This is a genomic window from Iamia sp. (assembly GCF_035575815.1).
Taxonomy (GTDB): domain Bacteria; phylum Actinomycetota; class Acidimicrobiia; order Acidimicrobiales; family Iamiaceae; genus Iamia.
On sequence record NZ_DATLXO010000033.1, the window covers coordinates 1 to 57,671 of the forward strand.

At 70.6% G+C, this 57,671-nt stretch carries 51 protein-coding genes, 1 tRNA gene and 3 pseudogenes (1 of these 55 running past the window's edge); 18 read left to right on the forward strand and 37 right to left on the reverse strand.

Annotated features, from left to right (window positions below):
• A partial coding sequence (locus VNL12_RS02625) for a peptidoglycan DD-metalloendopeptidase family protein (protein ID WP_325591256.1) occupies positions 1-936 on the reverse strand: 936 nt, incomplete at its 3' end.
• A 225-nt stretch (positions 937-1,161) separates the two neighbouring features.
• Here VNL12_RS02625 and VNL12_RS02630 point away from each other — a divergent pair.
• Entirely contained in the window at positions 1,162-1,620 is a 459-nt protein-coding gene (locus VNL12_RS02630) for a Fur family transcriptional regulator (protein WP_325591258.1), read from the forward strand.
• Between the two features lie 6 nt (positions 1,621-1,626).
• Entirely contained in the window at positions 1,627-3,219 is a 1,593-nt protein-coding gene (locus VNL12_RS02635) for a peptide chain release factor 3 (protein ID WP_325591260.1), read from the forward strand.
• A 228-nt stretch (positions 3,220-3,447) separates the two neighbouring features.
• On the opposite strand, the gene VNL12_RS02640 is transcribed toward VNL12_RS02635, so the two are convergent.
• The 3 genes from VNL12_RS02640 to VNL12_RS02650 form a co-directional block, all read right to left on the reverse strand.
• A complete protein-coding gene (locus VNL12_RS02640; protein WP_325591262.1) occupies positions 3,448-3,984 on the reverse strand; it encodes a DUF1003 domain-containing protein in 537 nt (178 codons plus the stop codon).
• Position 3,985: 1 nt separating this feature from the next.
• On the reverse strand, positions 3,986-5,206 hold the full coding sequence (locus VNL12_RS02645; RefSeq protein WP_325591264.1) for a magnesium transporter MgtE N-terminal domain-containing protein: 1,221 nt from the start codon (positions 5,204-5,206) through the stop codon (positions 3,986-3,988).
• Between the two features lie 83 nt (positions 5,207-5,289).
• Complete coding sequence (locus tag VNL12_RS02650; protein ID WP_325591266.1) at positions 5,290-8,799, reverse strand: putative bifunctional diguanylate cyclase/phosphodiesterase; 3,510 nt, start codon at positions 8,797-8,799, stop codon at positions 5,290-5,292.
• A 233-nt stretch (positions 8,800-9,032) separates the two neighbouring features.
• Between VNL12_RS02650 and VNL12_RS02655 the strand changes: the two genes are divergently transcribed.
• Positions 9,033-9,500, forward strand: a complete 468-nt coding sequence (locus VNL12_RS02655; protein ID WP_325591269.1) for a hypothetical protein — start codon at positions 9,033-9,035, stop codon at positions 9,498-9,500.
• 33 nt (positions 9,501-9,533) lie between these two features.
• Here the strand turns inward: VNL12_RS02655 and VNL12_RS02660 are convergent, their stop codons facing one another.
• A complete protein-coding gene (locus VNL12_RS02660; RefSeq protein ID WP_325591271.1) occupies positions 9,534-10,370 on the reverse strand; it encodes an N-acyl amino acid synthase FeeM domain-containing protein in 837 nt (278 codons plus the stop codon).
• A 106-nt stretch (positions 10,371-10,476) separates the two neighbouring features.
• Positions 10,477-13,323, reverse strand: a complete 2,847-nt coding sequence (locus VNL12_RS02665; RefSeq protein ID WP_325591273.1) for a sensor domain-containing protein — start codon at positions 13,321-13,323, stop codon at positions 10,477-10,479.
• A 115-nt stretch (positions 13,324-13,438) separates the two neighbouring features.
• Here VNL12_RS02665 and VNL12_RS02670 point away from each other — a divergent pair, with 115 nt between their 5' ends.
• The gene (locus VNL12_RS02670; protein ID WP_325591275.1) at positions 13,439-13,861 is read left to right on the forward strand and encodes a DUF952 domain-containing protein; all 423 of its coding nucleotides are present in this window, start codon (positions 13,439-13,441) and stop codon (positions 13,859-13,861) included.
• A gap of 207 nt (positions 13,862-14,068) precedes the next feature.
• Positions 14,069-14,145, forward strand: a tRNA-Ala gene (locus VNL12_RS02675).
• 194 nt (positions 14,146-14,339) lie between these two features.
• On the opposite strand, the pseudogene VNL12_RS21135 reads toward VNL12_RS02675, so the two are convergent.
• The 7 genes and pseudogenes from VNL12_RS21135 to VNL12_RS02705 all read right to left on the reverse strand — a co-directional run.
• Positions 14,340-14,903 (reverse strand): annotated as a pseudogene (locus VNL12_RS21135) (site-specific integrase); the annotation flags it as partial.
• Complete coding sequence (locus VNL12_RS02680; protein ID WP_325591277.1) at positions 14,840-15,310, reverse strand: hypothetical protein; 471 nt, start codon at positions 15,308-15,310, stop codon at positions 14,840-14,842. The gene VNL12_RS02680 and the pseudogene VNL12_RS21135, both read right to left, overlap by 64 nt.
• On the reverse strand, positions 15,307-16,092 hold the full coding sequence (gene istB, locus VNL12_RS02685) for an IS21-like element helper ATPase IstB (protein ID WP_325591278.1): 786 nt from the start codon (positions 16,090-16,092) through the stop codon (positions 15,307-15,309). Before istB ends, VNL12_RS02680 begins: the two co-directional genes overlap by 4 nt.
• Positions 16,089-17,444, reverse strand: coding sequence for a hypothetical protein (locus tag VNL12_RS02690; RefSeq protein WP_325591279.1), 1,356 nt, complete (start codon positions 17,442-17,444; stop codon positions 16,089-16,091). The genes istB and VNL12_RS02690 overlap by 4 nt, the downstream gene beginning before the upstream one ends.
• 131 nt (positions 17,445-17,575) lie before the next feature.
• The gene (locus tag VNL12_RS02695) at positions 17,576-17,983 is read right to left on the reverse strand and encodes a tyrosine-type recombinase/integrase (RefSeq protein ID WP_325591281.1); all 408 of its coding nucleotides are present in this window, start codon (positions 17,981-17,983) and stop codon (positions 17,576-17,578) included.
• A 515-nt stretch (positions 17,984-18,498) separates the two neighbouring features.
• Positions 18,499-19,722 (reverse strand): lipopolysaccharide biosynthesis protein, encoded by a 1,224-nt coding sequence (locus VNL12_RS02700; protein WP_325591282.1) that lies wholly within the window; start codon positions 19,720-19,722, stop codon positions 18,499-18,501.
• 442 nt (positions 19,723-20,164) lie between these two features.
• Positions 20,165-20,254, reverse strand: a pseudogene (locus VNL12_RS02705) (IS6 family transposase); the annotation flags it as partial.
• Positions 20,255-20,946: 692 nt separating this feature from the next.
• Here VNL12_RS02705 and VNL12_RS02710 point away from each other — a divergent pair.
• Together VNL12_RS02710 and VNL12_RS02715 are read left to right on the forward strand one after the other, a co-directional pair.
• On the forward strand, positions 20,947-22,473 hold the full coding sequence (locus VNL12_RS02710) for a glycosyltransferase family 4 protein (protein WP_325591284.1): 1,527 nt from the start codon (positions 20,947-20,949) through the stop codon (positions 22,471-22,473).
• A 265-nt stretch (positions 22,474-22,738) separates the two neighbouring features.
• Entirely contained in the window at positions 22,739-22,972 is a 234-nt protein-coding gene (locus VNL12_RS02715) for a hypothetical protein (RefSeq protein ID WP_325591286.1), read from the forward strand.
• Positions 22,973-23,572: 600 nt separating this feature from the next.
• Here the strand turns inward: VNL12_RS02715 and VNL12_RS02720 are convergent.
• From VNL12_RS02720 to VNL12_RS02755, 8 genes are all read right to left on the reverse strand, one after another.
• Positions 23,573-24,001: a hypothetical protein gene (locus VNL12_RS02720; RefSeq protein ID WP_325591288.1), complete on the reverse strand. Its 429-nt coding sequence runs from the start codon at positions 23,999-24,001 to the stop codon at positions 23,573-23,575.
• Positions 23,998-24,534 carry a hypothetical protein gene (locus tag VNL12_RS02725; RefSeq protein WP_325591289.1) on the reverse strand — a complete coding sequence of 179 codons (537 nt, stop codon included), beginning with the start codon at positions 24,532-24,534 and terminating at the stop codon, positions 23,998-24,000. Before VNL12_RS02725 ends, VNL12_RS02720 begins: the two co-directional genes overlap by 4 nt.
• Positions 24,531-25,181, reverse strand: coding sequence for a hypothetical protein (locus tag VNL12_RS02730; RefSeq protein WP_325591290.1), 651 nt, complete (start codon positions 25,179-25,181; stop codon positions 24,531-24,533). The genes VNL12_RS02725 and VNL12_RS02730 overlap by 4 nt, the downstream gene beginning before the upstream one ends.
• A gap of 176 nt (positions 25,182-25,357) precedes the next feature.
• Entirely contained in the window at positions 25,358-25,756 is a 399-nt protein-coding gene (locus VNL12_RS02735; protein WP_325591292.1) for a heavy metal-associated domain-containing protein, read from the reverse strand.
• Positions 25,756-26,061 carry a metal-sensitive transcriptional regulator gene (locus VNL12_RS02740; protein WP_325591293.1) on the reverse strand — a complete coding sequence of 102 codons (306 nt, stop codon included), beginning with the start codon at positions 26,059-26,061 and terminating at the stop codon, positions 25,756-25,758. The genes VNL12_RS02735 and VNL12_RS02740 overlap by 1 nt, the downstream gene beginning before the upstream one ends.
• 78 nt (positions 26,062-26,139) lie before the next feature.
• Entirely contained in the window at positions 26,140-27,207 is a 1,068-nt protein-coding gene (locus tag VNL12_RS02745; RefSeq protein ID WP_325591294.1) for a flavin-containing monooxygenase, read from the reverse strand.
• A gap of 217 nt (positions 27,208-27,424) precedes the next feature.
• Entirely contained in the window at positions 27,425-27,619 is a 195-nt protein-coding gene (locus VNL12_RS02750; protein WP_325591296.1) for a heavy metal-associated domain-containing protein, read from the reverse strand.
• Between the two features lie 42 nt (positions 27,620-27,661).
• On the reverse strand, positions 27,662-27,982 hold the full coding sequence (locus VNL12_RS02755; RefSeq protein WP_325591297.1) for a metal-sensitive transcriptional regulator: 321 nt from the start codon (positions 27,980-27,982) through the stop codon (positions 27,662-27,664).
• Between the two features lie 303 nt (positions 27,983-28,285).
• Here VNL12_RS02755 and VNL12_RS20770 point away from each other — a divergent pair, with 303 nt between their 5' ends.
• On the forward strand, positions 28,286-28,903 hold the full coding sequence (locus VNL12_RS20770; RefSeq protein ID WP_349257785.1) for an alpha/beta fold hydrolase: 618 nt from the start codon (positions 28,286-28,288) through the stop codon (positions 28,901-28,903).
• Here the strand turns inward: VNL12_RS20770 and VNL12_RS02760 are convergent.
• Together VNL12_RS02760 and VNL12_RS20775 are read right to left on the reverse strand one after the other, a co-directional pair.
• A complete protein-coding gene (locus VNL12_RS02760; protein ID WP_325591298.1) occupies positions 28,840-29,496 on the reverse strand; it encodes a cation diffusion facilitator family transporter in 657 nt (218 codons plus the stop codon). The genes VNL12_RS20770 and VNL12_RS02760 overlap by 64 nt on opposite strands.
• Positions 29,493-29,927 (reverse strand): metal-dependent hydrolase, encoded by a 435-nt coding sequence (locus VNL12_RS20775; protein ID WP_349257786.1) that lies wholly within the window; start codon positions 29,925-29,927, stop codon positions 29,493-29,495. The genes VNL12_RS02760 and VNL12_RS20775 overlap by 4 nt, the downstream gene beginning before the upstream one ends.
• Between VNL12_RS20775 and VNL12_RS02765 the strand changes: the two genes are divergently transcribed.
• Positions 29,838-30,278, forward strand: a complete 441-nt coding sequence (locus VNL12_RS02765; protein ID WP_325591300.1) for a hypothetical protein — start codon at positions 29,838-29,840, stop codon at positions 30,276-30,278. The genes VNL12_RS20775 and VNL12_RS02765 overlap by 90 nt on opposite strands.
• A gap of 517 nt (positions 30,279-30,795) precedes the next feature.
• Positions 30,796-31,065, forward strand: coding sequence for a hypothetical protein (locus VNL12_RS02770; protein WP_325591302.1), 270 nt, complete (start codon positions 30,796-30,798; stop codon positions 31,063-31,065).
• Here VNL12_RS02770 and VNL12_RS02775 read toward each other — a convergent pair.
• The 3 genes from VNL12_RS02775 to VNL12_RS02785 form a co-directional block, all read right to left on the reverse strand.
• Entirely contained in the window at positions 31,035-31,955 is a 921-nt protein-coding gene (locus tag VNL12_RS02775) for a cation diffusion facilitator family transporter (RefSeq protein ID WP_325591304.1), read from the reverse strand. The two genes, VNL12_RS02770 and VNL12_RS02775, sit on opposite strands and share 31 nt — an antisense overlap.
• 136 nt (positions 31,956-32,091) lie before the next feature.
• Positions 32,092-32,484, reverse strand: coding sequence for a metalloregulator ArsR/SmtB family transcription factor (locus VNL12_RS02780; protein WP_325591306.1), 393 nt, complete (start codon positions 32,482-32,484; stop codon positions 32,092-32,094).
• Positions 32,485-32,511: 27 nt separating this feature from the next.
• Complete coding sequence (locus tag VNL12_RS02785; RefSeq protein WP_325591308.1) at positions 32,512-33,249, reverse strand: cytochrome c oxidase assembly protein; 738 nt, start codon at positions 33,247-33,249, stop codon at positions 32,512-32,514.
• A 234-nt stretch (positions 33,250-33,483) separates the two neighbouring features.
• Between VNL12_RS02785 and VNL12_RS02790 the strand changes: the two genes are divergently transcribed.
• The gene (locus tag VNL12_RS02790) at positions 33,484-33,705 is read left to right on the forward strand and encodes a hypothetical protein (protein WP_325591310.1); all 222 of its coding nucleotides are present in this window, start codon (positions 33,484-33,486) and stop codon (positions 33,703-33,705) included.
• A gap of 305 nt (positions 33,706-34,010) precedes the next feature.
• Positions 34,011-34,895: a site-specific integrase gene (locus VNL12_RS02795; RefSeq protein ID WP_325591312.1), complete on the forward strand. Its 885-nt coding sequence runs from the start codon at positions 34,011-34,013 to the stop codon at positions 34,893-34,895.
• A gap of 36 nt (positions 34,896-34,931) precedes the next feature.
• On the opposite strand, the gene VNL12_RS02800 is transcribed toward VNL12_RS02795, so the two are convergent.
• The gene (locus VNL12_RS02800; RefSeq protein WP_325591314.1) at positions 34,932-35,327 is read right to left on the reverse strand and encodes a heavy metal-responsive transcriptional regulator; all 396 of its coding nucleotides are present in this window, start codon (positions 35,325-35,327) and stop codon (positions 34,932-34,934) included.
• Between the two features lie 184 nt (positions 35,328-35,511).
• Here VNL12_RS02800 and VNL12_RS02805 point away from each other — a divergent pair, with 184 nt between their 5' ends.
• Positions 35,512-36,705, forward strand: a complete 1,194-nt coding sequence (locus VNL12_RS02805) for an MFS transporter (protein WP_325591316.1) — start codon at positions 35,512-35,514, stop codon at positions 36,703-36,705.
• Positions 36,706-36,865: 160 nt separating this feature from the next.
• Positions 36,866-39,349, forward strand: a pseudogene (mobF, locus tag VNL12_RS20780) (MobF family relaxase).
• Between the two features lie 348 nt (positions 39,350-39,697).
• Here the strand turns inward: mobF and VNL12_RS02820 are convergent.
• From VNL12_RS02820 to VNL12_RS02830, 3 genes are all read right to left on the reverse strand, one after another.
• Entirely contained in the window at positions 39,698-41,050 is a 1,353-nt protein-coding gene (locus tag VNL12_RS02820; RefSeq protein WP_325591318.1) for an NAD(P)/FAD-dependent oxidoreductase, read from the reverse strand.
• Positions 41,051-42,110: 1,060 nt separating this feature from the next.
• A complete protein-coding gene (locus VNL12_RS02825) occupies positions 42,111-44,042 on the reverse strand; it encodes an HAD-IC family P-type ATPase (RefSeq protein WP_325591319.1) in 1,932 nt (643 codons plus the stop codon).
• A 210-nt stretch (positions 44,043-44,252) separates the two neighbouring features.
• Complete coding sequence (locus tag VNL12_RS02830; protein WP_325591321.1) at positions 44,253-45,305, reverse strand: hypothetical protein; 1,053 nt, start codon at positions 45,303-45,305, stop codon at positions 44,253-44,255.
• Between the two features lie 202 nt (positions 45,306-45,507).
• On the opposite strand from VNL12_RS02830, the gene VNL12_RS02835 reads away from it, so the two are divergent.
• The gene (locus VNL12_RS02835) at positions 45,508-46,443 is read left to right on the forward strand and encodes a TIGR03621 family F420-dependent LLM class oxidoreductase (protein ID WP_325591322.1); all 936 of its coding nucleotides are present in this window, start codon (positions 45,508-45,510) and stop codon (positions 46,441-46,443) included.
• 339 nt (positions 46,444-46,782) lie between these two features.
• On the opposite strand, the gene VNL12_RS02840 is transcribed toward VNL12_RS02835, so the two are convergent.
• A complete protein-coding gene (locus VNL12_RS02840; protein ID WP_325591324.1) occupies positions 46,783-47,502 on the reverse strand; it encodes a flavodoxin family protein in 720 nt (239 codons plus the stop codon).
• A gap of 77 nt (positions 47,503-47,579) precedes the next feature.
• Positions 47,580-49,367, reverse strand: coding sequence for an AMP-dependent synthetase/ligase (locus tag VNL12_RS02845; protein WP_325591326.1), 1,788 nt, complete (start codon positions 49,365-49,367; stop codon positions 47,580-47,582).
• Positions 49,368-49,604: 237 nt separating this feature from the next.
• Between VNL12_RS02845 and VNL12_RS02850 the strand changes: the two genes are divergently transcribed.
• Positions 49,605-50,816 carry a thiolase family protein gene (locus VNL12_RS02850; RefSeq protein ID WP_325591328.1) on the forward strand — a complete coding sequence of 404 codons (1,212 nt, stop codon included), beginning with the start codon at positions 49,605-49,607 and terminating at the stop codon, positions 50,814-50,816.
• A gap of 316 nt (positions 50,817-51,132) precedes the next feature.
• Positions 51,133-51,393: a hypothetical protein gene (locus tag VNL12_RS02855; protein WP_325591330.1), complete on the forward strand. Its 261-nt coding sequence runs from the start codon at positions 51,133-51,135 to the stop codon at positions 51,391-51,393.
• Between the two features lie 97 nt (positions 51,394-51,490).
• On the opposite strand, the gene VNL12_RS02860 is transcribed toward VNL12_RS02855, so the two are convergent.
• Positions 51,491-52,189, reverse strand: coding sequence for a hypothetical protein (locus tag VNL12_RS02860; RefSeq protein WP_325591332.1), 699 nt, complete (start codon positions 52,187-52,189; stop codon positions 51,491-51,493).
• Positions 52,190-52,272: 83 nt separating this feature from the next.
• On the opposite strand from VNL12_RS02860, the gene VNL12_RS02865 reads away from it, so the two are divergent.
• Positions 52,273-52,860, forward strand: a complete 588-nt coding sequence (locus VNL12_RS02865; RefSeq protein WP_325591333.1) for an aminodeoxychorismate/anthranilate synthase component II — start codon at positions 52,273-52,275, stop codon at positions 52,858-52,860.
• A 49-nt stretch (positions 52,861-52,909) separates the two neighbouring features.
• Here the strand turns inward: VNL12_RS02865 and pknB are convergent, their stop codons facing one another.
• The 4 genes from pknB to VNL12_RS02885 all read right to left on the reverse strand — a co-directional run.
• Complete coding sequence (gene pknB, locus VNL12_RS02870) at positions 52,910-54,715, reverse strand: Stk1 family PASTA domain-containing Ser/Thr kinase (RefSeq protein WP_325591335.1); 1,806 nt, start codon at positions 54,713-54,715, stop codon at positions 52,910-52,912.
• Positions 54,712-56,202, reverse strand: a complete 1,491-nt coding sequence (locus tag VNL12_RS02875; protein WP_325591337.1) for a peptidoglycan D,D-transpeptidase FtsI family protein — start codon at positions 56,200-56,202, stop codon at positions 54,712-54,714. Before VNL12_RS02875 ends, pknB begins: the two co-directional genes overlap by 4 nt.
• Positions 56,202-57,527 (reverse strand): FtsW/RodA/SpoVE family cell cycle protein, encoded by a 1,326-nt coding sequence (locus tag VNL12_RS02880; RefSeq protein WP_325591339.1) that lies wholly within the window; start codon positions 57,525-57,527, stop codon positions 56,202-56,204. Before VNL12_RS02880 ends, VNL12_RS02875 begins: the two co-directional genes overlap by 1 nt.
• A 36-nt stretch (positions 57,528-57,563) precedes the next feature.
• Positions 57,564-57,671: part of a hypothetical protein coding region (locus VNL12_RS02885; protein ID WP_325591341.1), annotated on the reverse strand (this coding region is incomplete at its 5' end). Its footprint extends 667 nt past the window's final position; the window shows 108 of its 775 annotated nt.

Below are 57,671 nucleotides of genomic sequence, written 5' to 3' on the forward strand. Positions count from 1 at the left end.
GAAGCACGCCAGGTACAGGCGGGCGATGGCCTGGGTCTTCTGGTCGCACTCGTCGGAGTCGAGGAAGAACTGCATCATCTGCTGGGGCGAACGCCGGCCCTCGTCGAGCAGGCTGCCCCAGTACGCCAGGTTCGCCGGTGATGCGGTCCGCCCGAGGAAGTCGGTGTACTGCTGGCGGATGAGGTCCTGAGAGTTGTTCCAGGGCGTGAAGGCCTCCGGGGGCACGGCCGGACCGGTGCGGGCGGGTTCGGCCGAGTCGAGGGAGTACTTGGCGTTGACGGCCGCCGCGTTGTACCACTTCGCGTTGGGCATGCGGATCTCGAAGTGGCAGTGCGATCCGGTGCCCTCGGCGTTGCCGCTGTCGCCCAGGTAGGCGATGTGCTGGCCCTTGGTCACCCGCTTGCCGGTGGCCATGCCCGGGGCGAAGGCGTTGGCGAAGGCGTTGCTGCCGTCGTCGGTACCGGGCCGGTCGTTGTTGATGTGGAGGTAGCAGTAGTACCAGCCGTCGTCGCCCCTGAGGTAGAGCGAGTTGCCGCTCGACCGGTGGCGCAGCTCGACGATGGTGCCGCTCACGCACGCCAGGAGCTTCAGCATCTTGGCGCCCATGAGGTCCTGACCCTCGTGGCGGCGCCCGTCCCCCCTCGGCGCGAGGTAGGTGTCGCTCCAGCTGACGCGACCCAGCACCGGGAACATCATCGGACGCCGGTGGACCTCCGAGGCGGGCCGAGGAGCATCGAACCCGTAGTCGCTGGTCTGGTACTCGGGGTGCTCCGCGTCGGGGGCATCGCCATCCTTGGAGTCGGCGGTCGACGCCGCGGTGGGCACGGCCGAGAAGGCCAGGGCCACCGCGCCGGCGGCGCCGCCCACCAGCAGGTGGCGTCGGCCGAGCCCGACGGGCCGGTCATCGGGGCCGGAGCAGCAGGGGTCGATCATCATCGTGGTTGCGCCTCATGTCATCGAGAGATCTGGGGAGACCGACCTGGGTGCATCCACGACGTCAGGTCCAGAGGGCACTGATGCGGGGAAGCGGCCGGCTGTGTTGCGGTGAGGTTACGACGGTGACGATCGGGCGTGAAGTCAGTCATCGTGTGACGGTCGGAGGGATCCGCCCGTCACCTTCTCACTCATTCTCAGTCGGCCGGGCTCCGGTAAGGTTGAGGGGTGCCTGCCCCTGCGCCCCCTCAAACCCCGTCCGAGCTCGATCTCGAGGTCGGACGCCGGGTCAGTGCCGCAGGCCAGCGCTACACCTCGAGCCGTCAGACCGTGATCCGCATCCTTGCCGAATCCGACCGGCCCCTGACGACCGCGGAGGTCGTCGGCGCCAGTGAGCGGCTGCCCCAGAGCTCGGTGTACCGCAACCTGAGCGTGCTCGAGACGGCCGGGGCGGTGCGGCGCATCGCGGGGGGCGACGAGTTCACCCGCTTCGAGCTGGCCGAGGACCTCGCCGGCCACCACCACCACCTGATCTGCACCGACTGCGGGGCGGTGGAGGACTTCACGGTCCCCTCTTCGATCGAGGACCGGCTCCAGAGCGCCCTCGACAAGGTGGCCATCGGGGCCGGCTTCACCGCCGAGAACCACCGCCTCGACCTGGTCGGACGCTGTTCCGACTGCACCTAGACCACGATGCTCGACGAGCGTGCGTCAACCGAGGCGGCCCGGCGGCGGACCTTCGCCATCATCAGCCACCCCGACGCCGGCAAGACGACCCTCACCGAGAAGTTCCTCCTCTACGGCGGCGCTCTCACCACCGGCGCCGGATCCGTCAAGGCTCGCGAGGGCCGGAGGAGCGTCACCTCGGACTGGATGGACATGGAGCGCCAGCGCGGCATCTCCATCACCAGCACCGTGCTGCAGTTCCCGTATCGCGGCCACGTGGTGAACCTGCTCGACACCCCGGGGCACCGCGACTTCTCCGAGGACACCTACCGCGTGCTCGCCGCGGCCGACGCCGCGGTGATGGTGCTCGACGCGGCCAAGGGCATCGAGCCCCAGACGCTCAAGCTCTTCGAGGTCTGCCGCGAGCGGGGCCTGCCGCTCATCACCTTCATCAACAAGTGGGACCGGCCCGGGCGCGACCCCCTCGAGGTCATCGACGAGGTCGAGGCGCGCATCGGTGTGGTGCCCACCCCGCTCACCTGGCCGGTGGGCCTCTCGGGCGACTTCCGCGGTGTGGTCGACCGGCGCACGGGTGACTACGTGCGCTTCACCCGCGTCGCCCGCGGCGCCACCGAGGCGCCTGAGGAGACCCTGGGCGCGGCGGCGGCGGAGGCCACCGAGGGCGAGGCGTGGACCCGGGCCGCAGATGAGCTCTCGCTGCTCGACGAGGTCGGCGCCGACCACGACGACGAGCTGTTCCGTGCGGGGGAGACATCGCCAACCTTCTTCGGCTCGGCGCTCACGAACTTCGGTGTCCGCCTGCTGCTCGACGCGGTCGTCGACCTGGCGCCGTCGCCCTCGTCCCGGCTCGACCAGGGTGACAAGGAGCGTCCGCTCGACTCGCCGTTCTCCGGTCTCGTGTTCAAGGTGCAGTCCAACATGGACAAGGCGCACCGCGACCGCATCGCCTACCTGCGGGTCAGCTCGGGTCGCTTCGAGCGCGGGATGGTCGTCACCCACGCCCGAACCCACAAGCCCTTCGCCACCAAGTACGCCCACTCGGTGTTCGGCCAGGAGCGCGAGACGGTCGAGGTCGCCTGGCCCGGCGACGTGGTCGGGCTGGTCAACGCCACCGACGTGCGGGTGGGCGACACGCTCTACCTCGACGAGCACGTGGCCTACCCGGAGATCCCGAGCTTCGCCCCCGAGCAGTTCGCCGTCGCCCGCGTCCGCGACACGGCGAAGGCCAAGCAGTTCCGACGGGGGGTGGCCCAGCTCGACGAGGAGGGCGTGGTCCAGGTGCTGCGCGACCTCGACCTGGGCGACCAGGCGCCGGTGCTCGCCGCCGTCGGTCCCATGCAGTTCGAGGTCGCGGTCCACCGCCTCGAGACCGAGTTCGGGGCGCCGGTCGAGCTGAGCCCCACCGGCTACACCGTCGCCCGCGTGACCGACGAGGTGAGCACGGTGCCGCTGCGATCCATGCGCGGCGTCACGGTCCTCCAGCGCGCCGATGGCACCCGCCTGGCGCTCTTCGAGAGCAAGTTCTGGCTTGACCGGGTGGTGGCCGAGCAGCCCGACCTGGTGCTCGACCCGCTGGTCGGCAACGGCCTGAGCGGATAGCCGGACTGCCGGGGCCGGAGCCTCGCCCGGGCGGGCCGCCGACACGGCTGGCGGACCGGGGCTCGGTGGCTGCCCCGCACCGACAGGTCGATCCGCCACCCTGACGGTCGCCCGTCGACCTTTCGTCGGACGACTCCGGCTCGGAGGGTGCCAAGCTCCTCGGCGAGGGGGGCGAGGCCCCTCCTCGGACCCCGGCGGAAGGTCTCGCCAGCCGCCCTGCGGCCGGACTCAGACCGCGGGCGGGTCCTCGGGGTCGAAGCCGGCCGCCGCGTCGCGGTCCTCGAGGGCGCCCATCCGTTCGCCCAGGCCCTCGAGGACCGTCGTCACCCGGTCGACCGCGTCGCGCAGGTCGGCGGCGGTGACCACGTCGGCCAGGGCGATGCGCACCGAGGCCAGCTCACGGGCGAGGTACTCGGTGTCGGCCTGGGTGCGCTGGTTGACCTCCCGGTCGAGCTCGGCCTGGCGCCGGTCGCGGTCGTCCTGGCGGTTCTGGGCCAGGAGGATCAGCGGGGCCGCGTAGGCGGCCTGGGTCGAGAAGACCAGGTTCAACAAGATGAACGGGTACGGATCCCAGCGCAGGGACACCGCCGCCACGTTGACGGCGATCCAGACCGCCACCGCCACGGTCTGGCCCACGAGGAACCGGCCGGTGCCCAGGAACCGGGCGATGCCCTCGGAGAAGCGGCCGAAGGCGTCAGGGTCGTAGAAGCCGCTCCACTCCAGGCCGCGTCGCGGGCGCGACAGGTCGGGGCCGCGGCGGGCCACGTCAGGCGCCCTCGATGGTCGCGTGGCGGCGGCGCTGGCGACGCCAGTCCGAGGGCAGCACGTGGTCGAGCACGTCGTCCACGGTGACGGCCCCGACGAGCCGCTGGCCGCCGTCGCACACGGGGACGGCCAGGGCGTCGTAGGCGGCGAGGCGCTCGGCCACATCCCGGAGCGGCAGCTCGGGAGGCACCGGCTCGGGGTCGTGGTGCGCGCAGTCCTCGAGCCGGGTGGCCGGAGCCTCACGGAGGAGACGCTGGAAGGGGACGGTGCCGATGAAGCGCCCGGTCGGCGTCGAGGTCGGGGGTTGCACGACGAACACCTGGGCGGCCAGCTCGACGGGAAGGTCGGGCTCGCGCACGGTCGCGAGGGCCTCGGCGACGGTGGCCGAGCCCCCCAGCACCACCGGCTCGGGGGTCATGAGGCCCCCGGCGGTGTCCTCCGCGTAGGCGAGGAGGCGGCGCAGGGGGGTGGAGTCCTCGGGCCCCATGGCCTCGAGCAGGCGCTGGCGCTCGGGTTCGGACAGCTCGCCCAACAGGTCCACGGCGTCGTCGGGCTCCATCTCCTCGAGAACGTGGGCGGCCCGCTCGAGGTCGAGCCCTTGGATCAGCCGGATCTGCTCGTCCTCGGGGAGCTCCTCGAGGAGGTCGGCGAGGCGGTCGTCCTCCATGAGCTCGGCCAGCCGGCGGCGCTTGGCGTGAGGGAGGCTGCGGATGCGCTCGGCCACGTCGGACTGGTGCATGTTGCGCAGCTCGGCGACCTCGGCGTACTCGGGGCCGGCGTCGAAGTGGGTCGCCACGTCGCTCCACTCCACGACCCGGGTGCTCCGGCGTCGGAGCGGACCACGACCACCGAGGGCCACGGCGACCACGAACCAGAACCCGGTGCGCGTCGACTCCTCGATGGCGGTGTCGACGATGTAGTCGTCGCCGACCCTGGTACCGACGATGTCGGCCCCGGCGAGCTTCTCACCGGGGCGTTGGCGGAACGGCTGGACGTCGATGGTGCCGGACCGGAGGCGGACGCCGGTGGGGTCGATCGACCCCAGGCGGGCCTCGTTGAGGAAGATCCGGCGCCGTTCGACGGTGGCCACCAGTCCGAGCACCCGGGCCGGGTCGCGCCCCGAGGGCACGGCGACGACGTCCTCGACCCGGCCCATGCCGTGGCCGTCACCGTCGAGCAGCGGCAGGCGCACCAGGCGGGAGACGAAGATCGGACCGGTCACGGCGGCACGCTATCGCCCTGCTCCGTCCCGTCTCCTCGATCACACCGTTCGGTCGGTCCCGGATCGGTGGAGGCACCCGGCCGTCAGCGGGGGTCGTGGCGGTCGCCGGGACGGTCGGTCGGTCGGGTGGTGTCGTGCTCGTCGCGCTCGCTGGTGTCGAAGCCGCCGTGGGCCAGGTTCCGGGTGAGCAGGTCCGCGAAGGCGTCGGGCGCCACCGGGGGCGAGAACCAGTAGCCCTGTCCCAGGTCGCAGCCGATGCTCTTGAGGGCGGCGAGCTGGTTCGGGTGCTCGATGCCCTCGGCCACGGTGTGCACCCCGAGGCGGGCACCCAGAGCGATGATGGCCTCGAGGACGGGTGTGGGCTCGGTGTCGGTGATGCCGCCGACGAAGCTGCGGTCGACCTTCAACACGTCGACGGGCAGGTCGTCGACGTAGCGCAGCGACGAGTAGCCGACACCGAAGTCGTCGAGGGCGATCTGCACGCCCAGGTTCTTCAGTGCGGTCAGGCGGCTGCGGTCGGTCTCCATGTGGTCGATGATCACCGTCTCGGTGATCTCGAGCGTGAGGGTCGACGGGTCGAGCGCGAACTGGTCGACGACGTCGCGCACGGCGTCGACGATCGAGGCCTGCTCGAGCTGGCGCACGGAGAGGTTGACGCTCATGGTGAGCGAGGCGTCCGAGGGGAGGCTGAGCTGCCAGCTCCGCAGCTGCTGGCACGCCTCTTCGAGCACCCACTGGCCCAGCTGCACGATCAGGCCGGTCTCCTCGGCGATGCCGATGAAGGAGTCGGGCGACAGCCGGCCCCGTCGGGGGTGGTCCCAGCGGACCAGGGCCTCGGCGCCGGTGATGCGGCCGGTCTCGAGGTTGACGACCGGCTGGTACACGAGGGCGAGCTGGCCCGAGGTGATGCCCCGGGCCAGGTCGGCCTTGAGCTCGAGGCGCTCGAAGGCGGTGACGTGCATGGCCTCCTCGAACAGCTCGACGCGGTCCTTGCCCCGCTCCTTGGCCAGGTACATGGCCATGTCCGCGTTGCGCAGGACGACCTCCGCGGTGGTGCCCTCGTCGCCCACCGCGGCGATGCCGATCGAGGCGGTGACGACGATCTCCCAGCCGTTGATGTCGAACGGCGCCCGCAGCTCGTGCAGCAGGCGGAGGGCGACCCCGACGGGACCGAGGTCGTCGGTCGTGGGCCGGACCAGCACCGCGAACTCGTCGCCCCCGAGGCGGGCCGGGGTGGCCTCGGGGGGGAGGCTGGCGCGCAGGCGACCGGCGACGGCGATGAGCAGCTCGTCGCCCACGGGGTGACCCAGGCTGTCGTTGACGGTCTTGAAGTCGTCGAGGTCGATGAAGAGCACGCAGGCGGCCCCGTTGCCGCCGGCCGCGGTCACCTCGACGAGTTCGGCGAAGTGGGTGCGATTGGGCAGGCCGGTGAGGGCGTCGTGGTGGGCCTGGTGGCGGAGGCTCGACTCGAGCTGCTTGCGCACGGTGACGTCGCGGGCGTTGAACACGACGCCGTGCACGGCGGGGTCGTGGCGCAGGTCGCTGACGGTGACGTCGAGGGTCCGGATGCTGCCGTCGAGGGCGATGGCCCGCAGCTCGAGGCTCTGCGGGCCGTCGCTGTCGGCGACGTCGCGCAGGGCGTCGAGGAGCAGGCTCTCGGCATCGTGGCGCTGGTCGGTGGCGATGATCGCCGTCGCCGGTGTGTCGAGCAGCTGTTCGGCCCGGTAGCCGAGGAGGCGGGTGATGGCGGGCGACACGTAGGTGAAGCGGCCCCAATCGTCGATGACGGCGACCACGTCGCTCACGTTCTGCACCAGGGCCCGGAAGCGAGCCTCGCTGCGGAACAGGCGCAGCTCGGCGTCCTTGCGGTCGCTGATCTCGCGGCAGTTGAGAACGACGCCTTCGATCTCGGGGTCGTGGGTGAGGTCCCGCGCCGCGACCTCGAACCAGCGGGGGGTGCCGTCGACGTGGCGCAGGCGGAGCTCGACGGGCGGGGTGAAGGTGGTGCCGTCGGCCCGGTCGAGCAGCCCGTCGAGCAGGCCGACGTCGTCACCGAGGGGGAGCAGTGATGATGTGGCGCCGATCAGGGATTCCTCGTCGCGACCCAGGAGCCGGCGGCTGGCGGGGCTCACGAAGGAGAGGTGGCGGGTGGCGTCGATGACGACGATGAGGTCCGACGAGTTCTCGACGAGGGCCCGGAAGCGGCGCTCGATCCGGGTCCGCTGGAGGTCCTCGGAGAGCGCAGCGCTCTCGAGGGCGAGCGAGGTGGTGGTGGCGAGGGCGTCGATGGCGTGGCGCACGACCAACGGCAGCGGCTTCTCCGCGGTGATCACGAGGGCTCCACCGGCAGCGCGCTGGCTGCTGAGAGCGACGGCGTAGACGCAGACCTGCGGACCGTCGGTGGCGGCGGGGACATCGACCGGGAGGAGGGTGAGCTCGGCGGCGGTGTCAGTGTCGTCGCCCGTGTCCCACCAGGGCACCGATTCGAGGGGGATCCGGCGCCCGACGGCCTCGTCAGCCCGGCAGCCGAGCGAGGCCATCACCTCGAGGTGGTCATCCGAGCGCACGATGACCGACGCCCGCACGTCGGGCCGGTTCCCGGTGAGGTCGGCAGCGGCGTCGAGGGTCGAGCGCAGCATCGCCGTCCGGTCGGGGGCGACAGCCAGCTCGGCGTTGGCTTGGCGCAAGGCCTGCTCCTGGGCCGTGGCCCGCTCCTGGCTGCGTACCAGGTAGGCGAGGCGGGCGAGCACCAGTATTGACAGGAGAACCGAGCTGGTCGCTGCGACCTCGAGGGTGGGGTCACCATCGAGCCAGATCTGGATGGACACCACGGCGGGGTTGATCAGCAGGGCGCCGATGAGCAGCGCGATGCGTTTCTTGGTGAGCTTGAGATCGAAGTTGGCCGGCGCCTCGGTGATGCGGTGAAGGTCGGGGTGCAGGGCGGCCGCCCCGAAGAGCACGAAGATGAAGGGCGAGACCACCGTGGCGAGCGAGCTTCGCTGGCTGTCGACCGCCCCGATGGTGACGAGGACGTCCTGGATGAAGATCAGAGCGACCGAACCGGCGAGCAGCCGGTAGCTGAGGGTGCGGGACCCGGGGCCTACGGCCAGGCGGGTGATGGTGGCGAGGAGGATGGTGGTGAGCAACGAGTACTGCGCGTTCAACAAGCGCTCGCCGAGGCCAAGGGCATCGTCGGTGAGGTGCGGCCACAGGAGCGTCGACCAGACGACGGTGGCGGCGCCGACGGCGACGATGGTGCCGTCGATGATCGACGCCCGGTTGCGGTCGGGGGAGCGCAGGTGGCCGAGCAGCACGCTGCCCACGATCAAAATCAGGTAGCCGAGGACCACGATGAAGTCGGCTGGTGAGGGGAACGGTCGGTCGACCGACGAGGCCGAGGCGTGGATGCCCCGCACGATGCCCCCGACGAGGAAGGCGATTGCGGCCCCGACGAAGCAGATCCATGCCCGGCGGGCGGCGGCGGTGCTGGCCCGGATCGTCGCGATCCCGATGGCCACAGACGCCCACCCGACGACCTGGATGACGGCGGCGACGGCCAGCTCGGAACCGCTGAGCGGCGCGGCGACCCCCACGACCGCCCCTATGAAGAGGAAAGCTCTCCACCTGTGTCGCGTCACGGCGGTTCCCATCGGCTGATTGTGCAGGGAAAGTAGGTGTGCATCGGGGATGCAGGGCACGGATCTGCGGATTCGACCAGGATTCCTCGGACGAGCGCGCAGGGAGTGACGCGGTAATCTCTCTCCGTCCGAAGAAGGAGGCTGGAGTGGACCCAGCGGTGGCACCAACGGAGGGGCGGGGAACGACCGTGCAGCCGGTCTCCCGCCCAGGCGCCAAGCGCCGGCGCAACCTCGAGATCACCTGGGTGGTCGGGGTGGTGCTCTTCACCTTGGCGCGCTTCGGCGCGGCGTGGGGGGCCTTGGTCGACCACGACCGATGGGTGGTCTGGGTCTTCGGCGTCATCGATCTGGGCACTGCGGTTCCGTATGCGGTGGGCACTGCCCGCCTGGTGACCGGCCTGGTCGACCGGCGGGTGCAGAGCGCAGCTCGGTGGGGTGTCATCGCGTCGGCCTCGTTCCTGGCACCGTACCTCTGGCTGGGCTGGGCGGGTCGGGACGGGACGTTCCCCACGGTCGTCTACCTGGCGCTCGCGGTGTGTGTGGTGTGCTTCGGCGCCAACGCAGTGGTCGCGGTGCGGCGAAAGGTGCGTCAGGCTCGGGTGGCCGAGGTCGCCGTCCCTCGAGCCTCGTCGTCGTCATCTCCGACCGTCGTCTGATCCTGACCCGCTCCACTGTGTCGTGGTCGGCGTTCAGGCCTTGGTTTGGGCGGTGGCCGCCCCGGGCACCACCACGGTGCCGTCCGCCAGACGGGTCGGGAGGTTCCAGGCGCGAGCCTCATCGGGCGTCACCGCCTCTAGGGTCCAGCGCCAGAACTCCGGGTTCGTCATGGCCATGTCGACGTAGTGCCGACCGGCGAGCGGGAGGGCCACGGGGATCGGCACGCCACCCATGTACTCCTGCGCCACGCCGACGACCGTGAACGGCAGGTGGTAGGTGTCGACGAACACGTCGAAGAGCCACTCGTCGATGAGGGCGACGACAGCGTTGGAGCGGCCTCGGAACGCATCGAGCCAGCCGGCCCGGTAGAGGTGCTCGATGACGCCGGTGCTGCGCACATCGGTGCGCACGGTGAGCGACGACAGCTCACACACGGGGTCCGCCAGGTGGGAGTCGGTGCGCTCGAACTTGCCGACGGGCAGCTCGGAGTAGCGCCCGACGATGGTGCGCACCGTGCCGATGACCGTCCCGTCATCGTCGATCACGGCGTGGAAGATCGAGCGGTCGTTCCAGCGGGGGAGCTCTTCGACCCGCCTGCGAGGGGACTCCTCGCAGTACCCGATCTGCCGGTAGATGTCGTAGACGAAGGCCTCGGCCGCGTCCCACAGCTCGCCCCCGGAGATGCGGAGCAGGTTGTGGGACGGCAGCAGGTCGGCCGGGCGACCGCTGGCAGGACGGGCCGGTTCGGCTTCGGCCAAATCGCGCAGGTCGACGACCTCCTGCTCGCCCGGTGGGGCGGCCTCGGCGTAACCCTCGTCGGGCCCCGGTCGAGTCACGGTGGTGTCCTCCTGCTGCGAACGATCGGTCACGCCCCCGTACCTCGACCTCACAGTACGAAGCGCGACGAGGCGCGACGTGGATGGTCACCCCTCGTGGTCGTTGCCGTCGGTCAGTGGTCCGTCCGGGGTCGCAACGTCAGGGCAGGCGCCCCGGTCCGAGCACGCTGTCGGGTAGCGACAGGGTCTCGGCCGGGGCCGGCGCAGCGAACAGGTTGCCCTGGGCGTGGGTGCAGCCCAGCTGGGCCAGCGCCTCCATCTGCGAGCGCTCCTCGATGCCCTCGGCGATGACGTCGAGCCCCAGCGCCCGACCGACGGCGACGACGGCCTCCACGACGGCCCGTCCGCCGGGCTCTCGCAGGCGGCGCCCGATCGAGGGGTCGATCTTCAAGAAGTGCATGGGTAGTGACCGCAGGTGGGCCAGCGACGTGGTGCCGGTGCCGAAGTCGTCGATGCCGAGGCGCACGCCCAGCGCGGCCAGGGTGCGGAGCCGGTCGAGCGCCTCCCCGTCGGACAGCAGCAGCGCCGGCTCGGGGATCTCGAGGTGGATGCGCCGGGGGTCGACGCCGGTGCGGGTCAGGGTGGTGCTGACCCGGTCGAGCAGCGAGTCGGTCTGCAGCTCGATCCCGCTCAGGTTGAGCCACATGCGCAGCGGTCCGAGGCCGACGTCGTCCCAGTCCGCCATCTGCTCGAGGACCGAGTCGAGCACCCACCCGGCCAGCTCGACGAGGAGCTCGGCGTCGGTGATCCCGTCGAGCAGCCGCCCGGGGGGGCGCGTGCCGGCGATGGGGTCGTTGACGCGGAGTAGGGCCTCGGTGCCGACGGCGCGCCCGGTGCGCAGGTCGACGATCGGCTGGTGGTAGAGGCGCAGGCTGTCGGTGTCGAGGGCGAGGCGCAGCGCGGCGGCGACGGGGGCGCGGGCGGTGCCGGTGGCGGCGCCGATGGTGACCTCGTGGCGGTCGCGCCCGGTGCTCTTGGCCCGGTACATCGAGAGGTCGGCGTCGCGAAGGAGGGCATCGGCGGTGGCGTGCTCGGTGCCGGCGAGCACCACGCCCACGCTGGCGGTGACGGTGAGGACGTGCTGACCGATGGTGAAGGGTTCGGCGATGGCGCTCCGCACCTTGGTGGCCATGACCTCGGCGCCCGCGTGGTTGGTCACGCCGCTGGCGAGGATGACGAACTCGTCACCTCCGAGGCGAGCCACGGTGTCATCGGCGCGCACCGCACCCCGGAGCCGGCGGGCGACCTCCACGAGCAGCTCGTCGCCGACCTCGTGGCCATGGGTGTCGTTGGTCCACTTGAAGTGGTCGAGGTCGATGAACATCAGTGCGAACGGCGATTGGGCCCGTTGCGAGATGGCCCGCTCGAGCCGCTCGCGGAGCAACAGGCGGTTGCCGAGCCCGGTGAGCGGGTCGTGCAGCGTCTGGTGGAGGAGCTTCTCCTCGGTGTTGCGCTGGACGGTGATGTCGTTCACCTGGGCGATGGCGAACGGGCTGGCGTGGTCGGGGGAGGTGACGGCCGAGACGGCCAGCTCGACCACCCCGTCGGTGCCGTCGTGACGCCGTAGGCGGCACTCGACGCGAGCCCGGCCGCCGAGGGTGATCTCACCGAGCACGCCCTCGAGGAGCGCCTGGTCCTCCGCGGGTGAGAGGTCGCCGAGGCGCACCGGCTCGGAGTCGATGTCGCCCAGGTCGAGCAGGGCCCGCAGCTCGGAGTTCGCCTCGCGGATCGTGCCGTCGACCTCGATCACGGCCATGGGCGTCGGGGCGTGGATGAACGCGGATCGCAGGGCATCGACGGTCTCGCGATCGTTGCTCTCGGCCCGGCGCCGGCTGGTGACGTCGTGGACCTCGACATCCGCCTCGGCCTCGCGGCTCGTCGATGCGACCGCATCCACCTGCAGGCGGACCCACCGGGCCGGGTGCTGATCGGTGGCGGGCGGACGGGACGGGGCGACCTCGCCCCCAGTGCCGCCGTCGGGCAGGGGCCCACCGCCCTCGTCGCCGGCGGGGACCGGGTCACCGAGGGTCGCGGTCAGACGGACCTCGTGCTCGAAGCCACCGAGGTCGCCCTGGAGAACGGCTCGGAGCAGGGCGGCGAGGGGGCCGCGGTCGCCCACCTCGACCAGATCTGCGAGCAGGTGGCCCACGACAGACTCGGGCTCGGTGACGAGCATGCGCGCCAGCGCTGGGTTGGCCGCGGTGACCGCCCCGGACGCATCGACGCGGGCCCGGCCCGACGGCGCCTGCTGGAAGGCCGTCGTGGCCCGGTGCGCAGCCCGGGCGAGGTCTCCGGCGTGGGTGTGCAGCTCGGTGATGAGCAGCAGGCGGCCGTGGTCGGTGGGAGCCGGGTCCGCGATGGACGCTGGGTCGCCGTGGAGGTCGAGGCCGCGGATCGTGACCCAACGCTCCGGACCGCCGTCGCGTGGTTCGAGGCGCACGCCGTCGGCCAGGTCGCCCATGCGACGGGCCACGGCCAGGACCCGGCTCCGGTCCTCGGCGGCGACCACCGAGGCGATGCCCTCGTCGAGCAGACGTCGGGGACGACTCCCGGCCAGCTCGGCCAGGGCGGGACTGACCGCCGCGGTCGTGCCGTCGGGGTCGATGACGCAGGCCGCGACGCCCTCGAGGGCGGCACGACGCCCATCGGGCAGCACGGTGACGAGCGGGTCGCCCGGATGGGGGTCGGGCCGCTCACCGGCGCCCCGCACCAGGATCTCGACGTGGGCAGGGTCGCCCCGGACGGTGAGCAGGGCGTGGCCGCCGGTCGGCAGCGGGAGGGCAACCTGGGCGTCGACGGGGCGTGAAAGGTCGCCCACGAGCGCCACCACCGGGGGCTGGGCGGAGAGGGGGAGGTGCTCGAGGCCGACGATGGCCGAGCGGGCCCGCTCGCCGGTGTCGCCCTCGGCCGGGACCGGGCCGCGCGCGAGTGTGTGGGACCGGCACACGACCCACCGGCCGTCCCAGAGTTCCGGGGAGTCGCTCACCTCGACCTCACTGCTGCCATGATCGGGCCCCCAGCCCGCCGATGCTACGGCGCGCTGAAACCTCGCTCCGGGATGATCGGGAGGGGGTGATGGTGGCTGACACAGGAGTGGGGCGATGACGGGTGAGGCCGAGCAGAACACCGAACGATCGGGCCCGTCCCATCCTTCCACATCCGAACACATTCCGTGCTCATCCTGGGCGTATCACCTCTCTCCGTGGTCGGTGTGGGCGGACCACAAGGTGACGGGGACGTTGATCCCCGAGCGCTTCGCGGCCGAGGGCTTCGTGCACCTCACCCTGGGACTGGATCAGCTCCTGGTGCCGGCCAACGCCTACTACCGGGGTGACCCGCGCCCCCACGTGGCCCTCACCGTCGACCTCGCCGCGGTCGATGCCGAGGTGCGCTTCGACGCAGAACCCCCGCTCTACCCACACCTCTACGGCCCGCTACCGGTCGCTGCGGTGCGCGAGGTGCGCGCCGGGTTGCGCGACCCCGACGGCACCTTCACCGCCTGGGCCCCGCCCGAGCCGCCGTGATCTCCGGCCTACCCTGCCGTACTGGTACGGGGATCGGGTGTCGGGGCCCCCCGATCCGGTACCGGTTCGCAGCCGCGCCCGTACTGGTACGGGGATCGGGCGTCGGGGCCCCCGCATCGCCTACCAGTTCACCCTGCGGCCCGGACGGTGAACCCAGCCAAGGTCTACGCTGACGGTCCCGGACTGGTGCTCCACCGGCACAATCACGGGGACGTAGCTCAGCTGGCTAGAGCACCTGCTTTGCAAGCAGGGGGTCGTGGGTTCGAGTCCCATCGTCTCCACCACCGAGAAACTCCTGATCAGAGGGTGGGTCGGACTCGTCGCCGGGGCTGGCAGCCGCCGGCTGGCGAGGCTCCCGTGCCATCCACGTGCCAGTAGCCCCGGCGTTGGTCGGCTCACGTCCCGCCGCCACAGCGGCCAGGACCTCAGCGGCGATTGGTTCGAGGAGACCCGCGACCCTGCCCTCGGGCTGAGCATGCTGATAGATCAAGGCGGCCTGGGGCGACGTGTGGCCCATGCGGGCCATCAGCGTCTTGATGTCCGCTCCCGCGGCCGCGCTCATGGTCCCATGGGTGTGACGCAGGTCATGGAAGCGAAGATGCTCGATCCCAGCCGCCCGCAAGGCGGGGAGCCAGGTGCGGGCCCGGAAGTTGTTTCGCTGCAGGTAGCCACCGGCCGGACCAGGGAATACCAAGCCGTCCGGGTCGGGCTCGGCGTGCATGGCGAGATGGCCAGCGAGGGCGTCGGCCACCTCCCGGGGGAGGGTCACCGTCCGACGGCCGGCGGCAGACTTGGGCGGGCCGAGAACGAGACCTTGACCTCGAACATGGGTGGCCGACTCGGCCACTCGGATACTGCCCCGGGCGGCATCCACTCGGTGGCGCCGTAGTGCTGCTGCGGATCGCCGAAATTCCCCACTGTCGATCGCCGAAGTTCCCCGGGTGTCGAGCGGAGCGGCGAGCTGGTGGTGAGCGTATATCAGCGGCGGGTGATCACCTCCTCGGCGAGGAGCTCGGCGACGGCGATGGGCTCGTCGCAGCATGGGCAGCTGCCCCCGATGCCGACGCTGCGCATGGGGGTGGTGCAGTCGGCGCAGCGCTGCTCGCCGACCGCTCGTCCGCTGCAGGTGTTGCACTCATAGACCGTGATCGGACGCCGGGGCTGGGTTCGCGGGGCGACGAGCGGTGGTCTGGCGGTGTCTCGGTGTCGACGGTAGGCGGCGGCTCGGCAGGCGTCGGAGCAGAACTTCTGGCGGCCGGTGGGGGGTGTGAAGGAGTGCTGGCAGATGGGGCAGGTCATCGTGACGGCATCGTGACAGGACGGGATCTCGGGCCGGTCAAGGCTTTGACCTATGTGGTAGCAGGCGATCGAGCAGTAGTGCGGGTCGGTGGCGAAGCTGGGCGCGTGGTGGGCTTTGGTGCACGCCGGGCAGGTGAGGATGACGGTCATGGCCCCGCCACTGCTTTGCGGGTCGCTTCGGCCCGGGCCCGGTGGCTGCGCATCCGGTAGCTGTCGCCGTTGATGTTGATGACCACGCTGCGATGCAGCAACCGGTCGAGCATCGCCCCCGCCACCATGGGGTCGTCGTTGAAGACCTTGCCCCAACTGGCGATGCCGAGGTTGGTGGTCAGAGCGATGCTGCCCTTGAGGTAGCGCTGGCTCACTACCTGGAACAGGGCAGCGGCCGCCTCGGCGGGCAGCGGCAGGTAGCCCACCTCGTCGATGATGAGTAGGCGGGGGCCAGCGTAGAAGCGCATGGTGGTGGCCCACCGCCCCTCGATGGCGGCTCGGTGGCAGCGGGCGGCCAGCTCGGCCGCCGTCGTGTAGTAGGTGCGCATCCCGGCTGCCACCGCGGCGTGGCCGAGGCCGACAGCGAGCATGGTCTTGCCGACCCCGGGCGGGCCGATCAGCAACACGTTGGTGGCGTCCTCCACGAAGCGCAGGGTTCCGAGCTCGGCGATGAGCTTCGGGTCCACCGACGGCTGGGCGGCGAAGTCGAAGTCGGCCAAGGTGAACGGGGAAGGCAGCGAGGCGAAGCGGGCCAGGCTGGCCCGCCGGCGCTCGTCGACGGCGTCGACCTCCACCGCCAGGAGCCGTTCCAGGAACGCCTGGTTGGTGAGCTTGGTCTTGATCGCCTCGTCCAACAGGGCGGGCAACGCTTCGGCCGCCGCCCCCATACGTAGGAAGGCCAGGTGGGCCCGCAGCTTCTGGTAGTCGGAGCGATCGGTCACGCCGACACCTCCCCAGAGGTCTCAGTGGTCCCTGGGAAGGCGAGGCTGATGACCTCGGCCATCTGGTCTAGGTCCACGGTCGGGTCCACGCCGCCCGACCCGAGCAGCTTCGCCCGTTCGGCGATCGCCGCCGCCCCGGGCGGCTTGTTGGCCTTGCGGTCACAGGGCCGGGCCGTCGAGAACTGGCCCAGCACCACCTTCTCCAGGGCGCCCCGGTGCTCAGGGGTGCGCACCATCGACCCCGCTCCCGGCGGAGCCAGGCAGTGAGACACCAACAGCATCCCGGCCGGGCTGAAGATCTCCAGCGTGGCGGTCCCAAGGCGGTGGCGCACGACGAGCTCCATCCCGCCCATCCCCGGGGTGAGCGAGTAGCGGTTGCCCCGGAAGGCGACGCTGGCCCGGTCCTCCACGGTGCGGGTGACCTCGACGGTGGCCGGATAGGGCGCTGGGGGCAGCGCCATGAGGACCTCGGCGTCGGCCAGCTCCCCGACCGTTGGCCACCTCGGCCGCTCACTCGGGGCGAGCTCGCCGGGCTCGGCGTAGCGCCCCGGTGGACGCAGGCGCCCATCGCCGGTGGTGGCCCAGAACCGGTCCAGGCTGACCTGGGCCTCCTCAGGGGTGGTGGCCGTCATCGTGCGCCACCACCGGCCGCACATAAACTTGACCCCGCACTCCACGGCCCCCTTGCGGTTGCCCCGCCGGGGTGGGCAGGGCACCACGATGGCGCCGTAGTGCTTGGCTACGGGGGCGAAGCTGGCCTGCACCTCAGCAGTGCCAGGCTTGATGACCGTGGCCAGCCGGTCGGTGCGCCAGTGGCGCGCCGTTCCCCCCAGGCGGCGCAGGACACTGTCGATCGCTTCGATCAGGTGCGCCTGGTCCATCGACTCGCACAGCACCTCACGGGTGCGCCCCGAGTGGGCGAGCGTCCCCAGCAACCCGTAGCAGGTGCCACCCCAAGGTGCCCGGCGACGCTCAGCCCAGTCCCACTGGATCTCCTCGCCGGCGGGATGGTCAATCTCGACGGTCTCCCGCCCGCGGACCCCGGCACACGCTTCGCAGTGCGGGCGCAGGGCGGCGGCCCGGAGCTGGCGGGCGAAGCTCGGGTACGAACAGCCGTAGCCGAGGGCCACGACCTCGTCGAACAGCGCCGAGGCCCACAGGTGCGGGTCCTCGACGAAGCGGGCCTTCACATAGCCGACGAAGGGGGCCAGCGGGTCGGGGGCCGAGGACCGGCGCACACCGGGTTCCCGCTCGCCGTTGAGATAGGAGCGGACCGTCTTGCGGTCGCACTCGAGATGACGGGCAATGGCCGAGATCGACCATCCCCGCTTGGCCAGGGCATGAACTTCCACGTCTTCACTCCTTGAGAACATGGGCGGGGGGCTCCTCGTGCTGATCGGCTGGAACCGTCAGCGTCGGGGAGCCCCCCGCCCGGTTGGTGGACCATCAACGGGCCCACCACCCCTCTCAAAGATGGGGAACTTCAGTGATCGAGTCTGGGGAGTCTTCGGTGATCCCTACCAAGGTTGTCCATCGGTTCGGCGGCGTACTCGACCACCGGCGCGACCGGCCTTCGATAGATGCTCATCGCCGTCTTCGCGTCGTTGCCCGCGATGTCGGCAACACGTTCGCCCGGCACTCCAACGTGGGACAGCAGGGAGATGGCAGTGCGGCGAAGGTCGTACGGGTTGACGGGCTTGGTGATCCCGGCCGACGCGGCGATCGCCCTGACCGTGCGCCGGAGGTTCGCGGGGTCGATCGGGGTGCCCACCGTGGTGGTGAAGACGAGGTCCAACTCGTCGTCCCAGTGAGGTCCCGCCGTGAGACGCTCCTGGGCCTGGGCGGCACGGTGGTGCCGCAGAGTGGACGTGGCGGCGTCGGGCAGGCACACCTGTTGCCTCCCCCGGCCGGAGGCCGAGCAGCATCATCACGATGACCGATGCTCCGAGGCGGCCGTTGGCGGCGGCGTCGAACAGGGCTTGGGCTTCAGCCTCGCTCAGGCGCTCCCGTTCGGCTGCGGCGAAACCCTCTGCTGACCCCTCGGCGATGTCCACCCGACGGCCACGCGTTTTCTGCGACAGCCGCGACCGGTGACGACCCGCAACGGGTCGGTGATCGCGCTCCGCCCCAGTCTCACCATCGCCGCCGCCATCCGGCGCTTCATCTCCGAGAAGGATCTGTCCCCCGGCACGAGGCGCGTCTACGGGAAGGCCTTGGATCACCTCGCCGAAGCCCTCGGTGCCGAGACGCCACTCGACACCGTCACCACAGGATCACCTCAGGCGGATGCCGGAAGCCGGCGAGGCGCCGGGGGGGCGGGCACGGGCGAACTCGACGTCGTCGCATCCCTGCAGCCTCACCTCAGCCGCATGCCCCCGCTCAACGCAACAGACCCCCCGTGCTCCCTCAGGCGGACGCGGGCTCGGGCCCTCGGATACGGGCGACGTAGCGCATCCCGGCCACGGTCGCCGCGCCATATCCGATCAACGCGGCCAGTGCCGCTCCCAGGGCGCCGATGTGGCCCAGCACCACGATGGCCACCACGTTGACGACCAGCCCGATCCACTGGGTGCGTGCGCTGAGGCCGACGTGGCGCAGGGAGACGAGGACGGCGTCGAAGACGTTGGTGGCGACGAGGAAGACCTGGGCCAGGCACAGCACCACCGCGGCCGGGACCGCGGGGCGGAAGGGCTCGCCGAAGGCCAGGGGGATGACGAAAGGTGAGCAGACGAGGAGCAGGGCCGACAGCGCCACGGTCGGCCCCATCTGCTGGCGGAAGATCGTCGTCGGGCTCGGGAGTTCCGAGGCGGGGGTGCCCGTCAGCTGGGACAACAGGTGCTGGCGCGTCGCTCCCGAGAGGAACTGCGGCACCTCGGCCACCGTGACGGCCACGGCGTAGTACCCCAGCTGGGAGACCGGCGCCACGTGCGGCAACAACAGCTGGTCGACCCGCATGAGGACGAGCGACCCGAAAAGGGTCGGGATGATCCGGGTCGCCAGCCGACCCAGCTCGCGGGCCCCATCTCTGGAGCCGGCGCCCACGGAGCGCAGTGCCGGGAGGAGCAGCACGCCTGAGGACACCACCGCGACCTGCACCACGAAGGCGGTCACGATGCTCAGCCGCCCGGCGACGAGGAGCGCCAGGACGACGACCACGCGGAACGCTCCGTTCGCCGCCCGCCGCACCACGATCGGCTCGAGGTGCCGAGTGCCGGTGACGGCTCCCTCCACGATGAGGCTGAGGGCACCGAACAGAATCCCGACGAAGAGGAGCCCGGCGACGATGCTCCGATGGGCATCGAACTGTCCCGGGAGGAACGCGACGGCCCCCGCAGCGGAGAGGACGCTCACCGGTGTCGCGAGCAGCAGGCTCCGGCGGAGCAGCTGGCCCACCGACACCTTGCCCTCGGCGATGGTGAGCGTTGCCGCATCCTCGAAGCCCATCGTGGCCAAGATGGAGAACAGGAAGGTGGCGGCGACGAGGTAGGCCAGCACGCCACGGTCCGACGGTCCCAACACCCGGGCGAGGATCGGCCCGGTGAGCAGACCGCTCGCGCTCAGCATCCCGTTGGCACCGATGATCCGCCAGCGGGGTGACTCCCAGTAGTCGCGCAGGCGCGTCTCCCCCATCCCCGGTCACCGGTGCGGCGCGTCTGTCGACACGTCTCCCGACGGGAACCGCGTGGTCGAGAGCCGTCGCCACGCCAGCGGTCCGCCGGAACCGGGATGGGAGTTCACCGGACGCACGTGTTTGACAGCGTCTTCCACATTGCGGCGCAACCGTAGCGGCGCCGGCACTGTTGCGTTGGCGGGAACCGGGGCGCTCGTCGGGCTCATCGGGTCGCGTGTGAGAGTCAAACGTGTCGTGCGAGCTCGTCGAACGCCGCTGCAAGCCTGAGGCCGGGGCGTGCATAGGTGCCGAGCTCGTAGTGGCCGCGCCGGAGGTTCTGGATGAAGGCGTGGCCCCCGATGATCAGCCCAGCGGTCCGGTTGCGTTGGAGGCCTCGCATCGGTCCTGGCCTTGAGCCGGCCGTGGTCGGCCTCGACCCGGTTGTTGGCGTGCTGCTATCACGTGATCGACCTCGATCCCGCGTTCGGCCAGCAGCTCCTCGAGGTCTCGGTACGAGAGACCGAAGCGCAGGTACCAGCGCACCGCCAACATGATCACCTCGGGCGGATGCCGGAACCCTGCCAAGGCACTGGGGAGCGGGCAAGGCCAAGCACGACGACGCATACCTGCAGCCTCGCCCCGGACACGCCTCGCCGCTCAACGCAACAGACCCTCACGCCATCAGGCTTTCATCAGGGTTCGCGGCCCGAGCACTCGGTGCCCACGAGCAGCCGTGCTCGTGCAGCCGCCTCCGGACACCGACCCTTGCCGACGCATGGGTCCCGTGCGTGCCCTTCGGATTGGCAGCCTATTTGGCAGCCAATGGGCGCAGAGTCCGATAGCCCGCCGTAGACGGTCACAGACACCGCATGCGCTCTGACCTGGGACTATGCGTCCGTCGTAGAGGTGGGCAGAGTCACGTAGAGGGGCTCGATCCCCATGACGCGCAGGGGGTCAGGGGTTCGAATCCCTTACGGCCCACTAGTGTTGTGGAAAACACAACAAGATCGTCCTGTTTCCCCTGGTCAGGGGCAGGGTTCGAAAGACGAGACGAAGGGTTCGTCGGGCCAGATCGTCACCACAGATCACTTGTCACCTGTTCGTGCGGCACACCCTCAGGGTGTGGGCACACCGGTAGGGTCGGGGTGTCTTCTGGTTGTCGTCCGTCGCTGTGTAGCGCCCCGACTCGGCCCTTCCCCTAGGCACCGCCTAGCGAGGGAGCATGACCAGTGGTTTCATCCAGCTTGTCCGAGCGGGTCGTGATGGGGCTTCTCTTCTACCCGCGTGGCGGGTCGGCCTACGTGGTCCGTTATCTGAGCCCGGCCCTCATCCATGCGGAATGGGCGGTGTCGGTCGTAGCGGGGTCGTTGGGCGTTGCGGGTGACGACACGCACGCGCCGACGTTCTTCGACGGGCTCGATGTGCATCACCTCGACTCCACGGCTGCGGCCAGGGAGTTTCGCTCCGGGCTCGACGCGATCGCCGCGCCGGAACCTATGCACCCGTCGTATGAGGATCGGGTCGGGGTTCCCGATGTGGTGTTCGCCGCCGTCCCGCCCCGACTGGCCGGTCACCTGGCGGATGGGTGGCTGGACCTGTTCCGTGACGGCGGGGCCGAAGAGGCCAGCGTGTTCCACCTCCACCACCTCACGCCCCAGCTCGACGCCGCTCACCACCGTTGGCCCACCGTGCCCGTGGTGGTGCATCTGCATGGCACCGAGATGAAGCTGATCGCAGGGATCGATGACCGGGTGGCGCTGGCGGCGGCGCTGGGCGAAACCCTGGCGTCCATGCCCCGGGCGGTGACGACGCTCGTCGATCCGGCGCGCTACCTGGACGCCACCCAACTCGAGCTGCTCCGCACCACCCGGTGGGGGTCGTGGCTCCACGGTGAGTTCTGGGCCTCTCGCATGCGCCGACAGGCTCAGGTCGCCGACCACCTGATCACCGTGTCCGAACTCAACCGCAACAGTGCCATCTCCTTGCTTGGTGTCCAACCCGCTGATGTGACCGCCATCCCCAACGGCGTGGACGTCGACCGGTTCCACCCGCAGCCAGACGAGCCCGGCGCACGCCGTGCGGTGTTCCGCCGGGTACTCGTCGAGGATCCCCAAGGCTGGACCGAGTCCGGCCCTCCTGGATCGCTCGCGTACAACGAAGCCGACCTCGATCGCCTGCTGGGAGCCGACGATGACGCGACGGTGCTGCTCTACGTCGGACGATTCCTCGGGTTCAAGCGGGTCCCGGCCCTGATCCGCGCCTTCGCCCGCGCCCGCGCTGGGTTCACCCGACGGGGCTCGCTCGTCATCTGGGGCGGCCATCCCGGCGAATGGGAGGGCGAGCACCCGGTCACCGTCGCGAACGAGGTCGGAGCCGACGGCATCTTCTTCACCGGCTGGCGGGGCCACGACGACCTGCCCGATGGGTTGGGCGCCTGCGATGCGATCGTGGTCCCCTCGGTCGAGGACCCCTACCCGCAGGTCCCGTTGGAGGCCATGGCAGTCGGTCTGCCCGTAGTCGCCTGTCGAAGTGGGGGCCTGATCTACATGATCAACGTCGACCCCGACCAGCCCACCGGCTGGTTCGTTCCGCCCGATGATGCCGGCGCCCTGGCCACCGTCCTGACCCAGATCGTGAACGAGCCATCCGAAATCGCCGTGCGAGGCGCCAACGCCCTCGCTCACGCCCGAGCCAACCTCTCGTGGACCGGGCTCGTCACGCGATTCGAGGTCACCTACGCCAACGCAGTCGAACACCACCACCAACGCTGACGAGCGCAGTGATATCGCGTCGGTATCGGCAAGTTCCGCGGGCAGATGGTCTCGACGATCACGCCTCGGCGGCCACGGGTCGGCGATGATCTGCCCCCGTCCCAGCGGATTGTCCTGAACGCATGTTCGTGAGATACTGATCGGGCACCCATCGATGCGGTGGGCGCAACCATCGACTCCGGTCTGATCAGTCCCGGTTTGGCCATCCGTTGCGGGGGCGCACTGGCAGTCCTGCAAGGTGGAACTCCCGGGCGAGGGTTCGGGCGTGGACCTCGAACTCGGCCGCGACCGCGGCGAGGGACAGGCCTTCGCCGTAACGGCGCGCGGCGGTGGCGACCTCTTCGTCGGTCATTTTGCGGACAAGTTGGCGTCGCGACACGTTGCGATCATCGAGGTGGTTCATGACGGTCGTGCGATGGATGTCGAAGTTGCGGGCGAGCTCGTTGATGGTCACCCCGCTCGCGTGCTGGGTGACGAGTTCGTCGACCTCGGCCGATGAGAGCCTTCGTTGCACGGGGTTTGAAAGCCGTCCCCTTTGCTCCGGGGATCTGGCCGTGGGGTCAAGATGGCGTCCTTCGACCGCCCCGACGACCGCACCGGGATGCCTTGCTGGACCGCTCCACCCCTGGTCAGCGAGCTTTTCGAGGATCTCGGAAGGGTTTGAAAGCCGTCCCCAAAGGTCCACAGGGCCTCCAGATCCACATACGGGATCGGTCGCTGCCTGCTGGCCTCCCGGGTGGTGCGGACCGCCCGTCGGCGCTTGAGGCGGTTGAGCACGTTGCGCTGGTGGTGATCCTTCACATCGTTAGCCTACCCCACCCGGGGTGGGGTTCCACGGGCGGTCAGACGAGTCCACGGGGCGCCGCTCCCGGCGATGGGCTCCGCGTTCGGGGAGGGTCCCGCTGGGGTCGGCCGGGGTCCTTGGCGGGCACCATCTCGATCTCGCCGACGGTCGCGGCGAGGATCGCTACTGGTGCGCCGAACACGAGAAGGACGGTGAGCATCGACGACTGTTCCTTCGCCGGGCCCATTCGGCCGGCATTTTCGGAAGTCCCATCCCCGCACCGTCGGTGCTCCCTGTTGCTCTCGTGAACCTCGGTCATGGTGCTGCCACCCGGCTTCGGGTCCGGTCGAGGGCGACGAGGTAGGCGGCCAGGGACGTCAGGAAGACGATCAACCATGTCCAGTTGCGGCCGGGGACGAAGTGGACGGTGATGTGACCGAGGAAGATGTCCATCCACCGCTGGTGGGCGTAGCCGGCGGTGAACGCCAGGTCGGGGGCCATGGCCACGACGTGGGCGGCCATCGGCCACACCAGGGGTCGGGCCACCGGTCGCCGGCAGCGCAGGACCACGATCGTCATCACGGCGAGGGCAGTGGCGGCGCCGACGAAGAAGTGGGTGAACCAGTGGAATCGGGCGTCGTGCCCGCGGTAGGAGGCGTACAGGCCCGCCTCCAGGACGATCGCGGCGGCGCACCAGCCGCACAGCCGCCAACTGCCCCTGACTCTGACGGCCGCCGCCGTCACAGGGCTCCCAGGATCGTGGTGATCTCGCGACTGTGGGCGGCCGGATCAGGGTCGAGGGTCCGGTAGCGGATCCGGGTCTCGGCGTCGACGACGGCGTAACCGACGGGTGGGCCGCCGTCGGCCGGGGACCGCATGCCGTAGGCGACGGCCGTGCGCCTCTCCGGGTCCACCAGCACCGCCGGGATGCCTACGCAGGACGCCGGGCCGGCCAGCACTACCACCAAGGCAGCGGTGGGCGAGACCCGGCGGCTCACGTCCCGGCACTGGGCGGCCGCGCCGGCGGGCCGCAGGAACAACACGACGGTGGGCCGTCCGCCCGCCGGCATCCCGTCGGTCACCATCGGGGCCGGGCGGGGAAGGGGGCCCTCGTCGACGAAGCCGACGCGTTGCTCGGCCTGGTCGGGGTCGTCGAGCGGGCCTTCCAACCGTTGGGCCACCGAGACCAGCACGACAAATGCGGCGGCTGCCGCCACCCACACCGCGACCAGGGCCCGGCGCGTCGGTAAGGCAGTTCTCGCCGGTCGGACGATCACCGTCGCCACCTGAGGTCGACCGCGCGGGGGCTGACCGTGAGGTTCGGGCCCCGTGCGGACACCAAAAGGCCTACCCCCACGACGATGGCGCCGAGGGCCCCGCGGGCCACCAGACGTGGACGGCCGGCCGGACACCGGCGGGCGAGCTGGCGACGCCACCGGCGGGGTGAGGCCAGGAAGGGGCAGCCGACCCCGCCCGTGTGGCCGTACCCGTCGGGCACGACCAGCCCGGCGGCGGCCAGAAGGTCGGACTGGAAGGAGCGGCAGTTGACCGTCGGGCGCGGCGACCACCGCCACCCGCCGGAGAACGTTGAGGCGAAGCGGCGGGCGGCGTCGATGACATCGTCGTCGGTGCGGTCGTCGAGGAGGACGGGATGGAAGGCGTGGTCGGCCGGCTCGCCGTGACGGGGGTCGACCGTGCCGGTACCGCCGTCCTGGCCACCCACCCCGTTCAGCACGCCGGGGACCCCACGGACGGCGTCGCGGAGGCTGACGGGGCGCACCGGCCACCACCCGTAGCTCTCGACGCCGTCCATCTCGATCCACCAGTGCCCGTGGACATCGATGAACCTCGGGTTGTTGCGCTTCACCACGACCCGCTCGACCAGACGGCCCTGGCCGGAGACGTCTTGGTCCCCTGCGGTCATCTCTTGCCGCTCTTGCCCCCGGGTCCCTTGCCCTTCATGTTCCTGTACGAACCCTTGCGGCCCTGCTTGGCCAGCTTGCGACGGTTCCGGCGCTGAAGCTTGAGCCGGGCCTTCTCGGCTCGACGTTCCTCCCTGGTGGGATCGGCCGGCATCGGAGGCGTGAGATCGGACGCCACTCAGCGACCCCCGGTCGGGAGCCGGTCACCACGGCCGACGGTGCGCGGCTCGACCGCCGCGAGCGGCCACGCCACCGCCACCCGCCGCAGCCACATGTTTCGGGCCTTGGCCTCCGATGCCTCCGGGTCGGTGTCGCCCGCCTCGGCCACCGGCGCCAGCCCGTACCCGGCCTTGGCCACCGCCTCCACGAGATCACCCACACCCACCCGGGCCTGGTCAAGGTGCACGGTGGCCCGCCCGGTGGCGAAGTTGACCGCCGCATCGTTCACGCCCTCATGGCGGGACAACACCCGCTCCACCCGGTTGGCGCACGACCCGCACGTCATCCCCGACACGACCAGCTCGACCACTCCGGAGGAGTCGGCCAAGCGGCCCTCCTCCGCTGCCTTGGCGCCCATCACGCACTCTCGCCGGCGGGCTCAGGGAGCGGCCCGGTCGCCGTCCGGTCATAGCGCAGAGCCTCCATGAGCTCGTCCACGATCTCGTCGGACCGGCCCGCCACCATCGCCGCCGCCACGCACGTCTCGAGGTGATTGCGCAGCATGATCCGGCTCGCCCGCTCCAGCGATCCCTGGACCGCCGACAGCTGCTTCATCACATCCGGGCAGTACGCGTCCTCCTCAACCATCCGGACGATCCCATCCAAATGACCACGTGACGTCTTCAACCGGTTGAGAACAGAACGCTGATGCTCGGCCTTCATAGGGTCCCACCCTACCCCACCCGGGGTGGGTATGAAACCCAGAGGTAGGGGTTGGCGGCTCACATGGCCTCAGGCTGGCTAAGCCCGCCGGGCTGCGGAGGTGAGGCCCTGGGATTCCAGACGGCTCACCAGCGCCTTGGCGTCGCGGTCGATGCCGTCGGCAATGGAGGAGTTCAGCCGGGTCTGCCACGGCAATCCCATCCACGCCAGGCCCGGCACGGGCGAGGCGCCGCCCTCGTGGCGCGGCGAGCCGTCGACATCAAGGGCACCGGGCACCCGCAGCCACGGGTAGTGGGGCCGGAAGCCGGTGCACCACAGCACCGAGCTCGGTGTCACGCTCGTTCCGTCCTCGAGGCCGATGGTGCTGCCGTGGCCGGTGGTGACGCGGTGCGGGAGGAGCCGGATGGTGCCGTCGGCGATGAGCCGGGCCAGCTGCCGTCCGATGATCGCGTCGCCCCGCTGTCGGATCAGACGGCCAACCCGGGAGTCGGTGCCGACGTTGAGGATGCCGGTGGCATAGATCCACCAGTACAGGCTGACGCCGAGGATCTTGTCCGGCAGATACCACAGACGAGGGGCGGCAATGGTGACCTGGTGGGTGACCGCCAGCTCACAGGCCAGTTGCGCCGCACTGTTGCCGCCGCCCACGACCAGGACCTCGCCGGACGGGACGTCGGCCGGCCGCCGGTACTGCGACGAGTGCAGCTGCCGCACCTCAGGGTCGAGCCCGGCGGCCGCGGCGGGGAGGGCCGGCCCGTGAAACGGGCCGGTGGCGATCACGACGTGGCCCGCCCTGATCGTGCCACCCGCGGTGTGGGCCAGGAAGCCTCCGCCCTCGGATGGCTCGACCACCTCGATGGCGGTGTCCAGCTCGACCGGAAGGTCGTGGCGGCGGGCGTAGGCGGCCAGGTACGCCTGCATCTCGTCCTTCGTCGGGTACCGGCTGGGCCCGGCCGGGAACGCCAGCCCGGGCAGGGCGCTGAACCGCCGGGGCGTGAACAGCCTCAGGCTGTCCCAACGGTCACACCAGCTCTGTCCGGGCCGCGGTCCGGCGTCGACGATCAGGAACGAAGCCAAAGTCCGTCGCGCCAGCCAGAAGCCGGCGCCCAGGCCGGCCTGGCCCGCACCGATGACCAACACCTCCACGCAGCGGTCCCCCCCTTCCACCCGTCGCCTCGGACCTCCCGCCCCCAACCCGGTCACCGGTGATCAACGCCCGTGGTCACCAGTTCGTGCGCGCCGCGTGTGGGCGCCGATCGGCCGGCGGGACAGGCAGCCGGAACCGGTCGAGCGGAGCGGCGCCAAGCGCGACCATCATGCCGGACCCGCCACCGGAAGCGATGCCCCCCGTCGCCAGCTGACGTCACGTTTGGGACCTCCGTGCCCCTCTGAACTGGTCCTGGTCGGCGGGCTCGAACCGAAGCACGTAGGCGACGTGGGCCTTGCCCGTGGCAAAGTTGACGCTCGCCTCGCGGACGCCGTCCTGGCGGCCCAGCACCTTCTCGACCCGGGCGGCGCAGGACCCGCAGGTCATGCCCTCGACCCTCAGGTCGAGCACGGCGCCCCTGCGAGTTGTCGGTGTCGGAAGGCTGGGTCGCGGTCATGCCGACACGCCGGGCCCGGCGTGGGGGACCGGTTCGAGCCCCAGGGCGGGTGGCCCCGGATCGAAGCGCAGCGCCTCCACCAGCTCGTCAACGATCTCGGCCGTGCGCCCGGCCTGCATGGCCTCGGCGACGCAGGTCTCGAGGTGGTTGCGCAGCATCAAACGGTTCGCGCCCTGGACCGCGCCCTGCACCGCGGAGAGCTGCTTCATCACCTCAGGGCAGTACACCTCGTCCTCGACCATGCGGATCACTCCGTCGAGGTGGCCCCGAGCGTTCTTCAGTCGGCGGAGGACGGCGACCTGATGTTGGGGCTTCATGGGCTGACCCTACCCACCCGGGGTGGGTTCTCCACGTCTCGGTGGTTGACTGGTCGAGTGTCCGCCGTCGGAGGTCCGAGGCCGTGGAGTCGCGGCCTGGCATCGTCGGCGCTGACCACGGCCATCGTGGTCGTCGATGTCGGCCTCTCGCGGATCGCCTGGGGACACGGCGCCGGTGTGGGCTGGCTGGCGCACGTCCTCCTCGCCGCCGTGGCCGTGGTGTTCGCAGTCGGCACGCTCTACACGTGGCGCGCCGGGCAGCCGATGCCACTGCCGGTCCTGTGCGTCTCGGGCATCGTGCTGATGGCGCTCGTGGCCGACCTGCTCAGCCCGGCGGTGGCGGGTCGAGGGACGGGGACGAGCGTGACTCGCGCCGCAAGCGCGGGAACGGCCCTCACACTGCTCACGGCTGCCGGGGCGTCGGTCGCGCTGTACCTCCTCGTCCTTCGACGCCTCTCTGGCCCCGCTCCTCTGCACACCGACGAGACCGGTGGGCGAGGCCCGGCCGTGGTCTTCGTCCATGGACTGGGTGCGTCGGGGCGGTACTGGGACGCAGTCGTCTCCCGGCTGGCCGGTCGCCGCAGCGTCGCCGTCGACCTCCTCGGGTTCGGGCGCTCTCCCAAACCCCGCCGGGCCAGCTACGACGTCGGCTGCCACACCGACGCCCTGGCCCAAGGGCAACGGTGTGGGCACCGTAGGCGGCATACATGCCCACAACGGTTGAGGGCCGGAGGTCGTCGATGGTCTCGTAGTCGTGTTCCCTGCGCCGGACGACCGGGATGGTGGCGGCAGCGAGGCCAGCGGCGAGGAGAAGGGGTGCGGGGCGGCGGATCATCGAGGGGCTCCCAGGGTCGGGGTCAGCAGCAGTCGTCGAGCTCATCGGCCCGCCAGTGCTCGATGCCTTCGCGGCCGGCGACGTAGACGACGCCGAGGGCGGCGAGGGGGTCGGCCCACCACCAGCCGAGGGCGGCGTTGGCGACCAGGCCGACGAGGAGGATGGCCGAGAGCCAGACGCAGAGGGTGGTCTCGGTCGCGTCCGCGGTGACGGCCCGGCTGCCGAGGCGTTCGCCCACCCGACGCTTGGCCCGGGCGAGCAGCGGCATCACGATCAGTGACACCACCGCAAGGGCGATGCCGACGGTGCTCTCCTCGGCGTGCGTGCCGCTGACGAGCTTGCGGAGGGACTCGATGCCGACGCCGACGGCGAGGACGAGGAAGGTGGCGGCGATGAGGCGGACGGCGCGGCGTTCGGCGACGTCGGACACGGCCCGGCCGTGGCGTTCGGCGGCGAGTCGCCAGAGGATCACCGAGCCGGCGAAGACCTCGACGTAGGAGTCGACGCCGAAGCCGACCAGGGCGATGGATCCGGCTGCGACTCCGGAAGCGATGGCGACCACCCCCTCGACTGCGTTCCACGCGATCGTGAACCAGGCCAGCCAGCGCCCCCGCCGGACGAGCTTGGCCCGCGCCGCCTCATGGGTGATGATGTCATGGGCAGGTTCGGAGACGGTCATGTCGCCGGCCCTGTGGCATCGGTGCCTGTCAGACGGGCCGAAGGGCCGTTGACTGGCCCGCCGTTCTGGCCCTGACCCGACCGCGCGACTCGTCGATTGGCATCGCTCCCGACACGACTCTCGGCCCCGTCGGTCGCGGTCGCCTCGTCGACTGATCCGAAGAGCTCATGGCGCCACCGCGTCACCAGCTCAGACGTGTCCCGGTCGTTGGGGTGGAACCCTCGGCGCTGGTACTGGACGAGCTGCCCGACGGCACCGACCGACAGGAAGGGCGAGCGCAGAAGCCGGCCGAGCCCCTTCACCACACGCCATGGATGCCGGGGATAGCCCATCGTGGACAGGTGACGGTTGAACGCTCGATGCTCCCGGCCGTGCATCGATTCCTGGCCGATGAAGCCGTCGACGGCCTCGGCGAGGCGATCGTCATCGATGCGATCGCGGACAGCTGCGACGGAGCGGACGAAGTAGTCCTCCCGTCGGGGAAGGTGGCCGAGAGCATGGCGAACTCGTGGCTCATCACGATGTCGTCGGCGACGAAGTACTTCGGAACGCCTGCGAAGTGGCGATGGAGATCGACGTCACGTACGGGCACCGTTGCCTCGGTGTCGGGCTTCGAGGCCGAGGGGGTACGGGTCGCCGTGGGACCGCCTGGTGGCGGCCGGTCGAGATCCAGCGTGCCGTTCGGAGTGTCTCTCTTCGCTGGGATCATGATCTCTCTCCTTCCGAGGATGCAGCGGTCGGGCGTCGTTGACGGCAGTGATCACGGTGATCTCGGCGTCTGATTCGGCCAGCACCAACGGCGCAGCGAGCCGACGTCACGTCGGTCCGCACACCTCTGGCTGGTCGACCGGGCCCGGACCGACGGCCTGGAGGAGGGCGGTGGCGGTCATGGCACGACGTCCTGTCTTTGCGGGTCTGGCGTGAACCGTGCCCGGCAGTGCTCAGCACAGAACCAGTGGCGGCGGTCGCCGAGGTCGAGGTGTGGGGTGGTCGGGCCGGGGGTGATGCGCATGCCGCAGACCGGGTCGGTGACCGTCGTGTGTTGGTCGTGCCCGCAGGGGGTGAGGCTGTAGGCGTCGACCGGGTCGAGGACACCGGGGAGCTCCACCGGGCCGAGCGGTCGACCCTGTGACCGGCGTCGGCGGCGGCCCGGGCCACCGTATCGGCGACCCACAGGCTCGATGCCGGTGCGGCATCGGAGAGCCGCGATGCCAGGTTGAGGGTGTGACCGAGGACGTCGCCGCCGCGCTCGGCGACGGGGCCGTGGGTGATGCCACCGGCGATCTCGGGTAGCCCGTCGTGGTCGTGGAAGGCGGTGACGACGCGGACGGCCACGGCAATCCCATCTGTGGGGGTGGGGGCGGTGAGGAGGACCCCGTCGCCGAGGGTCTTGACCAGGCGGGCCTGACCCTGGTGGGCGCCGTCGACGGCGTCGATGAGCTGGTCGAGGACCGCGAGGGCGGCGGCGTCGCCGTGGACGTCGGTGAGGGTGGTGAACCGGGCCAGATCCAGAAAGGCGACGGTGGTATCGGTGTCGGTCAGCAGGAGACCTCGTCGCAGCCTTGGTGATCAGCGGGTTCGACCTGGAGGGTGGCATGCGCGATCTCGTAGGTGTCTTGGAGCAGGGCCCGGGCCTGGTCGAGCACACCGTGGGTGGCGGCGAGGTCGTCGACGACGAGGTGGGCCGAGGCGTTTTCCATGTCCGAGGTGAGGGTCCAGACGTGGAGGTCGTGGACCCCGACCACGCCTGGGAGCGCGGCCAGCTCCGCCCGCAGTGCGCTCAGGTCGACTTCGGGGGGTGCGGCCTGGAGCAGGATGCGCACGGCCTGGGAGCCGAGTCGCCAGGTGCGGGGCAGGATCCACAGCCCGATCCCTGCGCCCACGACGGGGTCCACCCAGGTCCAGCCGAACAGCTCCAGCAGGATGGCGGCGACGATGACCCCGATCGAGCCGAGGGTGTCGGCCAGGACCTCGAGGTAGGCGCCCTCAACGTTGATGGACTCCTTCGACCCCTGGCGCAGCAGGAGGAAGGCGATGACGTTCACGACGAGGCCAAGCGTGGCCACGATCAACATGGGGATACCGAGCACCTCGGCGTCGCCGGTGATGCGACGGGCCGCCTCGATCAGGACGTAGATGGCCACGCCGAACAGCAGGAGCGAGTTCACGAAGGCCGCCAGGATCTCCAGGCGGTACATGCCGAAGGTGTTCTGCCCGGCATCGGACCGTCGGCTGTGGCGACTCGCCAGCTGGATGGCCGCCAGGGCCATCCCGAGCCCGATCACATCGGTCAGCATGTGCCCCGCATCGGACAGCAGGGCCAGCGAGTTGGTCAGCAGCCCGCCCACGGCCTCGACCAGGAAGAACACGAAGATGAGGACGAAGGAGATGGCCAGGCGCTTCTGGTGGCGCGCCCCGGCCCGCAACGCCCCCGCACCGTGGTCGTGATCGCCGCTCACCGGTGCACCACCCCGTCGCCGACCGAGCCCACGCCCTCGGCACGAAGGCGGTGCCCAGAAACGCCGCCGCCTCCGCTCACCGGGCCCGCTCCGACCTCGCAAGGCCGGTACTGCCCGTTTCGCCCGCCGCGCTCGCTCACGAGTCACCGTCCTGGTGGGCCAGGTGCTGACGGGACAGGTCGAGCAGCAGGCGGACGTGGGCGTCGTCGAGGCGGTAGTAGATTATCCGGCCGTCGCGCCGGTTGCGGACGATGCCGGCGGTCCGCAGTAGGCGCATGGCGTGGGACACCGTCGTCTCCGGGACCTCCGCCACCGCAGCCAGGTCACACACGCACAGCTCCCCGCCCTCCAGCAGGGCGTAGAGGATCCGCACCCGGTTGGGATCGCCGAGGAGCTTGAACCCCTCGGCCAACCGGGCCGCCTCATCCCGACCGATCAGCGTCTCCGCCGTCGCCGCCACCCGCCCGGGATCAACGGACCGCACGGCACAGCTGTCCTCGACGATCGCCGGGGCCTCGGGAGTTGTCATTGATGTCTTCACATCTGTGAAGATATATCAGTCGGGGTGAGTTTGGCAAGGTGCCGCCCTGGTGGTTCGTCGCTGGTCGCACCACGAGGCTCGGTCCCTGCCCGGACAGCATCGGGGTGGGAGGTCGGGGCCCGGTCGCCGGGGAGGGTGCCGACCCAGCGGAAGAAGATGACGGTGATGATCGACCAGAGGAGGATCCCTCCGCCCAGCTTCATGACCAGTCCGGCGGCCTGGGTGTCGGTGATGGCGCTGATGCCCCCACAGCCGGGGAGAGTTGGCGTACACGTCGTAGAACGGCCCGTCGGCCCAGGTGAGGAACGAGGCCGGGGACGTGGGGATCACCGAGGAGAGGAACAGGTAGCCCATCTGCAGTGGCTCCGACAGGCGGGGGTACTCCGGGATGGGGCTCAGGACCGGGAGCCAGAACAGCAGTCCGCTACCCACCCACAGAACGTGCATCCCGAAGTGGGCGACGTCGTTGGTGACGTACACCTCGACCAGCTCCGGCCAGTGGCTGACGACCAGCACCAGGTTGAAGACGGCCAGGGCCACGAGCGGACGCGCAAGTCGGGCCAGGACCGGGCGGACGGGAAGGGTGAGCTCGCGCAACAGCCACCCCGGGATGCCCGCCAGCAGCAGCGGCGCCGCGATCAGGGTCATGACCAGGTACTGGATCATGTGGACGCTGAACAGATAGCCGTCACCGATGGTGTCGAGCGGCCACGACGCCGACACCGCCAGGGCCACCAGCCCGGCGAAGAACAACCTCGACGGCTGACTGTGATTCGCATCTACGTCCAGACCTGCCCCCCCGGGGGGTCGAAGCCAGTCGACCTAGCACTACCGCCGGGCTCGATCGTGGTCGGCGGTGAGCTTCGTCGAAGGCGAGGACGTGGCCGCGGTGGTGGAGACTGCCGAGACGGATGTGTATCTCGTGGGCCACTCCTACGGCGCCAATCTTGTTAGGAGCACGACCCGTAGGGACGTACGGTCGGCGCAGTGATCGAGGTCCGTCCGCGCACCGCCGACGACCTGCCGGTACTGTGCGAGGTCTTAGCGGCGCAAGCAGTCGCCTCGGGCTACCCGATCCGGTGGCCGTGGTCAGGGCCCACCGAGGAGTTCATCGTCCGAGACGGTGAGGAGCAGGCCTGGACCGCATTTCTCGATGACGAGCCGGACAGGCCGGTAGGTCACATCTCGGTGGTGCGGGTTGGTAGATGACATCGACGATGGGATCGCCACCGGTTGGATGACAGCCACCGGCCAAGAGTGTGCAGGCCCAGCCACCCTTGATCTCACCACTGCTGCTGCCGACGCTTCAGCCACTGATCAGCCATCGCATCGACCTGAGTCCAGCTTCGGCTCCACCGCGGCGAGAGACGAGAAACTGAAGACGGACGACTTCCCATGATGCCGCAGCCCGCCCTCGAGCGGCTGCCGTCACTCCGTCCGGGCCCACGGTAGGAGCGTAGCGATCTCTTCACGCCATCAGGCTTTCATCAGGGTTCGCGCCCGCTGGCTAGTTCGTGGCTCCATTCCCGGTTGCGTCCTCGGGCAGATCGAGCACCGACGAGCCCGACCGCCTCGTCCCCCGGGACATCGAGGCCGCCCTCGGAGCCATGCGCCGCGAGGGACTGAGCCAGAGCTCGATCCATCAGACGTTCACCCTGCTCAACGGCACCTACAAGTGGGCCCGGCGCAACCGGTACCTGACCCACAACCCGATGACCGACACCGAGGAGCCCCGCAGCACCGCGGTCCCCCACGAGGTGGTGCCGCCCGACGTCGGGGACCTGCGCCGCCTCCTCGAGACCGCCCTCGCGCAGGAGCACGACTTCGGGGTCCTGTGCTACCTCGGAGCCGTCACCGGGATGCGACGGGGAGAGCTGGCCGGCCTGCGGTGGGACCGTGTCGACCTGGTCGAGGGTCGCATCCGCGTCGAGGTCACCGTCAACGACGCCGGCGGCCAGGTCGTCATCGACAACTTCACCAAGACCCGCAAGACCCGGGCGGTGAGCATCGACGCCCGCACGATCGCCCTCCTCATCGACCACCGGGACGCCATGGCCGAGCGGGCAGCGATCGCCGGAACCGAGATCGCCCCGGACGGCTTCGTGTTCATCCACTCCCCCAGCTGCGCCGCCCCCGTCCGTCCCGAGTACCTCACCCGGCGGATGCGCCAGCTTCGCAAGCACTTGGGCCTCGACGCGGCCGACATCGACACCACCCTGCAGGCCCTCCGCCACTGGACCCAGACCACCCTCACCGAGGCCGGCTACGACTCCCGCCAGGTCGCCGCCCGCGGCGGCCACTCCGAGCAGGTCATGCGCTCCGTCTACGTCCACCGCACCACCGCCGCCGAGGAGCAGATGTCCGCCCACCTCGGCTCGATCCTGACCGACGAGGCGTGACCAAGTGCCGTCCGTGCTGGAACCAGTCCCCGGGAGTCAGCCTGAGAGGATGTGGCACACCTCGCCGTCGTCGCAGTCGGCAAGGTCGAGGGTCCGACACCGGTGCAGGAGCTGGTTCAGCTCCGCCTCGAGTGCCGCGAGGTGTTGCTGGCGTTGCTTCACCTCGGCGAGCTTGGTGGTGAGGAGCGCCGCGACGTGGCTGCACGGCGCCGTGCCCTCGTCGCGCAGGTCGAGGATCCCGCGGATCTCAGCCAGCGTCAGGCCGGCGGCCTGGGCGGTGCGGATGAACGTCAGCCGACGCCTCGATGTCTCGTCATAGATGCGGTAGCCGTTCGGGGATCGCTGTGGCTCAGCAAGAAGCCCTCGCCGCTCGTAGAACCGCACGGTCTCGGGTGGGAGGCCGAAGGTGTCTGCCAGCTCGCCGATGTGCATGCTCAGCACCCTACAGCTTGACCTTGATGTATAGATCAGGGTTTACGGTCCGGTCGATGGACCGGACCCTGTTCCACCTCTCCGACCGCCGCACAGCAGGGCGAACGGCGGCTGCTCGACCCGACCGGTGGCGAGCAGCCTGCTGCGCGCCGGAGCACCTTGCTGTAGGGCGCTCTGATCCTGGGTGATCCGCCTCCTCGGGACATCTCCGAACTTCCGCCGCCTGTTCCTCGCCAATACCGTGTCGCGGGCCGGCGACGCGTTCAACACGGTGGCCCTCGTCGTGTTGGTGTTCGATCTGACGGGATCGGGCATCGGGGTGGCTGGAGCGGTGATGTTCGAGGTAGCTCCCGTCCTCCTCCTCGGGCCGCTCGCCGGCCTCGCCGCCGACCGCCTGCCCCGGCGGCGACTCATGATCGGCGCTGACCTGGCACGTGCCCTCATCGCCCTCGGGCTGGTGGTCGCCGCCGGCACCCTCGGCGTTGCCTTCGCCGTCGCCTTCGGGCTCTCCGCGGGCGCCGTCCTCTTCAACCCTGCGGCAGGCTCCCTCCTCCCCGAGGTCGTCGGCGAGGACGAGGTCGTCGCGGCCAACTCCGCTATGTGGACCGCTGCGGTGATCGTCCAGATCGCGCTCGCGCCCCTTGCCGGCCTCGTCATCGCCACCGCAGGCGTCGAGGCGGCCTTCGCCCTCAACGCGGCCACGTTCGCGGCCTCCGCCCTGATCCTGGTCCGCCTCGACGCGGGCCGCACTCCAGCCGACGTCGAAGTGCGGGGATGGACCGGCGTGCTCGCCGGTGTCCGAACGGTACGAGCCGATCCACTGCTCACCCGGCTCGCCCTGGTCCAGGTGCTGGCCTCCCTGTCGGCCGGCGCAACCGGAGGGCTGCTGGTCGTGCTCGCCGACCGGTGGCTGGGAACCGGACCCCAAGGGTTCGGGTTCCTCCTCGCGTCCATCGGCTTCGGCGCGGCCCTCGGGCCCCTCGCGCTGCGCCGCTTCATCCGACCAGGCGACAAGCGCTGGCTGTTCGGGCCCTTCGCCGTCCGAGGGGGCGTCGACCTCACGCTGGCGGCGATCCCGAACCCGGTCGTCGCCGCGGGCGCCCTCGTTGCCTACGGCATGTCGACCTCGACCGGCATGGTCGCCTACCAATCCACCCTGCAGACCACCGTTCCCGCAGAGACCCGGGGACGAGCCTTCGCCTTCTACGACGTGCTGTGGAACACCGCTCGACTCCTGTCGCTCGCCGCCGGAGGTGTCGTCGCCGAGCTCACTGACGTACGCCTGGTCTACGTCGCCTCCGCCATCTTGCTGCTCGCCGCAGCCACCGTCGGCCTCACGACCAAGCTTCCAACCGCATCACCGGATGAAGGGCCGTAGGTGGCCTTCAAGTCCCTAGCGACCCTCGCAGGCGAAGAAATCCGGCTCCCGAGTGGAGACTTCAGCACGCTGCCGCGGCCTAGTAGGTCATGGAGGCACAGACGGGTGCAGTGTGACGACCGGGACCCTCAGCGGGGCCCCCCTGGGGGCCCGTCCGGTGATGCGGGCTACGACGCTGAAGGCTCCGGCCAGCCGGTTGCCGGGGCTGCTGGCGTACTACGCCGGCCTGGCTGAGGACCGGGCCCGTCCGTCTGGTCCGGGGCGGGGTCCGGTGGACTACTACCTCGACCCCGACGAGCCCCCGGGCCGGTGGTGGGGTCGCGGCCAGACCGCCGCCGGCGTGTCGGGCGAGGTGACCGGCGGCGGCCTCCGTGCCCTCCTCGATGGGCGCCACCCGGGCACGGGCAGGCTGTTGGGGCGCCGCTTCGGGGACTCCTCGGCCCGAGGCTTCGACGCCACCTTCTCGGCGCCGAAGTCGGTCTCAGCGTTGTGGGCGCTGTCACCGGATCGGTTCGTGCGGGCCGAGGTCCTCGCGGCACATGACACGGCGGTGACCGCCGCCCTCGACTGGTTCGAGACCCACGGGGCGGTCACCCGCCGGGGCCGCGACGGTGTCGACCAGGTCGACACCCAAGGTCTGGTCGCCGCCCTGTTTCGCCAGCACACCTCGCGCACCGTGGACCCGCAGCTCCACACCCACGCCGTCATCGCGGCCAAGGTCCAAGACCCCACCGGGAGGTGACTGTCGCTGGACGCCCGGTTCCTCAAGGTCCAGCAGCGCACCATCGGCTGGATCTACGACGCCGCCCTCCGAGCTGAGCTCACCCACCGTCTGGGCGTCAGCTGGGACCAGACCCCGGATGGCCTCGGCGACATGACGTGTGTCCCCGAGGCTGTGCGCGACCTGCTGTCGCAACGCACCGGCCAGGTCAAGGCCAAGCTCGACGACCTGATCCGACGGTGGGCGGCCGAGCACGACGGGGCCGACCCCGACCCCCGCACCATCGCCGCCCTCGAACGGGCCGCCGCTATGTCCTCCCGGCCGGCGAAGACCCACGGGGTGGACGGGACGACACTGCACGACACGTGGGCGGACCAGGCCAGAGCCGCCGGGTTCGACCCCGACCGACTCGCCAGCCCCGACCTGCAGGGGGTCGCCAGGGAAGCTGACCCCTCCGATGAGGACCTGATCGGCGCGGCGCTCCGGCGGGTGACCGAGGAGTCCTCGACCTGGCTCCGAGCAGATCTGGCCCGTCACCTCGCCACCCTCCTGCCCGTCCACGCTGGCACCCCTGCCGCGACGACGGTGGCCCGCATCGATCACCTCGCCGCGCAGGCCGAACAGTGGTGCCAGGGCCTCGCCCCTACCCGGCCCTCGGGGATGCCATGTCGCCGGGACGGGCGACCGGTGGCCGAGCACGTCACCGACCGGCGCCTCACCACCGACGCGGTCCTGACCCAGGAGCTCGATCTCCAACGGTGGGCCGAGACCCACGCGTTCCCTACCCCCGCGGATGTGCAGGACCCGCAGTCCACCGCGGTCGAGGCCATGGCGGGCAACGCCGGCCTCGTAGTGGTTGTTGGCCCCGCCGGGACGGGCAAGACCACCGCCACCGCCCGCGCCGTGCACAGGTTGCGCACCGACCGTCGCCCGGTGATCGGCCTCGCACCGTCCGGCAAGGCCGCCGACGTCCTCGCCGGTCAGTCCCACTGCGAGACGACGACCGTGGCGGGGTTCCTCACCCGCCACACCGACGGACGAACGTCCTCCTGGCCAGCGGGGACCACTGTGATCCTGGATGAGGCCGGCATGACTGCCACCGAGGACCTCCACCGCCTGGTCACACTGGTCCAGCGCCACCGGTGGCGGCTCGCCGCCGTGGGGGATCCTGCCCAGCTGCCCGCCGTGGGCCGCGGCGGCGTGTTCGCTCACTGGTGCGCCACCGTGCCCCGACACGTACTGGCGGTCCCGATGCGGTTCGACCAGCAGTGGGAGGCGGCCGCCAGCCTCGCCGTGCGCACCGGGGACCCCCGGGCCGTCGATGCCTACGACGAGCACGGTCGGCTGCGCAGCAGTCATCCCGCGCTCATCGCCCGCCAGGTCGCCGATGCTCACCAGCGTCACACCTCCAAGGACCGGACCGTCGCCATCACGACCAACACCGCCGAGACCGCCCGGGCCATCAACACCGAGATCCAATACCGCCTCCACCGCACCGCCCGGCCCCGCCTGCCGCTCGCCGACGGCACCCAGGTCGGCGTCGGCGATCGCATCGCCACGTGCCGCAACGACCCGGACCTGCGCACCGATCGGGGCGTGCAGGTCCGCAACCGGCACACCTGGACCGTCACCGCCCTCGCATCGTCAGGAGGGCTGGTCGTGTCGCACCCTGAGCGGGGAGCCGACCGTCCCCGGCGGCTACGCGGCTCGCCACGTCGAGCTCGGCTGGGCCGTCACCGGCTACGGCAACCAGGGCGACACCGTGGACGTCGGCCTCGCGGTCCTCGAGCCCGGCACCACCCGCAAACACGCCTACGTCGCCCTCACCCGAGGCCGCTCCTCAAGTCGCGCTTGGGTCCCCGACCCCTCCGGCTCCCTCGACCCTGCCGATGCCCTCACAGGGATGATCACCCGCACCCCTGACACCGACTCCGCTCTCGCCACCCGCGCGCGTCTCCACCAAGATGCCGGCCTTCCCATCCCGACAACCGACCTCGGCAGGGGAACTGCTGAGAGTCCCAGCCCGGACCCAGCCGGTAGGGACCCTGCAGCAATCGAGGAGGCGTCCCTCGGGGACCGAGTGGCCGCCATGCAGCGACGTCTACATCGACTCGGCGCCCCCGAGACGGGCCACGGTATCCGGCGATAGCGCGACCGGCTCTCCCGATCCCATCGTCGCGGCCCGACCAAGAGCAAGACATGGGCCCCGGCCCGCCGCGGGTGCGACGCTCCGCCTCGATCGCCGCAGGCGGTTTGTCTGGTGCCCGACGTTCAGAGCATGGAACCGATGTCGGAGCCGACGCTGGGGTAGGAGGCGGTCATCGACTTGAGCTGTCCGGTAGTGAGCCCGAGCTTGATGGCGAGGGCGCAGATGTTGATGAGCTCGCCGTACTCAGGACCGAACATGTGGGCGCCGACGATGGTGTCGGTGGCCCGGTCGATGAGGATCTTGGTGGCGGCGGTGGTCTCGCCGATCCGGTAGTTGGAGTACCAGTCGCTGGTGTCACGATGGCGGACGTCGATGTCGATGCCGGCGGCGCGAGCCTCGGTCTCAAGCATGCCGACCCGGGCCAGCTCGGGGATGGTGTAGACGACGGTGGCGACCCCGTCGTAGCGGGGAACGGTTGTGTTGCCGTTGACCATGTTGGATGCGGCGACCTTGCCCTCGAACACGGCGACGGGGGTGAGGGGCATCCCGGGTGTGTCGGCCGAGTCACCGGCGGCCCACACGGCCGGGTTGCTGGTGCTCTGCAGATGGCCGGCAACGGTCACCCCCTTCGGGCCATGAGCGATGCCGGCAGCCTCGAGGTCGAGACGGGAGAGCTCGGGGACCCGTCCGGCGCCGTGGACGACGAGATCGGTCTCGATGATCTCCTCGGCGCCGTCCTTCTCGACTGCCACCCGAAGTTTGGACCCGTCGCGGGTGATCGAGGTGATGGCGGTGGCGCGACGTACGTCGATGCCCGCCTGGGTACTCCGATCCACGAGCAGCTCGACGAGGTCGGGATCGAACCCCTTGAGGGGTCGCTCACCGCGGTCGATGACGATCGGGAACGCACCGGATCGGACGGCGATGTGGGCGAACTCGAACGAGATGAACCCTCCACCGACGAACAGCACCCGGGCGGGCAGGTCGTCGAGGTGCAAGAAGTCGGTGCTGTCGATCAGCAGCTCGTGGCCGGGGAAGTCCATCGGCCGGGGCCGGGCGCCCGCCGCGATCAGGAAGTGGCGGGCTTCAAGGCCCTGGGCGTCGATGTCGAGCCGGTTCGGGCCGCTGAACGTGGCCGTGCCGTGCAGGGTCTCGACGCCGTTGCCTGAGAGGTCCTCCTCCACCTTCCGGGGCATCGGGTCGGTGAAGCCGCGCGTATGGCCCATGAGGTCGGCCCAGTTGATCGACAGGTTCCCCGCGTCGATGCCCTTGCCTTCGAGGAGGCGGGCGGCGTCGATGATCTCGGCGCCCCGGCGGAGGATCTTCTTCGGGTCACAGCCCCGCAGTGCGCATGTCCCTCCGTACGGCAGCTCGTCGGTGATGGCGACTCGCCAACCGGCGGCGGCGCACTTGTTCGCAGCGTTGATGCCAGCCATGCCGGCGCCGATCACGACCAGGTCGTAGGGATCGCTCACAGGGGTGTCCTTCCGTCGGGTCACTTCGCGCACAAAGGGCAGACCTGCCGAGGGGGAGCCGGAGCCACCGCCTTGTTCTAGCCGCACTCGGTGATGGAGCGCCCCCGGGTCCCCGTTGAGCCCCGGAGGGCGCACCCCGTGTACCACCGCTGTACCACCGACTGGGCCGAACCCCCCACCGTGCGACGGCATATGACAAGAGCTTGCACGGGCCTGACCAAGGTTTAGGCCGTAATCCCTGGACCCACAGGGACTAGGCATCACGCCTCGGTTCGCTCATAACCCGAAGGTCAACAAGGCCGCTACGTCCCGCGCCGGAGGAGTCTGTTGACCCCTGGGCTACCTGCGTTTGCCGAGCCCAGGCAGGCCGCCACTGACGACCCTGATCCGAGGTGGCAACGGCCCCGCTTGAAGGTCACACGAACGACAGAACTTGTGGCCCGGATAGAACTGCGATCGCTTCTTCACGTTGCGGCACTTCGCACACTGGATCGGCTTGTCGAGCCTCTGCCTGGCGCCCTGCGGCCGGTTCGAAACGGTTTAGGACGAGGCAGGGGAGGCGCTGGAAGGTCGAGCACATTGGGCGCTCGTCTCCGCGGTGCGGCGCTCCCACCTGGGGCGCCCCCCAGCCCTTGTTGGCCTTCCACCGTCGTTGTCGCTGCGGCGGCTGGGCTCGCCTCCGGGCTCGGCGGCGATGCACACCGGACAGGGCTTCAGTAGAGGCTGTCGTCGCCCACACGTGGGACAGGGAGGAGGGAGCCAACGGGTTCCGTCACGCTTCGACCGACCACGCCCCACCCTTCGAATGCTACCGGTGCATGAAGATGGCCGAGTCTCGGCCCTGACGTTCGGCCCGGAATCACTCCAGCCTCGAAGCAGCCTGAGCGAAAGGCCCAGGCCGTAGATCCCCCGCCACGGGCACTGTGGTTTGCCGCCTCGGGAGGCCATTCGACCGACGAGTGGACCGGTTCGCTCTTACACGTCCGTTGTGCATCGACGCACCGACCTCGGCCGTGCCATCCGCGTGCCAGTAGCAGTGGCGAGTGGTGGTGTCGAGCGGTCAGTGTGAGTCAGGGTTGTAGGCCTCGTGACCAGCCCTTATGTCGATTCGCCCTGCGCAGGCGACAGGCCGCAGCCTGCTTTGCAAGCAGGGGGTCGTGGGTTCGAGTCCCATCGTCTCCACCAGAAGGTTCTGTTCGAGCCCGATCTTTTCGGCCGATCGCCAAAGGCTCTGGACCGACGTAGCCAGTGCGACGTCGGCCTGTATGTCGCTGGCTACGTAGGAGGTCGAGAGGATGCGCAGCTTGTGCTCGGGCGCGACGCGGGCGAACACGTCGGTGTCGGCGGCGGCGTCCGCGAGGCCCTCGGCGTCGAGACCTTCGACGTCCTGGCCGCTCAGCACCCGGTCGGTCCGCAGTCCGAACTCCTCTCCGATGGCGGCGGCGGTGCGGGGCTGGTCGCCGGTGATCATGACGACGCGGATGCCGGCGCGCTGACAGGTGGCCACCGCATCGATGGCCTCTGGACGTGAGGGGTCGGTCAGGCCCAGCACGCCCAGGAGCTCGAGGTCGTCGAAGTAGTCGTCGGCCGTGGCTCGGCTCGCGTCCATCGACGTTCGGCGACGGGCGACGGCCAGGGTCCGCAGCGCCTGGCTGCTCATGCGCTCGGCCGCCTCCGCCAGCTCTCGGAGCGGGCCGTCACCGTCGATGAGCGCCTCGGGTGCACCCTTGAGGTAGACGGCCTCGTCGATGGCCACGGCCATCCGCTTGGTCGCGGAGTCGAACGGGACCTCACCCGTCCGTTGCATCGCGTCACGGTGCTGACGCCAGTCGACGCCGGCTGCTTCGGCGGCCTCCAGCAGGGCCACCTCTGTGGGATCACCCACCGGTTCACCGTCAGGGGAGACGTCGGCGTCGTTGCAGAGGCTGGCGGCCTCCCAGAGCTCCGCCTCGGAGATGCCGTCGGCCCGCACCGTCTCGACCACCTGCATCTGGTTGCGGGTCAGGGTCCCGGTCTTGTCCGAGGCGATGACCGTGGTCGAGCCCAGGGTCTCGACGACCGGCAGCCGACGGACGAGTGCGTTCTGTCGAGCCATGCGGCGCATGCCGACGGTGAGGGTCAAGGTCGCCACCGCCGGCAGGCCTTCGGGCACGATCGCCACGGCCAGCGCAATGGAGACCTCCAGCACCTCGTCGAGAGCGAGGCCCCGGGCCAGGCCCAGGAGGACGAGACCGACGGCCAAGCCGATGACCGCCACCGTCAGCATCCGCCCGAGGCGCTCGAGACCGGCCTGCAGCGGCGCCTGGAGGCTGGCGGTGCCGGCGGTCAGCTCGGCGATGCGGCCCACCTCGGCCCCGACACCGGTGGCCACCACGACCCCGCGTCCCCGGCCCGACTGCACCGTGGTGCCCATGAAGGCCATGTTGGTGCGGTCGGCCAGGGCAGCCTCGCTGGCCACGGGGTCGGTCTGCTTGTGCACCGGCTCGCTCTCACCGGTCAGCGCCGCCTCCTCGATGGTGAGGTCGCCCACCTCGATCAGGCGGAGATCTGCGGGCACCTGATCTCCGGCTTCGAGCGACACGATGTCACCGGGGACCAGCTCGACGGCATCGATCTCGTCGCGACGGTCCTGGCGTTCCACGTCGGCCGAGGCGGTGGCGAGCGCGTCGAGCGCCTCCATGGAGCGCACGGCGCGCAGCTCGGTCACGAACCCGACGACGGTGTTCACCACCAGCACGACGAGCACGGCGACGCCTTCCACTGTCTTGCCGATGGCGAAGCCGGCCACGGCGGCCACCACCAACAGCAGCACCACCGCACTGCGCAGCTGGTCGAGGACGATCTGCCAGCTCGAGATGTGCTTCCCCTCAGCGAGGCGGTTGGGGCCGAACCGGCGCCGACGCTCGGGGATGGCATCGTGGTCGAGGCCCGTGTCCTCATCGACGGAGAGCTCGGAGAGCACCTCCTCGGAGGAACGGGCATGAGCACCCATGGGCTCAGCGGACACCTGGTCCGGCTCGGCATCCGAGCGCGAGGTCGTTGGGTCCAGAGGGCAACGAAAGGATCTCCTACGGGCGGTGCTCGGTACCACGGCGGCCCGTGGTCTCCGCGCTGGTCACCCTTTCCCACATGACCCGGCTCACACGTCGGTGAACCGATCCTCTGGGTGTGCGCCGTCCGGGAGAGCCTGCCCGAGCACGGGTCAGGGGGAGGGGACGGTCGCGGAGTACACGGGGAGGCTGAGCATCGTCTTCACGCCGGGGCTGGCCGCCACGACGCGGGGGATGGCGTTGACCACGTGCATGGCGGTGGCCAGGCAGCCGGCGTGGTTGTGGTCGCCCCAGTCCGACGACAGCTCGAGCTCCAGCTTCAGGTGCGGCTCGCCCTCGACGAGGATCCGGTAGCCGGCGCCGTGGGGCCAGTCCGGAGCATCGTCGTCGCGCAGCCGGGTGACGTGCTCGACGACGATGCGCTCGGTGCCCCCGGCCCGGCCCACGATCTCGAAGCGCATGCCCGACACGGTGCCGGCGGCGATCGTACCCGAGGCGATCTCGATGTCGTCGGAGGCGGTGAGGACCTCGTGGCGCTCGATGATGTCGTCGAGAGGGAGTCCGATGGCCGCCGCGACCAGCTCGATCACGGGGCCCCACGCCAGGGTGGTCGAGCCCGGGGCCAGCAGCAGGGAGTGGCTCGCGTCGGGCTTGCCGAACCCCATGATCTCGAACATGGTGAACGGGTTGTCCCAGGTCGCGTAGTTGACGATCTCCATCATCCGCACGGTGCGCACCTCCTGGCAAAGAGCGAGGGCGTGCACGGTGAGCCCGGCGTTGCCGAAGCCGGGGTCGATGCCCGAGCTGTAGAAGCTGGTCCCACCCTGCTGGCACGCGGCCTCGATGCGGTCACCGACGCCCTCGCCGGCCGCCGTCGGGAAGAGGAGGGGGACGTAGGACGTGCTCACCACGTCCTTGCCCCCGGCGAGGATCCGGCAGAGGTCGTCGATGACCTCGCCCGGGCGGGTGTCGGAGCTGGCGGTGTAGCAGACCACCTCTGCGTCGAGGCCAAGCAGGGCGTCGGCGTCCTGGGTGGCGGTGACGCCGAGCGCCGGTCCGCCGCACAGCTCACCGGCGTCACGTCCGGCCTTGGCGTCGGAGTGCACCCACAGCCCGGCGAGCTCGAGGTCGGGATGGGCGGCGATGGCGGGCACGGCGTGGATGCCCACGGTGCCCGTCGCCCACTGGATCACGCGGATGGCCATGGTGGTGGTGTCCTCTCGGTGCGGCTCTGGCCCACCCGGCCCGATGGCGACGTGTCGACCCGGAGCGGGGCCGGCGCCGGGAGGTGCAGGAGCGTGTTCTGGCTGGTCCGTCCGGCGAGACCGAACGAGAACACGTTCTAGTTCCTGAGCGCGTCCTCCGCGGTGGCGCGGCCACGGGGCAAGGTGGGCCAGACTCCCAGCCATGGGTCACCCCCGACGCCTGCGCTTCGCCACCGAGCTGCACGCACCGTTCCCGGACATGACGTGGGTCGAGTCGGCCCGGGAGGTCGAGCAGCTCGGCTACTCGACGGTGTTCGTGCCCGACCACTTCGACGAGGGGCCTGGTCCCGTCGCCGCCATGGCGGCCTTCGCAGCCGCGACGACCACCCTCAACGTCGGGGCGCTGGTGCTCGACTGCGACTTCCGCCACCCGGCCGTGCTGGCTCGTGAGCTGGCGACCATCGACGTCATCGCCGGCGGCCGGCTGGAGGTCGGCCTCGGCGCCGGTTGGAAGGCCACCGACTACGACCGCTCGGGCATCACCATGGACCGTCCGGGCGTGCGGGTCGCTCGGCTGATGGAGCACGCCGCGGTGCTGCGGGGTCTTTGGGCCGGCGGGCCCTTCAGCTTCGACGGCGAGCACTACCGGATCACCGATCTCGACGGCACCCCGGCGCCGTCCCGACCGGGTGGCCCGCCGATCCTGGTCGGCGGCGGTGCGCCCCGCCTGCTGCGTTGGGCGGGGGCGACTGCGGACATCGTCGGTGTCAACGCGTCGATCCACTCTGGGGAGATCGACCAGGCCGCAGCCCACGACGCGCTGGCCGATCGCATCGACGAGAAGGTCAGATGGGTGCGCGAGGGTGCGGGGCAGCGCTTCGACGACCTCGAGATCAACGCGTGGCTCGCAACGGCAGAGCTCACCGATGACCCGACGGTGCCGGCGATGATGGCCGAGCTGTTCGGCACCGACACGGCGTCGTTCCGCCGCTCACCCCTCGCCCTGGTGGGCAGCCCCGGTGACGTGGCCGAGATGCTCCACGAACGTCGCGAGCGTTGGGGCTACTCGTACCATGTCATCCCCGGCGACCGGGCCCGTGCCTTCGCCCCCGTCGTCGCCGAGCTCACCGGCACCTGACGCCCCGCAGGACGCCCGCGCCCGTCACGCGATCGAGATCGTCGTCCACCGCAGGTCCTCGGCATTGAGAACGGGGGTGAGCAGCCCGGCACGACCAGCGCAGCATCGCCGAGATCGATGAACCCGATCGCTCCACCCTCGTCGATCCCCCACCGCCGCCGCAGCGCAGCGGGCACGCTCGTCTGCCCCCGATGGGAGACCTTGGCATCGCTCGCTCCGGACACCGCCTCATTGCAGCGCCCCCACTCGACAAGGCGTCCCGAAATCGACTCGATACCGCCGACGACGAGCGGCGCGCCCGGCGGTCGCAGGCGTCCTCGCCCATCGCTTCCCCCCGAGTCACCCCTCGGCGGGCTCCCACTCCGAGGCCCGGTTTCCGTGGGCGGGGATGCCGCCGCGATCACGGAGCATGCCTGCCGCGTGCATGAGGTTCCACGTCATGTAGGTGGTGTTCTTGTTGGTGAAGGCGCTCTCGGGGCCTCCGGAGCCATCGTCGAGGTACGACGGGCCGGGCCCGATCGCACCGATCCACCCGGCGTCGGCCTGGGGCGGGATGGTGTAGCCGATGTGCTGCAAGGAGTAGAGGACGTTCATGGCCACGTGCTTCACCCCGTCCTCGTTGCCGGTGACCAAGCACCCCCCGACCCGCCCGTAGTAGGCGTACTGTCCGGTGGGGTTGGTCTCGCCCGACGACGCGTACAGCCGCTCGATGACCTTGGTGCAGATCGACGACTTGTCACCCAGCCAGATCGGCGTGCAGACCACCAGGATGTCGGCGGCCATAACCTTCGCCTGGATCGCCGGCCACCCGTCGGACGCGGCACCGTGCTCGGTCATGTCCGGGTACACGCCGACGGGAACGTCCTCGTCCACGACGCGGACCAGCTCCACGGCGACGCCGTTGGCCTCCATGATCTCCATGGCCATGGCGGCGAGCCCCTCGGTGTGGGAGGTGGCGGGTGAGCGCTTCAGCGTGCAACTGAGGAACAGGGCGCGCAGGTCGCCGAAGTCGGTGTCGTTGCCGGCGTTGAGGGCGTGCTGCTCGGGGGTGAGGGCCATGGGGTCTCAGTGTTGACGGCGACGGAACTGCGTACCTGAGTCGCGCTCGGCGCGACTCAGGTACGCAATTTCGGGGGTCAGGTGTAGAGGGCCTCGATCTCGTCGGCGAACGCGGCGTGGACGCCGCGGCGCTTGAGCTTCGAGGTGGGGGTGAGCATGTCGGAGTCCGGCAGCCACTCCTCTCCCAGCACCTTCACCTTCTTCACCCGCTCGGCGTTGTTGAACCCGGCCATGGCCTCGGTCAGCCCGGCGTCGATCTCCGCCCTCACCTGGTCGTGGTCGGCGAGCTCGACGAGGGTCAACCCCTCGAGGCCGTGGCGCTTGGCCCACCCCGGCGCCTCGTCGGGGTCGAGCACCACCAGGGCCGAGACGAACGGCCGCCGGTCGCCAATGGCACAGGCCTGCCCGACCAGCGGGATCGACTTCAGCGCGGCCTCCAGGTTGGCGGGGCTGATGTTCTTGCCCCCGGCGGTGATGATCAGCTCCTTCTTGCGGTCGATGATGCGGAAGTAGCCATCGTCGTCGAGCTCGCCGATGTCACCGGAGTGCAGCCAGCCGTCGTCGTCGAGGGCCTCGGCGGTCTTCTCGGGCTGGTCGAGGTAGCCCTGGAACACCAGACCGCCCCGGCAGATGATCTCACCGTCGGGGGCCAGGGCGACCTCGAGGCCGGGCACCGCCCGACCGACCGTGCCGGGCTTGATGCGGTACGGCTCCCAGCACATGGGGCCGGTGTTCTCGCTCATGCCGTAGATCTCCGACAGCGGTACCCCGATGGCCCGGTACCACGACAGCAGCTCGGGCGGGATCGGCGCCGCGCCGGAGATGGCGACCTCGAGCTCGTCGAAGCCGAGCAGCTGGCGGACGGGCGCGAAGGCGGCCTCGTCGAGGAAGGCGTAGGTGGCCCGTTCCTCGTCGGAGGCCTCGTCCCACGCCATCTTCTGGGCGAGGGGCTCGCCCGCGGCGACGGCCTCGTCGAACTTCTGGCCCTTCTCCGCATCGGCGTGGATGGCGGCCATGACCCGGGAGTGGATCTTCTCCCACACGCGGGGCACCCCGAACATGATCTGGGGCTTGACCTCGCGCGCGTAGTCGGCGACCTGCCCGGGGTCGGGGCAACACGACACCTCGTAGCCCATGGCCAGCAGGGAGTAGTGGCTGGTGACCCGCTCGGCGATGTGGGCCATCGGCAGGTAGGACACCAGGCGCTTGCCGGTCATGTCGTCGACGGCGAAGGCTTGCTTGAGCGACTCGGCGGTCCAGACCACGTTGTGGTGGGTGAGCATCACGCCCTTGGGCGGCCCCGTGGTGCCCGAGGTGTAGATGATGGTGATGAGGTCGTCGGGCTGGGCGATGGCCGCCGCCTCGGCCAGGTCGACCGGCTCGTTGGCGATGAGCTCGTCCCAGGTGAGGTCGGCCGCAACGCCCTCGCCGTGCACGACCCCGAGGGTGGTGAGGGCGGGGAGCGTGGCCCGCTCGAAGCGGTCGAAGAACCCCTCGTCCTCGACGAAGCCGAAGGAGGCCCCGGAGTGGCCGACGAGGTACTCCACCTGGTCGGGCGACGAGGAGTTGTAGATCGAGATGGCGGTGGCACCGACGAGCATGGCGGCGAGGTCGAGGACGTGGAACTCAGGGGTGTTGCGGAGCATCAGCACGACCCGGTCGCCGCGACCCACCCCGGCGGCCGTGAGGCCGGTGGCGGCCCGGCAGGCCAGGTCGGCCAGTTCGGAGAAGGTCCACTGCCGCCAGTCCTCGCCGACCTTCCACCGCAGCGCGGTGTGGTCCCCGATGCGGGCCACCGTCTCGGCGAACAGGCTGGTGACGGTCTGGCCCTCGACGATGGCGTCGATCTCGGCGCTGGTGGTCATTGGTCCCCTTGGAGCTCGTCGGGTGCGTGCGGCGTGACCCATGACATAGCAGATGCTGGGCGACGTCGCCCCTCGTGCCACCACGGTCCCACCGGTCATGGGAGGGCAGTTGCGGCCCGGAGGGCGCCCGGAGCAGACTCTTGACCATGCGGTCTAGTACCGCCCCGGCCCGGGCCCCCGGACCGGCCAGATCGAGCCCGGTCACCCGACCGGTCCACCCACCCCGAGGTGACCCCCATGCCCACCGCAGTGATCGTCGACGCCATCCGGACCCCCGGCGGCAAGCGCAACGGCAAGCTCTCGGGTTGGCACCCGGCCGACCTGCTGGCCGAGGTCCTCAAGGCCCTCGCCGAACGCAGCTCGCTCGACCCTGCCCTCGTCGACGACGTCATCACCGGCTGCGTGATGCAGGTCGGCAACCAGAGCCTCAACGTCGGTCGCAACGCGGTGCTCGCCGCGGGCTGGCCCGAAACCGTCCCCGCCACCACCATCGACCGCCAGTGCGGTTCGTCGCAGCAGTCGATGCACTTCGCGGCCCAGGGCGTCATCGCCGGGGCCTACGACGTGGTCGTCGCCGCCGGCGTCGAGGTCATGTCCACCACCCCGATGGGCGCCTCGGTCACTCCGGGCAGCTTCCCCTTCGGCCCCCAGGCCTTCGAGCGCTACGCCGATTCGGAGTACTTCGGGTTCAAGGGCCTCATCCCCCAGGGCGTGTCGGCCGAGGTCATCGCCGATCGGTGGGAACTCACCCGCGACGACCTCGACGCCTTCGGCCTCCGCAGCCAGCAGCGCGCCGCGGTGGCCCGTGACGAGGGCCGCTTCGACAACGAGATCATCGCCGTGGCCGCCCGGCCCCGCGACAAGGAGACCGGCGAGCTCATCGCCACCGACGAGGTCGTCCGCTCCGACGAGGGCATCCGCGACTCCTCGATGGAGAGCCTGGGCAAGCTGAAGCCGGCCTTCGTGCCCGAGGAGCAGGGCGGCAAGGTGACCGCCGCCAACAGCTCGCAGATCACCGACGGCGCCTCGGGCGTGCTCATCATGAGCGAGGAGAAGGCCGCGGCGCTGGGGCTCACCCCCCGGGCCCGCTTCCACACCTTCGCCCTCGCCGGCGTCGACCCGGTCACCATGCTGACCGGCCCCATCCCCTCGACCCAGAAGGTCCTCGAGCGCTCCGGGCTCTCGATCGACGACATCGACCTCTTCGAGGTCAACGAGGCCTTCGCCTCGGTCGTCCTGGCCTGGCAGAAGGAGCTGGGGGTCGATGCTGAGAAGGTCAACGTCAACGGCGGCGCCGTCGCCCTGGGCCACCCCCTCGGTGCCTCGGGCACCAAGCTCATGGCCACGCTGCTGAACGAGCTCGAGCGCACCGGCGGTCGCTACGGCCTCCAGACCATGTGCGAGGGCGGCGGCCTGGCCAACGCGACGATCGTGGAGAGGATGGGCTGAGGGCTCCGAACGCCGCTGCTCAGGGGGTGGGCGGGTCGACCTCGGGTGGCGCGCCTCGCTCACGGGGGTGGGGCGGGTCGACGTCCACGGTTCGGTGCATGGGCTGAGGGCTCCGAACGCCGCGGCTCACGGTTGTGGGCGGGTCGGGCGTCCACCCTCGCGAGGGGTCGGGCGTCGCGCTCGGCGCTCGCATCTCGTCGGCGGCGTGGCTGGAGGCGCAACGGGGCTGGGCTTCGCGCGATCGATCAGTGCGAGGTGGAACCCGTAGGCTGAGAACGTCCTCGGGTTGGGTGCCCAGCCGGACGGACGCTTTCTCATGTGGGACGTCGTTCGCATCATCCTGGCCTTGGGGTTCGCGCTGCTCTTGATGCGCGTCGGCATCGGGCTGCTCGGGGGCTTCACCCGCCCGGTGCCGGAGCCCCCGCCCGCTGGTGAGCTGCGCAAGGTCAAGCTGCTCTACCGCTGCAGCGTCTGTGGCACCGAGGTGCGGATGACCACCGCGGTCGACGCCGACCCGGATCCACCGCGGCACTGCATGGACGAGATGGACCTCATGACCCCGGTCGACGACCTCTAGCCCGCCGCTCCCGGTTACCCACAGGTGTGGATAAACCTGGGGAGGGTCACATCGATGTAACTTTGCCGCTACCCGCCCGACGCCCCCTGGTCAGCGCTCAGCGGTACTGCGTGGCGGTGAGGATCCCGCCCAGGATGAGGGCCAGGCCGACGCCGAGGGTGAGGGGCTTGCCTCCCCACACCACGTAGGTGAGGAAGATGGCGACCATCCCGAGGCCGAGCAGGGTGAACATGAGCCCCGGCACCCACACCGGGCTCTCGATCTGCGAGCGGGGGATCGGGGCCGTGTACCGGCTCGACTCGGCCGCTGCGGCCGCCTTCTTGGGGTTGCCGCTGCGGGCGGTGGAGGAGCGGACGGCCTTGGGGTCGACCACGCCTCCGGTGCGCTTGGAGGGCTTGGGCACCCTCGTCGCCCCCGCCGCCGCCTGGCGTCGGGCTTTGGTGCCGGTGGGGTCATCGGCGCTGGCCTTGCCCATCGCCCGGGAGCCGGTCGCCGCTCGGCGGGCCTTGGTGCCGGTGGGGTCATCGGCGGAGGCCTTGACCTTGGGCGCCTTGGTCGCCTCGTCCATGCGAGCCGTGGTGGCGGCCCGGCGGGCGGCCACGTCGGCCTGCGGGTCGGCGTTCCCCGCCGGGCGGGACCGGCCGCCGGTCGTCTCGGCGTCTGCGGCGGTCTCGGCGACCGCCGAGGTTCCGTCGGTCGTCTCGTCGGTCTCGGCCCCGCCTTTCGTCGCCGCGTCCTCGTCGGACGGGGCGTCGGGGTCCACGCGGGTGTCGTCGTCGGGTGTCGGATCGGCCATGACCGGCGAGGTTAGGGGATCGGTCGCGACGGCCCGTATCGGACCCGTCCGCGAACCCGTGACCGGCCTATCCTCGGTCCGGCATGGCGCCCCGCATCCTCGTGGTCGACAACTACGACTCCTTCGTCTACAACCTCGTCCAGTACCTCGGTGAGCTGGGGGCCGCGCCTGAGGTCGTCCGCAACGACGAGGTGACCGTGGCTGAAGCGGTCGACGGCGCCCCTGACGGCGTGCTCATCTCCCCCGGGCCCGGGTCGCCGGCCGACGCCGGCATCTCCAACGACCTGATCCGGGCCTGCACCGAGAGGCGACTACCCGTCCTCGGCGTGTGCCTCGGGCTCCAGTGCATCGGTGAGGTCTTCGGCGGCACCGTCGTGCGGGCGCCGCGCGTGATGCACGGCAAGACGTCATTCGTCACCCACGGGGGTCGCGGGGTCTTCGCCGGCCTCCCCGAGCCCCTCGAGGCCACCCGGTACCACTCCCTCGTCGTCGACCGTCGAACGGTGCCCGACTGCCTCGAGGTCACCGCCGAGGCCGACGACGGGCTGGTCATGGGGCTCCTGCACCGTGACGCGCCGACCGAGGGCGTGCAATTTCACCCCGAGTCGATCCTCACCGCCGCCGGTCACGACCTGCTGGCGAACTTCCTCGCCACCACCGCCGCGGCCTGAGCCCGCCCGAGGGCTGGCTCGGCGGGGCCGCGGGGCCGGGGCTCAGTCTTCAAGGCGAGCTGGTCGAGCTGGTCGAGCTGGTCGTGCTCGTCGACTCGGTGGTGGGCGCTTCGGTGGTCGGCGCTTCGGTGGTGGGCGCTTCGGTGGTGGGCGCTTCGGTGGTGGGCGCCTCGGTGGTGGGCGCTTCGGTGGTCGGGGGTTCGGTGGTCGGGGGTTCGGTGATCGGAGGGTCGGTGGTCGGGGGTGCGGTGATCGGCGGGTCGGTGGTCGGAGGTGCGGTGACCGGTGGGTCGGTGGTCGGAGGTGCGGTGATCGGCGGGCGCGTGGTCGGGGGCGGACCGGTCGACACGACGACCTCGATGGGGGTGTCGACGGGGACCTCTTCGCCGCCAGCGGGGTTCTGGCTGACGACCACGCCCAAGGGGACATCGGCGCTCTCGACCCGCTCGATGCGGCGCGCCTCGAAGCCGGCGTCGGCAAGGGCCCGGATGGCGTCGTCCTCGGAGCGGCCCTCGATGTCGGGCACCTTCTCGGTCTCCGCCGCCGCCGGTCCGGTGGAGACCACCAAGCGGACCGTCGTGCCCTCCTCGGCGGAGTCACCCCCGTCCGGGTCCTGGCTGATGACCTCGTCACGAGGGACCTCCGCGCTTGCCTCGCGGGTGGTGGTGTCGACCTCGAAGCCGGCGTCGATGAGGATCAGCTGGGCTTCTTGCACCGGCCGGTCGGTCACGTCGGGCACCTCGATGCCCTCGGTCTCGTCGTCGGTGCTGACCATGGATGCCAACAGGAACAGGGCGCCGCCGAGCAGGGCGAGCACAGCCACGAGCAGCAGCAGGAACCAACCTGTGCGCGAGCGTCGGTCCTGGTCGTCCTGTGGCTCAGGGTCGCCGGCGACGATCGGCCCGCTGCGGGTGGGAGGCGCTGGGGGTCCCGCCGCTGCGGCCGAAGGGGTTGCGGCGGTGGCGCCCGCGGCGGCGACGCCGGCCGTCGTCTTCGATGGTGCGGTCGCCCGGACCGTCAGGCCCTCGGTGAAGCGGCGTAGGTCGGCGCGGAGGGCCTCGGCGTCGGGGTAGCGGTCGTCGGGCGCCTTGGCCAGGAGCCGCATGGCGATCGCCTCGTAGCCGACGGGCACGTCGGGGTGCTGGTCGCGGAGGGGCTCGGGCTTCTCCTGCACGTGCTTGTAGGCCACGGCGATGGGGCTGTCGGCCACGAACGGCGGCTTGCCGTGGGCCATCTCGTACATGACGATGCCGAGGGAGTACAGGTCACTGCGGCCCTCGACGTTGTGGCCCTGGGCCTGCTCGGGGGAGAAGTAGGTGGCCGTGCCCATGACCGAGCCGGTCTGGGTGAGGTTCTCCTCGGCCGACGCGGTGATGGCCCGGGCGATGCCGAAGTCGGCGACCTTCACGTGGCCGCCGTTGGTGATCATGATGTTGCCGGGCTTGATGTCGCGGTGCACGACCCCGTTGCGGTGGGCGAAGCCGAGGGCGTTGGCCACATCCGCGGCGACGCCCGCCGCGGTCTTGGCCGGGGGAGTGCCCTGGGTGCGGAGGATCTCCGACAGGCTGCGCCCGTCGATGAACTCCATCACGATGTAGTAGGTGCCACCCTCCTGGCCCCAGTCGTACACGCCCACGATGTTGGGGTGGTTCAGGTTGGCTGCCGCCTGGGCCTCACGGCGGAACCGGGCCACGAAGGACGGGTCGCTGGCGAACTCGGGGAACAGCACCTTGACCGCGACGGGCCGGGCCAGCAGCAGGTCCCGGGCCAACAAGACGTCGGCCATGCCGCCGCGAGCGATGCGTCGCTGGACCTCGTAGCGGCCGTTGTAGGTGGGGTGGTCGTCGTCGGTCATCCGCCGCCGCCCTCCGGGCCGCGGGTGGCGAGGACGGCCTCCATCACGGCCTTGGCGATGGGAGCGGCGACCGTGCCGCCGGTCTGCTCGGAGGCGCCGGGCTGGGCCTGGACCATCACGGCCACGGCCACGACGGGCGGCTGGCCGGGTGGACCGGCGAAGCCGAGGATCCAGGCGTGGGACTGAGGCGGGTCGGTGCCCAGCTGGGCCGTGCCGGTCTTGCCGCCGACCTCCAGGCCCGGGATCTGCAGCCCCTCGGCGGTGCCGTTGGCGGCGACCTCGACCATCCCGCGACGCATCACGTCGGCCGCCTCGGGGGAGATCGCCCGGAGCCACTCGGATTCCTCGAAGGACCGGACCTCCTCGCCCTCCTCGTCGGTGACCCGGTCCATCACGTGGGGGGTCATGACGGACCCGTCGTTGGCGATGCCGGCGGTGACGAGGGCCATCTGCAGCGGGCTGGAGCTGACGTCACCCTGGCCGATCGAGGCCCGGGCGAGCGGGCCGTTCCCTTCGTTGTCGGGGAACTCGGTGGGGAACGTCGAGGTCGCCGGGTTGGGCAGGTCGATCGGCGGCGCCGAGTTGAAGCCGAAGGCCTCGGCCCCGGCGACCATGGCTTCGGGCCCGAGGTCGACGCCCATCTGGGCAAAGCCGCTGTTGCACGACACGCGGAGGAGGTCGAACAGCCGTCCGCCGCAGGACTGGCCGCCGAAGTTGCTCAGGTCCCGGTCGGTGAAGTCGATGTCGAAGCTGCTGCGCACCGGGTAGTCGGGGTTCTCCTCGGTCACCGCCCCCTGGTCCACCGCGACCGAGCCGGTCACGACCTTGAACGTCGAACCCGGGAAGAAGATGTCGCGGTAGGCCCGCGACAGCAGCGGGCGCTCCGGGTCGGCGTCGAGCGCCGCCTTGAGCGTCGTCGAGGCCTCGGTGTTGGTCGACAGCGGCCCCGGGTCGAAGCTCGGGAAGCTCCACAGGGCGTCGATGGCGCCGGAGCGGGGGTCGAGGGCGACGACTGCGCCCTCGCGGTCGCCGAGCTGCTCGCGGGCGATGCGCTGGGTGTCGGGGTGCATGGTGAGGTGCACGTTCCCGACGGCCTCGCGGTCGACGAAGAGGTCCGACAGGCTGGCGAAGCGCAGCTCGGGCGTGGTGCCGGCCAGGTCGGCGCCGTAGGAGCGTTCCACGCCCGTCGCACCCAGGGTGAAGCTGTAGTAGCCGGTGACGGGCCCGAACAGGTCGCCCTCGGGGTAGAGGCGCTGGAACTTGAAGCGGCTGCGCTCCTCGACCGACCGGGCCAACACGGTGCCGTCGGCGGCGATGATCTGGCCCCGGGGTCGGGAGAAGGTGCGCTGCTCCTGGCGGGTGTTGTCGGGCCGCTCGTTCAGGCGCTCGGCCCCGAAGAACTGGATGTAGTTGAGCTGGGCGAAGAGGGCGGCGAAGCAGCAGACCAGGGCGATGCCCAGCCGCTTGATCTGACGGTCCATGGTCATCAGCCGACCCCCACCGCGGCGCCCGAGCGGCTGACCTTGCGCTGGCGTCGCCGGTTGGAGTCGTCGGAGAGACGGACGAGAAGGGCCAGGAGCACGTAGTTGGCCAGCAGCGACGAACCGCCGTAGGAGACGAAGGGGAGGGCCACGCCGGTGAGGGGCAGCACGCGGGCCACGCCGGCGAGGATGATGAAGGCCTGCACCCCCAGGAGGGTGGTGAGCCCGGTGGCCAGCAGCTTCTCGAACGAGCCCTCCTGGTGCGTGGCGATGCGCAGCCCGCTGCCGATCAGGAGGAGGAACGCCACGATCACCGCGGTGGTGCCGAGCAGGCCCAGCTCCTCACCGATGACGGCGAAGATGAAGTCGTTCTGGGCCTCCGGGAGGCGACCGTCGCCGCTGATGCCGAGCCCCAGGCCCCGCCCGCCTATGCCGCCGTCGGCGAGGGCGTACCAGCCCTGGATGATCTGGTAGCCGGTGTCCTGGGGGTCGTCCCACGGGTTGAGCCAGTTGGTGACCCGGTCCTGGACGTGGCTGAAGAGCGTCCAGGACACGAAGGAGGCCAGGCCGAAGAGGCCGAAGCCGACGATCAGGTAGCCGACCCTCCCGGTGGCGACCCACAGCAACACGATGAAGAGGGCGAAGAAGAGCAGGGCGGTGCCGAGGTCCCTCTCGGCCACGATCACGACCACCGAGATGCCCCAGGCGACCAGCACCGGCCCGAGGTGCTTGGGGTCCGGGAGGAACGGGCGCCGCTTGGGCCACGAGGCCAGGGCCAGCAGCTCGCGCTTCTCGACCAGGTAGGCGGCGAAGAACACGGCGAGGGCGAGCTTGGCGAACTCGCCGGGCTGGAAGTTGATGGGGCCGATGTTGATCCAGATGCGGGCCCCGTTCACCGACAGCCCCACCACGGGCAGCAGCGGCATCATGATCAAGATGACGCCGCCGAAGAGGGCGAGGTAGCGGTAGCGCTCGAGGTCCCGGGGGCGGCGGACCACCACGAGGGTGATGATGAAGGCGGCGATGCCGACCCCGGTCCACAGCGCCTGCAGCCCGGCCAGATCCTCTTCGAGCCGGGCGATGAAGACGTAGCCGATGCCGTTGAGCAGCCCGGCAACGGGCAGCAGCGTGCCGTCGGCGCCCGGGGCCAGTCGGCGCACGGCGAGGTGGGCGATGACGAAGAGCCCCAGGATCAGACCGAGGAAGGGCCCGATGTTGGCGGGCAGCGAGGCGGTGCTGCCCAGGCTGGCCAGGGCGTAGGCGGCGCCGACCACCGCCGCTCCCATGAGCAGCAGGCTGAGCTCGGCGTTGCGGCGCAGGCGTTCGATCATCGGGTGCGGGTCATGGCCCGGTGCCGGGGGACGCGCTCACGGGCCCTCGGTGGTGGTCGGCGCGCTCGACGCGGTCGCGTCCGGTGCGCCGGTCGTGGTGCTGGCGTCGGGCTCGTCGGGGTCGACCGTGGTGGTGGGGTCCGC

Excerpts from the sequence above, each read along its gene's own strand:
- VNL12_RS02830 (WP_325591321.1), bottom strand. The coding sequence starts at position 45,305 with ATGGCCATCCGCGTGATCCAGTGGGCGACGGGCACCGTGGGCATCCAC.
- VNL12_RS02850 (WP_325591328.1), top strand. The coding sequence starts at position 49,605 with ATGCCCACCGCAGTGATCGTCGACGCCATCCGGACCCCCGGCGGCAAG.
- VNL12_RS02735 (WP_325591292.1), bottom strand. The coding sequence starts at position 25,756 with ATGGGCGCCAAGGCAGCGGAGGAGGGCCGCTTGGCCGACTCCTCCGGA.
- VNL12_RS02860 (WP_325591332.1), bottom strand. The coding sequence starts at position 52,189 with ATGGCCGATCCGACACCCGACGACGACACCCGCGTGGACCCCGACGCC.
- VNL12_RS02855 (WP_325591330.1), top strand. The coding sequence starts at position 51,133 with ATGTGGGACGTCGTTCGCATCATCCTGGCCTTGGGGTTCGCGCTGCTC.
- VNL12_RS02825 (WP_325591319.1), bottom strand. The coding sequence starts at position 44,042 with ATGGGTGCTCATGCCCGTTCCTCCGAGGAGGTGCTCTCCGAGCTCTCC.
- VNL12_RS02740 (WP_325591293.1), bottom strand. The coding sequence starts at position 26,061 with ATGAAGGCCGAGCATCAGCGTTCTGTTCTCAACCGGTTGAAGACGTCA.
- VNL12_RS02865 (WP_325591333.1), top strand. The coding sequence starts at position 52,273 with ATGGCGCCCCGCATCCTCGTGGTCGACAACTACGACTCCTTCGTCTAC.
- VNL12_RS02845 (WP_325591326.1), bottom strand. The coding sequence starts at position 49,367 with ATGACCACCAGCGCCGAGATCGACGCCATCGTCGAGGGCCAGACCGTC.
- VNL12_RS02755 (WP_325591297.1), bottom strand. The coding sequence starts at position 27,982 with ATGAAGCCCCAACATCAGGTCGCCGTCCTCCGCCGACTGAAGAACGCT.
- VNL12_RS02875 (WP_325591337.1), bottom strand. The coding sequence starts at position 56,202 with ATGACCATGGACCGTCAGATCAAGCGGCTGGGCATCGCCCTGGTCTGC.
- VNL12_RS02800 (WP_325591314.1), bottom strand. The coding sequence starts at position 35,327 with ATGCACATCGGCGAGCTGGCAGACACCTTCGGCCTCCCACCCGAGACC.
- VNL12_RS02840 (WP_325591324.1), bottom strand. The coding sequence starts at position 47,502 with ATGGCCCTCACCCCCGAGCAGCACGCCCTCAACGCCGGCAACGACACC.
- VNL12_RS02835 (WP_325591322.1), top strand. The coding sequence starts at position 45,508 with ATGGGTCACCCCCGACGCCTGCGCTTCGCCACCGAGCTGCACGCACCG.
- VNL12_RS20770 (WP_349257785.1), top strand. The coding sequence starts at position 28,286 with ATGGCGCTCGTGGCCGACCTGCTCAGCCCGGCGGTGGCGGGTCGAGGG.
- VNL12_RS02760 (WP_325591298.1), bottom strand. The coding sequence starts at position 29,496 with ATGACCGTCTCCGAACCTGCCCATGACATCATCACCCATGAGGCGGCG.
- VNL12_RS02780 (WP_325591306.1), bottom strand. The coding sequence starts at position 32,484 with ATGACAACTCCCGAGGCCCCGGCGATCGTCGAGGACAGCTGTGCCGTG.
- VNL12_RS02730 (WP_325591290.1), bottom strand. The coding sequence starts at position 25,181 with ATGACCGCAGGGGACCAAGACGTCTCCGGCCAGGGCCGTCTGGTCGAG.
- VNL12_RS02670 (WP_325591275.1), top strand. The coding sequence starts at position 13,439 with ATGACGGGTGAGGCCGAGCAGAACACCGAACGATCGGGCCCGTCCCAT.
- VNL12_RS02880 (WP_325591339.1), bottom strand. The coding sequence starts at position 57,527 with ATGATCGAACGCCTGCGCCGCAACGCCGAGCTCAGCCTGCTGCTCATG.
- VNL12_RS02635 (WP_325591260.1), top strand. The coding sequence starts at position 1,627 with ATGCTCGACGAGCGTGCGTCAACCGAGGCGGCCCGGCGGCGGACCTTC.
- VNL12_RS02680 (WP_325591277.1), bottom strand. The coding sequence starts at position 15,310 with ATGACCGTCATCCTCACCTGCCCGGCGTGCACCAAAGCCCACCACGCG.
- VNL12_RS02700 (WP_325591282.1), bottom strand. The coding sequence starts at position 19,722 with ATGGGGGAGACGCGCCTGCGCGACTACTGGGAGTCACCCCGCTGGCGG.
- pknB (WP_325591335.1), bottom strand. The coding sequence starts at position 54,715 with ATGACCGACGACGACCACCCCACCTACAACGGCCGCTACGAGGTCCAG.